The organism is Salipiger pentaromativorans, from assembly GCF_024721115.1.
Lineage (GTDB): Bacteria > Pseudomonadota > Alphaproteobacteria > Rhodobacterales > Rhodobacteraceae > Salipiger > Salipiger pentaromativorans.
In genome coordinates, this window is record NZ_JAMDHK010000026.1 from 1 (window position 1) to 43,703 (window position 43,703).

Genomic DNA, 43,703 nt, shown 5'->3' on the forward strand with positions numbered 1-43,703 from the left:
AGTAGGTCACCGCCAAACCTAGTAAAAACCAAAATATATCTCTCAATACGATAAATCTCCAAACTTCATAACGCAAAAAAATATCGCACAATCTGTAGGGCCGTGCGGAAAATCTGCCCCAATCTCCCTCTGATTTCTTGCCATTTTGACCGCAGTTGCGATGGTCTTGCGCAAGCATGGGACCAGGCAAGCGGCCTGATGCCTTGGCACAAGATCAAGATGTTGGGGAACTGCACCGAAATGCCCGTTTTTCGTCACGCCATCGGCGGAGAGACCTTCCGCTTCGGCGATCTGGCGACGCTGATGGCCCGCGCCACGCCGCTGCGCTCGGGGGATCAGCTTGCCGGTCTGGCCGCTGCCACGGATGTGGAGCGTGTTGCGGCGCAACTCGCACTGGCCGAGGTGCCGCTCAAGCTCTTTCTCACGGAAGCGCTGGTGCCCTACGAGACCGACGAGGTCACGCGGCTGATCCTCGACAGCCATGATCGCGCGGCTTTTGCGCCTTTCGCGCATATGACCGTCGGGGATCTGCGCGACTGGCTGGTGTCGGACGCGGCAGACAGTGCCGCCCTCGAACGCGCGGCGCCCGGGTTCACGCCCGAGATGGTCGCCGCTGTCTCCAAGCTCTGCCGGGTACAGGATCTGATCCTCGTGGCGCGGAAATGCCGCGTGGTGACCCGATTCCGCAACACAATCGGTCTTGAAGGCCGGCTATCGACGCGGTTGCAGCCGAACCACGCGACCGACGATGTGCGCGGCGTGGCCGCATCGACCTTTGACGGGCTGATGTATGGCTCCGGTGATGCCGTCATCGGGATCAACCCGGCCTCGGACAACACTGCCGCTGTCACGGCACTGCTGCATATGCTCGACGAGGTGATTTCGGAGAACGGCATTCCCACGCAATCCTGCGTGTTGAGCCATGTGACCACGACCCTCGAGGTGATCGAGGCGGGCGCGCCGGTGGATCTGGCCTTTCAGTCGATTGCCGGCACCGAAGCGGCCAACCGCTCGTTCGGGGTGTCGCTGGGTGTCTTGCAGGAGGCGCTGGAGGCCACGCGGGGGCTGAACCGGGGAACGGTCGGCAACAATGTCATGTATTTCGAAACCGGCCAGGGATCCTGCCTGTCGGCCAATGCCCATCACGGGATCGACCAGCAAACGCTGGAGGCCCGCGCCTATGCGGTGGCACGCGCCTATGAGCCGTTGCTGGTCAACACGGTGGTGGGGTTCATCGGGCCGGAATATCTTTATGACGGCAAGCAGGTCATCCGCGCCGGGCTCGAAGACCATTTCTGCGGCAAGCTCCTCGGCCTGCCGATGGGGTGCGACATCTGCTATACCAACCATATGGAAGCGGATCAGAACGACATGGATCAGCTTCTGACCCTGCTGGGGGTTGCGGGGGTGTCCTTTATCATGGGTATTCCCGGCTCGGACGATGTGATGCTGAACTATCAGACCACCTCCTTCCACGATGCGCTTTATGCCCGCCGCGTGCTGAAGCTGCGCCCCGCGCCCGAGTTCGAGCGCTGGCTGGACGAGACCGGCATCCTGCCCGACGACGGGTGCTTCTCGCCCAATGCCGTGCCGCCGAAAGCCTTTGCGAACACTATGTTGCTCCTGGATCAAGCATGACGGACTCGCCCTCTTCCGCCTCGGCCGACGGGGATCTCTGGCAGGATCTGCGGCGCTTCACCAATGCCCGCATCGCGCTGGGGCGCAGCGGCGTATCGCTGCCGGTTGCCCGGCAGCTCGAGTTTCAGGCGGCCCATGCCGCCGCCAGGACGGCGGTGCATTCGGCGCTCGACGTTCCGGCGCTGACCTCCGATCTGTCGGAACTGCCGCTCGATCTGCACACGGTACACAGCCAGGTCGGCGACCGTTCGGAATATCTCCGCCGCCCCGATCTCGGCAGGCGGCTGAACGCGGCGGATGCCGACCGGCTGCGGGCGCTTGCGCCCGCAGAGCCCGCGGATCTGGCCATCGTCATCGCGGACGGTCTTTCTGCGCTAGCGGTGCAGCAATCCGCGCCTCCCTTCTTGCGCGCCTTCCTGCCCTATGTGGCGCAGAGCGGGCTCACGCTGGCGCCGGCGTCGATTGCGCTTCAGGGTCGTGTCGCGATTGGCGACGACATCGCCGGCTGCCTCGGCGCCAGATGTGTCATCGTCCTGATCGGCGAGCGGCCCGGGCTGTCGGCCGCCGACAGTCTCGGCCTCTATCTGACCTGGGCGCCGAGCCTCGAGAGCACCGACGCGGATCGCAACTGCATTTCGAACATCCGCGAGGGCGGGCTGTCCTTTGCCGATGCCGCCTACCGGGCCGGCTATCTGTTGCAGGAGGCGTTCCGCCGCCGGCTTTCGGGAGTCATGCTGAAGGACAATTCCGTCGCCACGCCGGAAATCGGTGCGACCGAAGCGGCGGCGCTGCCTGACGCGACCGACTGAGCTCGGCGGGTTTAGCGCGCCACCACCACCGGGCGCCCCTTGTGCTGCAACAGCTCAAACGGGGTGTCGTACAGGTCGCGCAGCACCTCCGGTGTCAGCAGCGCGGCGCTGTGATCCTGCGCCAGAATGCGCCCGTCCTTCATGGCGACGATGTGATCGGCCCAGCCCGCCGCCGCGTTGATGTCGTGCAGCACGATCACGATGCTGCGCGCGCCGTCGCGCGACAGCCCGTGCAGCCGGGCCATCAGATCGCGCGCGTGGCGTGGATCGAGCGCATTCAGCGGTTCGTCGAGCAGCATCCAGGGCGTGTCCTGGGCATAGGTCATGGCGATGAAGGCCCGCTGACGCTGCCCGCCGGACAGCGTATCGAGCGCGCGGTCCTGCAACTCTGTGAGTGCGAACGCGGTCAGCGCCCGGTCGATCTGGGCCCGATCCTCCGGACCGGGGCGGCCCTGATGATGCGGCCAGCGTCCGAAACCCACCAGTTCCCGCACTTTCAACCGGCTGACCAGAGCGGGGGATTGCTGTAGCAGCGCCACCGCCCGCGCGCGCTGCCGGTGCGGTGCGGTGAACGGGTCGAGCCCGTCGATCCGGACGCGCCCCGAGGCGGGCCGTTCCAGCCCGGCGAGACAGTGAAGAAGGGTCGATTTTCCCGCGCCGTTCGGCCCGATAAGCGCGGTGATCCCGCCGCGTTCGAGCGTCGTGGTGATACCGTGCAGGATGGGGGTCTGGCCCACCGCATAGCTGAGATCGGAAATCTCGATCATGGGCGTCTCCGTTTCAGGACGAGGGCGAGGAAGAGCAGCCCGCCGAACAGTTCGACGATCACCGCCAGCGCCGAAGGGCTGCCTAGCAGGCGTTCGAAGACGAATTGGCCGGCCACGAGAATCAGCGCGCCCAGCAGCGCGGCAGCGGGCAACAGCACCGCGTGGCGATGGGTGCCGGTGAGTTGCCGGGCGAGGCTTGCGGTCAGCAGCCCCAGAAAGGTGATGGGCCCCACCAGAGCGGTCGAGACCGAGACCATGGCGGCCATCAACAGCAGCGCCACAAGCACCAGCCGGTCGTGATCGAGCCCCAGACCGCGCGCGGTGCCGCGCCCCAGCCCGGCCACGTCCAGCGCCGGCGCCATCCGCAGCGCGGCGGCGAGCGCGGCCAGCAGCACCACGGCGGCGACCGCAAGCTGCTGCGGATCGATCCGGCCGAAGCTGGCGAACATCGCCTGCTGAACGACGGCGTAATCGGACGGATCCATGAGCCGCTGCACCATCTCGCTGAGCCCGCGCAGCAGCACCCCCAGAATGATGCCGGTGAGGATCATCCGCGTCACATCCCGCGCGTCCCGCCGCAGCAGCAGGCCGAAAAGCGCGGCCGAGGCCAGGCCAAGGGCCAGCACCTCGAAGGCAAAGCGCAGCCCTCCGGGGATCTGCGCCGCGCCAACGCCACCCAGAATCAGCACAAGCAGCGTCTGCATCAGGATGAACAGCGCGTCGAATCCCACCAGCCCGGGGGTGAGCAGCCGGTTCGCGGCGACGGTCTGGAACAGGATCGTGGCGGCGCCGGTGGCGGCGCCGACGCAGATCAGCGCGCCCAGCTTGGCGGCGCGCAGGCCCAGGATGAACCCCATGGGCGCGCGCAGATGCCAGGCGAGAAAGGCCGCGCTCAGCGCCAGCAGCGCCAGGGCCAGCCAGAGGACGCGGCGTTCAGCCATGACGGCGCCCCGGGGCGGCGTGCAGCAGCCAGAGGAAGACCCCGGCGCCAAAGACCGCAACCACGGTCGCGGCGGGAATCTCGAACGGGTAGCGGATGAGCCGCCCGATGACATCGGCCGCCAGCAGCAGCCCGCCGCCTCCAAGCGCGATCAACGGCAGGTTCGCCCGCAGGTTGTCGCCGCGCCAGCGCGCCACGAGATTGGGCGCTACCAGCCCGACGAAAGGAAAAGCCCCCACGGTCACCAGCACCAGCGCCGTGATGACCGAGACCACCACCAGGCCCAGCGCCCGGGTCTGCGCGTAATCGAGCCCGAGGCTGCGGGCCTGCGCCTCGCCCAGCCCCAAAAGGGTGATCCGGTCGGCGATCACATAAAGCAGGGCCGCCAGCGCGGCGATGGCCCAGAGCCACTCGTACCGCCCCATCATGACGCCCGAAAACTCGCCCAGCCGCCAGGCGCCGAGATATTGCATGAGATCGGTGGCCCAGGCGCCCCAGACCCCGGCGGCGCCCAGGATCCCGCCATAGACCATGCCCACGATGGGCAGCAGCATCGGGTCTTCGCGCGGCAGCCTTGCGGCCAGCGCCAGATAGCCGGCCATGCCCGCCAGCGCCGCCGTCGCGGCGATCAGCATCTTGCCCGCCACGGCCAGCCCGGGCGCCAGCAGCGTCACCGCCAGAAGCCCCAGCATCGCCGCTTCCGGGGCGCCGGTGAGCGAGGGCTCGACCAGCCGGTTCTGCACCACCTGCTGTACCACCACGCCGGCCAGCGCCAGCCCGGCCCCGGCCAGCAGCGCCGCCGCGGTGCGCGGCAGCCGGCTGACCATCAGCAGCCAGCCCGCATCGTCGCCAAAGCTCGCCGCTCCCAGCGACAGGCTGAGGGCGATCAGCCCGGCAAGGGCGACCAGGGGCAACAGCCGGCGGCGCATGGGCGATCAGCTTTCGCTTTTCGAGAACGCCGCGACGATCTCGTCGAGCGTGTGGATCATCGACCCGGCTCCGCCGCCGGCGATATAAAGCGGACCGGCATCGAGATAGACGATATGGCCCTGCTGCGCGGCCTTGGTCCGCGCGACGATGGGATTGTCGAGCGTGGCGGCGGCGGCCTCGCCCTCGGCGCCGATGGCGGCGCCCCGGTCGATGACCAGCAGCCAGTCGGGATCGGTCTCGGCGAGGAACTCGAAGGAAATGGCGTGACCATGCGCTTCTGCGGTCAGGCCGGGATGGGCCTCGGGCAGCTCCAGCGCGCCATGCAGCCAGCCGAACCGGCTGTTGGCGCCATAGGCCGAGATCTTGCCGCCATTGGTCAGCACGATCAGCGCGTTACCCTTTCCAGCGACCGCCTCGCGCGCGGCGTCGAGCCGCGCGTCGAGCCGGGCCGAGAGCGCGGCGGCGGCCTCTTGCTTGCCGAAGATCGTGGCATAGGCGGCGATGCGGGCCTTGGCCTGCTCGACCATGCCGTCGCCCCAGATCGTCATGTCGATCACCGGCGCGATCTGCGCCAGCGCCTCGGCCTGGGCCGAGGACCGTCCGCCGACCACGATCAGATCGGGCTGCATGACGGCCAGTGCCTCGAAATCGGGTTCGAACAGCGTGCCGACCGGCTGGGCCGCCGCCTCGACTGCGTCGAGGCTTTGCAGGTACAGCGGCTGCGGCACGCCCGCGATCGGCTGGCCGAGGGCGGAAATCGTGTCGATGGCGGCGACATCGAAGGCGACGACGGTGTCCGGCGCGGCAGGGACATCGGCGGTGCCGGTGGCGGTTTCGACCGTCACGGTCTCGGCAAAGGCGGAAGAGGCGCAGGCGATGAGCCCTGCGAGCAGGAGAGTGCGCATGTGGTGGCTCCCGGTCGGAGAAAAGGGGGCGCGTGGCATGGCGGTGAGCCGGCTTCGCAGAGATGTGATGCAGGATACCGGATTGTTATTCCGAGCCGCAATGCATAATCTGACATAAACGATCAACTTTTGGAGCGCGGCCATGTCCCTGCAAGAAACCGGAACTTTCCAGACCCCCAACGCCTCGAAATACCTGCAACAGCTTTGCAAGCATTTCGCTCACAAGATCGAGGTGGAGTATGATGCCACCTCGGCCCGCATGGCTCTGCCCACGGGGCCGGCGACGCTGAACGCTTCGGACGAGACGCTGCATGCGGAAATCAGTGCCGAGGACAACGAAGGTCTTCTGCGCGCGCGGGGCATCATCGACAAGCACCTGGAGCGCTTCGCCTTTCGCGAAGAGTTCAGCGGGATGACCTGGACGGCGGCCTGATCGCGCCCGGGCCAGCCTGGCCGAACAAAAAAGAGCGGGCAGTGATGCCCGCTCTTTTCTTTTGGTCCAAGGAAGCTGTCTCAGAACCGCATCGTCGCGGTCACCAGAAAGGTCCGGCCCGGCTCGGTCAGCGGCACCACGGAACCGGTGAAGTCGAGCCCGTCCGAGCTGCGGCTGGAATAGGTCTGGTCGAACACGTTCCGGACATCGAGCCGCAGTTCCAGATTATCGAAGCCGCGCGGGGTGTAGGAGGTGAAGAGGTTCAGCACCTCGTAACCGGGCAGGTCGGGATCGGTGGCATCGTTTTCAAACGCGATTTCGGCGGTGCCGCCGACGCGCCAGTTGTCACGAATGTCATACCCGGCTTCCAGCGCCATGAGGCTGCCCACCGGACGGCCGATGTAATAGGCGGTGGTGCCGACGGTGCTGCCGTCCATCTCCACATTGGCGTGGGTGTAGTTCAGCTTGGCGTAGCCGCGCGTGCCGGTATAGCTGACCGACCCGTCGAACCCGCGCGAGACCATATCCGCCTGTTCGCCTCTTGCACCGGCGGTGGGCAGCACGGCGGTGATGTCGCTGACCTCGGTGTGGAACAGCGCGCCGCTGACCGCCCAGGGGCCGTTTTCGTAGCGCAGCCCGAGCCGCGCCGCGTTCGACCGCGCCGGGGTGAAGCCGTCATAGATCCAGTCGGTGCGGTAGTTGACCAGCGCCGCCTCGCCAAGCGCGAAACCGCCCCAGGTGGAGGCGAGCCCGGCATTCAGTGTCAGCGTGTCGGTCAGCACGTAGTCGAGCGCGCCGTTGACGCTGAACCCGCCATCCTCGAACTTGCTGCCGTCGGCGCCGTCGAACCACTGATAATCGTAGCGAAGACCGTAGCTGACCGAGAGCCGGTCGGTCAGGTCCTGCCGCGCCTGCGCGAAGAGACCGATATTGCTGCGGCTCTCCTTGCCCGAGGCGCCCTCGGTCGCTTCGGCGCTTTCGTCGAAGAAGTCGAGCCCGGCGCTCAGCATGCCATTGCCGAGCTGCCAGTCGTTCTTGGCGGTGCCCGAAAGGCTGGTGTTGAGCCCGGAGTTGTTGCCGACATCCACCTCCTGCTCGTTGTAGCTGAGTTGCAGGGTGGGGGCGAACCAGCCCTGAGGCGCCTCGTCGGTGTAGGTCAGCGTATAGGAGCTGCGCCGCGCATAGCCGTCGATGATCTCGGTCGGGCGCGCGGGGCTGGTCAGCCCGGCGAAATCGGCGCGGATAAAACCGCCCTGCGAGGCGCGCGGCCCGGTGTCTTCGGTCTGCGAGGCCGAGAAGGACAGCCGCTTGCCGCTGTCCGAGGTGAAGGCCAGCTTGAGCAGGTAGTCACTCAGTTCCGGGGCGGTGCCGTCGATGCGCGTGCCGTCGCCGTCCTCATACTCGTCGCCCGCGTGGTCGGTGGCGCTGAGAAGCCACTCGAACCCGCCCTGCTGGCCGAACAGCGACAGCGTGCTGCGCAGGCCCGAGCCATTGTCGCCGCCGCTGAGGGTCAGGATGCCGCCGAAGGGATCGCCGGGCTCGAGCAGGTCGCGCGCGTCCTTGGTGGTATAGGCCAGCGCGCCGCCAAGTGCGCCGGGGCCGGCATCGGCGGGCGCAAGCCCCTCGCTCACCTCGACCGCTTTCAGCAGCGACGGGTCGAGCAGCACGTTGCCGGTATGGTGAAAGGCGCCCTTGTTCTGCCGCGCACCGTCGATGGTGACCGAAAGCAGCGATTCCTCGATGCCGTTCACCATGACCTTCTGCGCCATGGCCGAGCCGCCGCTGACGGTGACCGAGGATTCGCCGGCGAAGACATCCTTCACCGTGGCGGGGTTGCGGTCTTCCAGCTCTTCTTCGGTGATCTCGTCATTGCCGAGCAGGTTCTGCGCCGCGGCGCCCTCGATGCGCAGCGTGCCCAGAAACAGCGGGTCTGTTTCCTGCGCGCTGAGGCTGGTGCCGGCGCATAGCGCCGTGGTCAGGAGCAACAGCCCCCGTGTCGTGTCGTTCATCGGAATGTCCCCAATCGTGATGTGCCGCAGTCGCTGGATGGCGCGTCATGAGGGGGGACGGCTTTCTGGCTTCGGATGTCCGGCTTGATCCGCAGATACCTTAGTAAAAAACTCGGGTCAATGCGTTGCAGGGGGCTGGCACGGACGGGCCCGCTCAGCGGGCGAGGCCGAGCAGGGCGCCGATGTCGAGATGTTGTTCCATATGGTCGGCCAGGGCGTCCAGCACCTGATCGACGGTCGCGTCGTAGCGCGCCGAGGCCACGACACCGAACCCGGCCAGCCAGGCGGCGCGAAAGGCATCGTCGCGGAACATGCCGTGCAGATAGCTGCCGGAGACCCGTCCGTCGGCGCTGACCGCCCCTTCGGCGCGTTCTCCGACCCAAGCGAAGGGGCGGGCGCGGTCCGGTCCGTCGCTGCGGCCGATATGGATCTCGTAGCCATGAAACGGGATTTGCGATGCCGCGTGGTGCGCCCGGGTTTCGGTCAGGCGCTTGTCGCCCGTCATCACCGTGTCGATCTGCAAGAGCCCCAGTCCCGGATCGGCGCCGGGGGCGCCCTCGATGCCGTCGGGATCGGCTATGCTCTGCCCCAGCATCTGATAGCCGCCGCAGATCCCAAGCACATGGCCGCCGCGCCGCAGATGCGCGGCGAGATCGACGTCCCAGCCCTGCGCGCGCAGAAAGGCCAGATCGCCCCGGGTGGATTTGCTGCCGGGCAGGATCACCACATCCGCATCGCCGGGAATGGCCCGGCCCGGGCCAAGCATGGTGAGCCGCACGCCCTCTTCCTGGGCCAGCGGGTCGAGATCGTCGAAATTCGCGATCCGCGACAGCGCGAGGCAGACCACATGCAGCCCGCCGCTGCGCATCGGCGTGTCGATATCGAGCGCATCCTCGGCGGGCAGTTTCCAGGCGTCGGCGAACCAGGGAAGCACCCCGAAGCCGGGCCAGCCGGTGCGCTCGGCAATCAGCGTATAGCCGTCGTCGAAAAGGCGCGGGTCTCCGCGGAACCGGTTGATCAGGAAGCCGGCGATCATCGCGTTGTCCGCCGGGTCGAGCACCGCCTGCGTGCCGACGATCTGCGCGATCACCCCGCCCCGGTCGATGTCGCCGGCCAGCACCACCGGCACATCCGCCCTGCGGGCAAAGCCCATATTGGCGATGTCGTTCTTGCGCAGGTTCACCTCGGCGGGGCTGCCGGCGCCCTCCACGATCACCAGATCATGGGCGGCGCGCAGCCGGGTGAAACTCTCCTGAACCGCCTCCATCAAACGGGGTTTCAGCTGCGGATACTCGCGCGCCTTGGTCGAGGTCAGGCGCTTGCCCTGCACCACCACCTGCGCGCCGGTATCGGTTTCCGGCTTCAGCAGCACCGGGTTCATATCCGTGTGCGGCGGCAGTCCGCAGGCGAGCGCCTGCAACGCCTGCGCGCGCCCGATCTCGCCGCCATCGTCGGTGACGGCGGCGTTGTTGGACATGTTTTGCGGCTTGAACGGCGCCACCGACAGCCCGCGCCGCCGCGCCGCGCGGCACAGCCCCGCCACCAGCAGCGATTTGCCCACATTCGAGCCCGTGCCCTGAATCATCAGCGCTGTCATGGCGTATCCTCGGGGCGGCTCAGCGTCCGGGTTTCTTGCGGGCGCGGATCAGCGTGTGCTGGTTGACGATCTCGTATCCCAGCCGTGCCACCAGTTCCTGACGCAGCCGGTTGATCTCTTCGCTGGCGATCTCGATCACCTCGCCGGTGTCGATATCGACCATATGGTCGTGTTCGGCCACCGGGGTGATCTCGAACCGCGCGGGTTCGTTCTCGAAATTCAGCCGCTGGATGAGCCCCGCCTCTTCCAGCGCCGCGAGCGTCCGGTAGACCGTCGCGAACGACACCGAGCCGTCGATCTCCTTGGCACGGGTAAAGACCTCGTCGGCATTCGGGTGGTCCTGTGCCTCCATCAGAATCGACAGAACGCTCATGCGTTGCTGGGTCACCCTCAGCCCGGCCGCGCGCAGCGCGTCGGCAAATTCCGTCGTTTCCGCGGTCATGCGATCCGTCCGTTCCGTGAAGTAGGCTCTTTCGTATCGCCGTCGCGCGATGCTTGCAAGAAATTGAACCTGCGACTGCGTCTCATTTACGCGCTTGACAGATGAGAATGGGTCGCATTTACATGAAGAAATGCTGAAAGGAGACTTCATGCACGCCATCCCGACAGGCCTTGCCGCCGTCCTTCTCGGCCTCTGCTCCGCGCAGGCAGCGCTGGCGGTGGAGAAGATGAAGGTCGTGACCACCTTCACCGTGCTTGCCGATATGGCGCAGAATGTGGCGGGCGACGCGGCAGAGGTGGTCTCGATCACCAAGCCGGGGGCGGAGATCCACGGCTACGAGCCGACGCCGCGCGATCTGTTCCGCGCCCATGGCGCCGATCTGATCCTGTGGAACGGGCTCAATCTGGAGCTCTGGTTCGCGCAGTTTCTCGACAATCTCGGCGATATCCCCTCGGTGACGCTGTCCGAGGGCATCGACCCGATCGCCATCGGCTCGGGCAGCTATGAGGGCAAGCCCAATCCCCACGCCTGGATGGGGCTGGATAATGCGCTGATCTACATCGACAATATCGCAGCCGCCTTTGCCGAGCACGACCCGGAAAACGCCGCGACCTACGCCCGGAACGCCGAAGACTACAAACAGGCCCTGCGCGACACGCTGGAGCCGCTGCGTGACGAGATCGCGCAGATCCCCGAGCCGCAGCGCTGGCTGGTGACCTGCGAGGGCGCGTTCAGCTATCTGGCGCGGGATTTCGGCATGCGGGAGCTTTACCTCTGGCCGATGAATGCCGACCAGATGGGTACGCCCCGGCAGGTGCAGACGGTGATCGACAGCGTCGAGGCGCATGACATACCGGCGGTGTTCTGCGAAAGCACGGTGAACACGGCGCCCGCCGAACAGGTCGCCCGCGAGACCGGCGCGGCCTATGGCGGGGTGCTCTATGTCGATTCGCTGTCGGAACCCGGCGGCCCGGTGCCCAGCTATCTCGACCTGCTGCGGGTGACCTCCGAGACCATCGCGCGCGGCCTGACCGGAACCGGCGGGTGACCGCGCCATGACCCTTGCCGGAAGGATGCCAGAGATGATCCAGCGATCCGATCCCGCCGATCCCGCACAAGCGCCCGACGAGGGGCTGTGGGCCCGCGACGTGACGGTGACCTACCGCAACGGCCATACCGCGCTGCGCCGCGCCAGCTTTGCGGTGCCGCGCGGCAGCGTGACCGCGCTGGTCGGCGTGAACGGCGCCGGGAAATCGACGCTCTTCAAGGCGATCATGGGGTTTGTGCCCGTCGCGCAGGGCGAGATCCGGCTGCTGGGCTACACCGTCAAACAGGCGCTGAAGCGCAATCTCGTCGCCTATGTTCCGCAGGCCGAAGAGGTGGACTGGTCCTTTCCGGTGCTGGTCGAGGATGTGGTGATGATGGGGCGCTACGGCCATATGGGCTTTCTGCGCCGGCCGAGCCGGGCCGACCGCGACGCCGTCGAGACCGCGCTGCGCCGGGTCAATATGCTGGAGTTCCGTCACCGCCAGATCGGCGAGCTGTCGGGTGGGCAGAAAAAGCGCGTCTTCCTGGCGCGGGCGCTGGCGCAGGACGGGCAGATCATCCTGCTCGACGAGCCCTTTACCGGCGTCGACGTGACCACCGAGGAACAGATCATCGCGCTGTTGCGCGAGCTGCGCGAGGAGGGGCGGGTGATGCTGGTCTCGACGCACAATCTCGGCTCGGTGCCGGAATTCTGCGACCGCACGGTTCTGGTCAAGGGCACGGTGCTCGACCATGGCCCGACCGCGCGGGTGTTCAACCGCGAGAACCTCGAACGCGCCTTTGGCGGGGTGCTGCGGCATTTCACCCTGGGCGGCGGCGATCTGCATGAGGACGAGGATGCGCGCCGCGTGACGATCCTTTCCGACGACGAGCGCCCGCTGGTGCAATATGGCGACGAGACCCGGCTGCGGGGAGAGGAGCAGTGAGCGTGCTGCTGGAGCCCTTTGCCTATGGCTACATGTCCAACGCCATGTGGGTCTCGGCGCTGGTGGGGGCGGTCTGTGCCTTTCTCTCCTCCTATCTGATGCTCAAGGGCTGGTCGCTGATCGGCGACGCGCTTTCGCATTCGGTCGTGCCCGGGGTCGCCGGCGCCTATATGCTGGGCCTGCCCTTCGCGCTGGGCGCGTTCCTCTCGGGCGGGCTGGCGGCGGCGGCGATGCTGATGCTGTCCGAGCGCTCGGGCCTCAAGGTGGACGTGATCATCGGCATCATCTTCACCAGCTTTTTCGGGCTGGGGCTGTTCATGGTCTCGGTCAATCCGATGGCGGTTTCTGTGCAGACCATCACCATGGGCAATATCCTCGCGATCTCGCCGGGGGACGCGCTGCAACTGGCGATCATCGGATTGGTGTCGCTGGCGGTGCTGCTGGCCAAGTGGCGCGACCTCATGGCGGTGTTTTTCGACGAGGCGCACGCGCAGAGCATCGGGCTGCGGCCCGGGCTGCTCAAGGCGGTGTTCTTTACGCTGCTCTCGGCCTCGGTGGTGGCGGCGATGCAGACGGTGGGGGCGTTTCTGGTGGTCGCCATGGTGGTGACGCCCGGCGCCACCGCCTATCTGCTCTGCGACCGCTTTCCCCGGCTGATCGTGACCTCCGTCGCCATCGGCGCGCTGACCGCCTTTTTCGGCGCCTATCTCAGCTTTTTCCTGGATGGTGCGACCGGCGGGGTAATCGTGGTGCTGCAAACGCTGCTCTTCCTCACAGCCTTCGTCTTTGCGCCACGGCATGGGATGTTGGCGGCGCGGCGCCGGGCGGTCGAGGCGTTGCGGGAGGACGCGGCATGAGCGAGCTTCTGATGCCCTTCCAGTTCGCCTTCATGCAGAACGCTTTCCTGATCTGCGCCATCGTGGCGATCCCCACGGCGCTGCTGTCGTGCTTTCTGGTGCTCAAGGGCTGGGCGCTGATGGGCGATGCGGTGAGCCATGCCATTCTGCCCGGGGTGGTGCTGGCCTATGTGGCGGGGTTACCGCTGATCCTCGGGGCTTTCGGGGCGGGCATGATCACGGCGCTGGCCACCGGCTTTCTGGCCGAGAACAGCCGGGTCAAGCAGGACACGGTCATGGGCATCGTGTTCTCGGGCATGTTCGGGCTGGGGATCGTGCTTTACACGCAGATCGAAAGCGACCTGCATCTCGATCACATCCTGTTCGGCAATATGCTGGGGGTGGGGCCTGGGGATCTCTGGACCGCGGGGCTGATCTCTCTGGCCGTCACGGTGGCGCTGTTGCTGAGCTGGAAGGACCTGCGGTTGCATGCCTTCGATCCGGCGCAGGCGCGGGTTTCGGGCCTGCCGGTGGCTTGGTTGCATTACGGGCTGCTGGCGCTGCTGTCGCTGACCATCGTGGCCACGCTGACCGCGACCGGGCTGATCCTGGCGGTGGGGCTGCTGATCGCGCCGGGGGCCATCGGGTTTCTCGTGACCCGGCGGTTCGGGCGGATGATGGCGGTCGCCTGCGCCGCATGCCTGTTCTCGATGCTGGGCGGAACCTATCTGAGCGTGTTTCTCGACAGCGCCCCGGCGCCCACCATCGTGCTGATCCTGACCGCGCTCTTCGCACTGGCCTTCGCCCGCCGGCTCTGGAGGACGCGGCGGGCGACGCAGCTGGGCTAGGGCGACCCGAAGCGGTCTATTCGCCGGTCTCCGCCGCCAGCCCGACGAGGGTCAGACACAGATCGGTGGCGACCGCCATGTCCTGCACGGAAATCCATTCGAGCGGCCCGTGGATGTTCTGCATCCCGGTGAAGAGGTTCGGCGTCGGCACCCCCATCTCGGTCAGGCGGGACCCGTCCGTGCCCCCCCGGATCGGCACCGACACCGGCTCCATGCCCAGCTTGCGGCAGGCGTCGCGGGCCAGATCGACCGGCGTCATGTCCTCTTCCAGCCAGTAGCGCATGTTGCGGTATTGCGGCCGGATCTCGCAGGTGATCGTCGCGCGCGGCTCGGTCGCCTGTACCGCCGCGCAGACCTGCCGCAGCATCTCGCCCTTGGCCGCCAGCCCGTCGCGCTCGAAATCCCGCAGGATGAACTTGAGCTTCATCTGCGAGGATCCGCCGGTCATCTCGGTGGCGTGGACGAAGCCCTCCAGCCCGTCGGTGACCTCGGGGGTCATGGTGGCTTGCGGCAGCATCTCGACGATCTTCGAGGCGAGATGGATCGCGTTCACCATCTTGCCCTTGGCAAAGCCCGGATGGATCGACACGCCGGTGACCGTGACCTCGGCGCCGTCCGCCGAGAAGGTCTCGTATTCGATCTCGCCGACCCGTCCGCCGTCGAACGTATAGGCAAAGTCGGCGGCAAGATCGCCGGGCAGCGCCTTGGCCACGCCCCGGCCGATCTCTTCGTCCGGGGTAAAGGCGATGCGGATGGGGCCATGCGCGATTTCGGGATGCGCCAGCAGGTGGCGGGCGGCGGTCATGATGATCGCCACGCCGGCCTTGTCGTCTGCCCCCAGCAGCGTGCTGCCCGAGGCGGTGACGAGGTCATGGCCCTGCTTCTCGGCGAGATAGGGAAACTCCTTGGGCGAGAGCACCAGCGAGGGATCGTCGGGAAAGGTGATCTCGCCGCCGTTATAGCCGCGCACGACCCGGGGCTTCACACCGCTGGCATGGAACTGCGGCGCGGTATCCACATGCGCCAGAAGGCCGATGGTCGGGCCGGGGGCCGTGCCGGGAATCGTTGCCAGAACAACCCCGTATTCGGTCAGCCGCACGTCCTGCGCGCCGATTTCGCCAAGCTCTGTCTCAAGCAGGCGCAGCATGCCGAACTGACTCTCGGTGCTGGGAGAACTGGGCGAGTCTTCGTCGCTCTGGCTGTCGATTGCCGCATAGCGGACAAGACGGTCTTCGAGTTCCTGGTCGAACGGGTTTTGCATCGGGCGCCTCTCATCTTTTGACGAGAGAAGGGCGGGCGGGGGCGCAAGAGTCAAGTCTCGGGCGCCGGTCGTGCCTGCTCAGGCGAGCGCGTCGGCGAGGAAATCGAACACGACGCGCAGGCGCCGGTTGCGGTGAATTTCGCGATGGGCCACCAGCCAGATCGGGAAGGTGACCGGGACGAACTCGGGCAGCGCGCGGACGACCCCGGGATCGGCATCGCCCAGGCGGGCGTCGATCACCGCCAGCCCGAGATCCTGTTTCACCATCGCCCAGGCCGCGAGGTAGCTGGCGCAGCGAACGGGAAAGTTGCGCGGCGTGAGCCCAAGGCCGAAATGGCTCAGATGCGCCAGGAAGCGACCGGGATCGCCCGGCGAGATGATGCTTGCCCGGGACAGGTCTTGCGGCAGGCGCAGGGGCCCGATCCGCTCCAGATAGGCGGGGCTGCCGTAGAACCGGGCGTCGGTCTCGCGGATCTTGCGGGCGACAAGCTCGGGTTCACGGGGGCGGAAGTTGCGGATCGCGATGTCGGCCTCGCGCCGCATCAGATCGGCGGCGGTGTTCTCGGCGATCACCGTCACCACGATCTCGGGCTCCGCTGCGCGCAGCCGGGCGAGGATCGGCGGCAGCAGCAGCCCGGCATAGAGATCGGAGGCGGAAATCGTCACCTCGCCCGCCATCTCGTCGCTTTGTCCGACAGCGGCGAGCGACAGGCCGCGCGCGGCCTCTCCCATGGCGCGGACATGGGCCAGCAGCTCGTGCCCCGCCGGGGTTAGTTGCAAGCCGCGCCCGAAGCGTTCGAACAGCACCACGCCAAGGTCTTTCTCAAGCGCATCGACCTGCCGTCCAAGCGTCGGCTGGGCCAGACCCAGCGCCCGCGCAGCCGCCGACAGCGAGCCTTCCTCGGCGGTGACGAGGAAGGCCCGCGCGCGGTTCCAGTCGAATGTCACCGAACGCCAATCCATGCATATCTGCATATCAGATCGAGAAGTCCAGTCAATTTTCAATAGATCGAGCCTCGGCTAGAGCAGCCGCAACCCGCAATGTATGGACAGGATCCAGCTTATGAAACGCATCTGCATCATCGGAATTTCGGGAAAGCTCGGCCAGTACATGGCCGAACACGCGCTGGCGCGCGGCTATGAGGTGACCGGAGTCTGCCGACCCGAGAGCGTGGCGAAACTCGCGCGCTTCGGCGACCGGATCCGGCTTTTCCCGGGCCGCACCAACGACCGTGCGGTTATCGCCGAGGCGGTCAAAGGCTGCGACGGGGTGCTCACCGTTCTGGTGCCCTGGGGGGTCGAGGGCTATGCCACCGGCACCGCGCAGGCGGTGCTCGATCTTGCCGAGCCGGGCGCGCGGCTGGTGTTTTCCTGCGGCTGGCATATCTCGCGGGATGGCAAGGACCGCTACACTTGGAGGCTGCGCGCGCTGGTTGCGGTGTTTGGCCTTGTCGCGCGCTGGCTGCGGTTTGCGGATCTCGACGATCAGGTCGAGGCGACGCGGCGGATCTTCGCCTCGGAACGCGACTGGACGGTGGTGCGCGGGTCGGATCTGGAAGAGGGGCCGGGCGAGGGGCTGCCGGTCTGGGCGCGCCATGTGGGTGCCCCGGAGCTGGCGTCGAACCGGACCCGGCGCAGCGATTTTGCGTTGTTCATGGTGCATGCCCTGACGGATCCGGCCCTGAGCCGCGAGGCGCCGGCCATCGTGGGCCGCAACACGACATCGGCCCGGGCCCACGCGACGCCGGCGGCCGCCAATACCGGGGCGCTGCCGCCGCAAGACGCTTGACCCGCGCCGTGCGGGTTTCTAGAGAGGGCCTCGGCTGCAGACGCCTGCCACCCGCGACGGTTCCGTCTTGGTGAAGTTCTGCCTCGGTCTTCTCTCTGATACCCTTTCCGCGTCTCGCGCGGGTGGCAATGCGGGTCCCATCCTCCACATGCGAGACCGTTGAAGGAGTGAGAGCGATGCCGGACCTTTCCCGCAACCGCTATCTCGATGCCCCCCTTGCGGGGCTCTACGCCCGAACCGCCCTGCCGATCATCTTCGTGATGGGCATGAACGGGCTGCTGACCGTCGTCGATGCGGTCTTTCTGGGGCATTATGTCGGCCCGCAGGCGCTGGCCGCCGTGACGCTGGCCTTTCCGCTCTACATGCTGATCGTCGCCCTTTCCACGCTGGTCGCCGGGGGTATGTCGAGCCTGCTGGCGCGTCATCTGGGGGCCCGGCAGCTCGATGCGGCACGGCGTCTCTATGCCAGCGCCCATTGGCTGGCGCTGGCGGCGGGCGCGGCACTGATCGTGTTCTATGCCCTTTCCGGCGGCGCGGTGGTCCGGCTGGCGGCGGGGGGCGATGCGACGCTGGCCGCGATGACGGGCGTCTATCTGCAAATCCTCGTCCTGTTTTCGCCGGTCTTCTTCGTGCTGTCGGTGAATGCCGACGCGCTGCGCAACGAAGGGCATGTGGGGTTTATGGCGGCGATGAGCCTGCTCGTCTCCTTCGGGAATATCGGGTTCGATTATCTGCTGATCGGGGTCTTCCGCCTGGGGATCGCGGGCTCGGCCTATGGCACGATTCTGGCGCAGGCCGTGGCGCTGGGCATCGTTCTGGCGTATAGCGCCCGGGGCCGCACGCTGCTGACGCCGGGGGTGGTGCTGCGCCACATCAGCGTCGAGGGCTGGGGCGGCATCCTGGCGCTGGGCGCGCCGCAGAGCCTGAACTTCGTCGGCATCGCGCTGGCCTCGACAGCGCTGCTGACCGCGCTGCAAATGATCGCCAGTCCGGATTACGCGGTGAGCGTGTCGGCCTATGGCATCGCCACGCGGGTGATGACCTTTGCCTTCCTGCCGCTGCTGGGGCTGTCGCAGGCGATGCAGACGATCACCGGCAACAACCACGGGGCGGGTCTCTGGCGGCGCCGAGACGGCAGTTTCCGCGTCGCTGCGGGGGCGGCGCTGGTCTTTTGCGCCGGCGCGCAGGCGGTGGTGACCCTGTTCGCGCCGCAGATCGGCCAGGCCTTCGTTGCGGATCCGCTGGTGGTGGCCAAGGTCGGGGTCATCCTGCCGGCGATGGTGGCGCTCTTCGTGCTTTCCGGGCCGCAGATGATGGTCTCGGCGCATTTCCAGGCGATCGGAGACGCGCCGCGGGCGGCGGTGCTGGGGCTGGCGAAACCCTATCTGTTCATCCTGCCGCTGACCTTCCTCTTGCCGCTGAGCTTCGGGGAACCGGCCATCTGGTGGACGGGCCCCTGCGCCGAACTGCTGCTGCTGGGCCTGACGGCGCTTGTCCTGTCGCGGCGCGCAAGGCGGCACGCGCTGCGCTGGGGTCTGTTCGACACGTCGGCGGGAGGCGGGGCATGACACCGGCGCGTCCCACGCTCGAAACGGTCAAGGCCGAGGCGCGGCTTCTGCGCGCGGAGATGAAGGCGCAGGGCATCGACATCGGCCATGGCCAGGCGCTGGAAGAGATCGCCCGCCGCCATGGCGCGCGCGACTGGAACGCCCTGCGCGCCGTCCTCGGCGACAGCCCGCCCGACGGCTTCGTGCCGGGCGGGCGCGTGCGGGGCCGCTACCTCTCTCACCCGTTCGAGGCGACGGTGGTGAGCGTCGAAATGCTCCGGCCCGGCTGGTATCGGCTCGAGCTGTCGCTGGACGTGCCGGTGGATGTGGTCGCCTCGTCGCGGTTTTCCAGCCTGCGCAAGCGGATCCGGGGAACGGTCGGACCCAGGGGGCATTCGCGGGAATGCACCTCGGACGGGCGCCCGCATCTCGAAATCGACCGGTGATGTCGGCCTAGGGTCCGGGTGCCTCGGGCGCCCAACCCGCCTCGGTGCGGCGCAGCAGCGGGGTGTCGAAGACGCCTTCGACAGGAGCGCTGGCAAGACCCTCCCGCCAGCGCGCGGTCTGGCGCATCGCGACGCCCATCACCACCGGCTGCAAACCGGTCAGCGCCAGCAACGCCAGCCCCGCCCGCATCGACGCACCGGAGCTGACCACATCGTCGATCAGCGCGATCCGGGCACCGTCGAGCAGCGGGATCATGCGCGGGTCGAGATACAGTCGTTTCTGCGCCCCCGGGCTGGTGATCGAGCTGAGCGGCACCGACAGGGCCTCGTCGTACCAGAACTTGCGCGAGGTCCCGAGCGGGATCATCCTCGCATGCCCCAGCCGCGCGGCCACCGCGCGGGCCAGGCCCAGCCCGAGTGTGGGCAGGCCGATCACGACATCCGGTGCATGGGGCGCGAGCCTTGTTGCGAGATGGTCCGCCAGAGCGTCCTCGACCTCAAAGCTCGCTTGATTCAGGATCAGCGAGGCAATGCCGGTGCCACTGTCGCCCAGCGGCCGGATCGGCAGCCAGAGCACCCGCCCGTCGGGCAGAGAGGCCGGAAACCGGTGGTGCCAGGGCGGCGGCGGCGGCGGGCCGGGCTGGAAATCCTGCCAGAAATGATGAGGCTGCATTCTTACGTCTTTTCAAGAGGCTAGGCTGAGGCTAGCATGGTGCCCATGATGATGCCACCCGATTTCGATCTTGCCGCCCTGACCGCGCTGCGCCGCGATCTGCACGCCCATCCCGAACTTGGCTTCGAGGAGCACCGCACCGCCGCGCTGGTGGCCGAGCGCCTGCGCGCGCTGGGCTACGAGACCGAGACCGGCATTGCCGGCACCGGCGTCGTCGGCACGCTGCGCGGCGGCGGCAAGGCGGTGGGGCTGCGCGCCGATATGGATGCGCTGGCGATGCCCGAGACCTCGGGGCGCGACTGGGCGTCAACCGTGCCGGGCAAGATGCATGCCTGCGGCCATGACGGCCATACCTCGATGCTGCTCGGCGCGGCGGAGGTGCTGGCCAAGGCGCCGCCCGAGGGCGTGACGGTGCATCTGATCTTCCAGCCCGCCGAAGAGGGGCGCGGCGGGGCGAAGGCCATGGTCGAGGCGGGGCTTTTCGCGCGTTATCCCTGCGACATGGTTTTCGGGCTGCACAATATGCCGGGGCTTGCGGTCGATGAGATGGCGGTGGTGGCCGGGCCGCAGCTTGCCAGTTCCGACAGCTGGACGTTGCGGCTGGTGGGCGAGGGCACCCATGGTGCCAAGCCGCATCTGGGCCGCGATCCGCTGCCGGCGGCGGGGCAGTTCCTTGCCAGCCTGCAAACGGTGACCGGGCGCATCGTCGATCCGTTGCAGCCGGCGGTGGTGAGCGCCTGCTCGGTGCAGGCGGGCGATCCGCGCGCGCTGAACGTGATCCCCGATGTCGTCGAGATCGGCGGCACCGCGCGGGCCTATACCGAAGAGGTGCGCGGCCAGCTCGAAGCGGGCATCGGACGGCTGGCGCGCGGCATCGCCGAGGCGCATGGGCTGGAGGCGGAGTATACGTTCATCCGCCGCATCCCGCCGGTGGTGAACGACCCGGGGGCGACCGAGGTGGCGCTGGCCGCCGCGCAGCGGGTGTCGGGCAATGTGCGCACGGTGTTTCCGCCCTCCACGGCGGGCGACGATTTTGCGTTTTTCGGTCAGGCGGCGCCGGGGGCCTATGTCTGGCTCGGCAACGGGCCGGCGCGCGACGGCGCGCTGCACCATAATACCGGCTACGATTTCAACGACGCGGCGCTGCCCACCGGCGTGGCGTTCTGGGTGGAACTGGTGCGCGAGGCGGCGCGGCTGAGCGCTCAGCCCAGCACCGGCGAGGCCAGCAGCTTGCCCGCCTGCGGGTCGGCAATGCCGAGATCGGTCTGGTGCGGGCCCTTGTTGCAGGCCAGTGTCGCGCCCACCAGCGCCTTGAAGACCAGATAGGGCGGCTGCCAGTCGACCACCTTGTCCATGGCCTTTCGCAGCGCGATCAGCCCCTCGGCCACCTCGTCCAGCGGCGCGTCGGAGACCAGCCCCGCCACCGGCAGCGGCAGCAGCGCCGTGACCGCGCCGTTCTGCGCCACGGCCATGCCGCCTCCGCAGGCGATGAGCGCATTTGCGGCGGCGGCCATGTCGCGCGGATCGGCGCCGAAGACCGTGAGGTTGTGGCTGTCATGGCTGACGGTGGTGGCAAAGGCGCCGCGCCAGTCGCCCCAGCCGGTCAGCAGCCCGACCTTGGGCGTGGGATCGGCATTCCCGTGACGATGCAGCACGGCGATCCGCGTGGCGCCCTGCGGCAGCACGACCTTGCCTGCGTGTACCGGTGCTGCGATCTCTCCCCATTGGGTAAAGCGCGGTCGGTCGATGGTGGCGAGCCGCGTCTCGGCGCCCTCCGCCGCGATCTCGAAATCCTCCGGCGTGACGGGCGACAGCCGCATGCTGCCGCGCAGCCGTTCGGGCAGCGGCAGGGGCGCGGTGGGGGCAGGGGCGGTGCCGTTGAACAGCACATGTTCGGCGCGGAAATCCTCCAGCGAGCGGGTCAGCACCAGATCGGCACGCTTGCCCGGCGCCACGCGCCCCAGGTCATGCCGGCCCAGCCGCAGCGCCGCGTTCAGGGTCGCGGCCTGAAGCGCTCGAATCGGCTGCCAGCCATAGCGGATCATCCGCCGCAGCATATCGTCGAGCCCGCCGTCCCGCGCCAGATCGTCGGGGAAGGTGTCGTCGGTGCAGAGCGTCAGCGTCGGCGGGCAGTGCGGCAGGCCCGCCAGTCGCGTCGCGATCTCCGGCAGCAGGTGATCGTGCGAGCCGCGCAGTTCGATCCACAGCCCGGCGCGCAGCTTTTCCATCAGGTCGTCGGCAGAGGTCAGCTCGTGATCCGACGAGATCCCCGCCGCGACAAAGGCCTGAAGCTCGGCCCCGGTCAGCCCGCGCGCATGGCCGCAGAGCGGTTTGCCCGAGGCCAGCGCCGCCTGGAGGATCCCGCGCATCCGGGGTGCGCGCGCGATCACCGCGCCCATATCCATGACCTCGGCCAGCCCATGCATGTCGGGCCGGTCGATCAGCGCGCCGATGGTGGTGCCGTCGAAATCCGCCCCCGCCGTCTCGTAGCCGGGCGCCGAGGGCACGCAGGAGGGCACCAGCGGCAGGATGCGGGCGCTGGCATTGGCGGCGGCGCTCGCCGCATAGTCCAACCCCTCGACGCCGGCGACATTGGCGAATTCATGCGGATCCCAGACCAGCGTCGTCACCCCGCGCGGCAGCACATGGGCGGCATAGGTCTCGGGCGTGACCATGGAGCTTTCCACATGCATATGCGCGTCGATCAGCCCCGGCGCGACGATCATGCCGCGTGCGTCAAGCGTCTGTGCCGCATCCGCCCGCGTGCCGGGCGCGTGGACCGAGGCGATGAGCGCGCCGGTGATGCCGATATCCGCCGCTCGGATCTCTCCCAGCGCGGTATCGGCGACCTTTCCGCCGAGGATCAGCAGATCGAAGGGCGTGTCTCCGCGTGCGGCGGCGATGGCGCGGTCGCGCAGCGCGGCAGCGTTGAGATCCTGCGGTTCGGAAAGGCTCATGACGGATCCCTCAGGGCGGAGAGGCAGAGGTCGCGCACCGCTTCCGCGTCGAGATCGGAGACGATCTGCCAGGGCGTGCCTGTGGCGGGGGCGACGCGGGTCTGGCCCCGGCGCTCGGGGTCGGCGAGCTCGGTCGTCAGCTCGACAGGGCTCAGGGTGAAGAGCTCTGGCGCGCGCAGCAGTGCTGCGGCAACCGGATCGTAGAGCGCCATGCCGGGGCGGCCCCGGCTGAGTCCGATATCGAGATAGCCGCCCATCAGGTCGTGCAGGATCGGCGGCAGCGGCGCGAGGTCGGGCTCGGTTACCTGCACCTTGCGGCAGGCTTCGAGATCGACCATCACCATCGGCACCTCGCGGGCGAGCAGCAGCGCCAGCGCTTCCGGATCGGCGATGGCGTTGAACTCGGCATAGGGCGTGTGGTTGCCGCGCCCGACCGAGCCGCCCATCCAGACGATGCGGCCGATGCGGGGCAGCAGGTCGGGTCGGGCCAGCGCCAGATTGGCGAGATTGGTCAGCGGCCCCAGCGCCAGGATCTGTGCCGCCTCGCGCCGTTCCAGCCAGGCGGCAAGCCCGGTCAGGGCGCGGGTCAGCGAACGGTCCACGGCACGGGGCAGGCGCAGCCCGCGGCTTGGCTGGCCGCTGGGGCCGAGGATCCGCGCGGCGGTCTCGACCGTGCCGCAAAGCGCGCGGTCGGCGCCTTCGGTCACCGGGAAAGTCCAGCCATAGGCCACTGCGGCATCGAGCGCATTGGCCCGCACCGTGGCCAGCTCGGCGCAGCCGAAGACCAGCGACATGCCGTCGATGGGCAGCGTGCGGTCGAGCATCAGCACCGCAAAGAGGTCATCGACCCCCATATCGGTGTCGATCCAGATCCCCATCAGTCGAGCCGCGCCAGATGCGCGGCGCGCTCGCGCGGCAGGTCGAAGGCGACGCTCTGGCCGATCTCCAGCGGCGCGGCGCCGGCGGGGGTGTCGGCCTTGATCGTGCCGAGCGGGCTTTCGAGGATATATTCACGCCGCTCGCCGGCAAAGGCGGTGCCGCGCACCGTGCCCTCGTTGGGGCCGCTGCCCAGCACCACCGCGCCGGGGCGCCAGGCCAGACCACCGCCGGCGCCATCGGGCAGGATCGTCTCGAAGCCGACGAAATCGGCGGCAAAGCCCGAGACCGGCGCGGAATAGATCTCTTCCGGCGTGCCCATCTGCTCGATGGCGCCGTTGCGCATCAGCACGATGCGGTCGGCCAGCGCCAGCGCCTCGGCCTGATCGTGGGTGACGAAGACCATGGTGATCCCGGTTTCCTTCTGCACCCGTTGCAGCTCCATCCGCATTTCCAGCCGTAGCCGCGCGTCGAGATTGGAGAGTGGCTCGTCGAGCAGCAGCACCTTGGGCTCCATCACCAGGCTGCGGGCCAGCGCCACCCGCTGCTGCTGCCCGCCCGAGAGATCGCGCGGCGCGCGGTCGGCGAAATCCGACAGCCCGACGGTGGCCAGCCCGTCGCGCACCTTGGCGTCGAGATCGGGCGCGGATTTCAGCCGCAGCCCGAAGGCCACGTTCTCGTAGACCGTCAGATGCGGGAACAGCGCGTAGCTCTGGAACACCAGCCCGATCTCGCGTTTCGAGGGCGGCAGGCGGGTGACGTCGCGGCCGTCGATCACGATGCGCCCGGCCTTCGGCGTCATCAGCCCGGCAATGGCGCGCATCGTGGTGGATTTGCCGCAGCCCGAGGGGCCGAGCAGCGCGATCAGTTCTCCCTTGGCAATCGACAGGTCGAGCCCCTCGACGGCAACGGTTTTCCCATAGGCGAGGGTCAGACCCTCGAGCGAGACGTAGTCAGACATATTTCGAGAACCCCAGAAACCGTTCCGCGGCAAGGATGATGCCGATGGAGAGAAAGGCGAGCAGCGCCGAAAGCGCCGCCACGGACGGATCGTAGTTGATTTCCATATAGGCGATCATGTCGATGGGCAGGGTGCGCACCCCCGGCCCGGACAGGAACAGCGACACCGGGACCTGGTTGAAGCTGGTCACGAAGCCGAGGATGAAGGCGGCGAGAATGCCGCCGCGGATGTTCGGCAGCACCACCTTGGTCACCGCCTGCATCCGCGTGCAGCCGAGGATCAGCGCCGCCTCTTCCATGTCGGTGCGCAGGTTTTCCATCGAGGCCGAGACCACGCGCACCGCATAGGGCAGCACCAGCGCCGTATGGGCGAGGAACAGCGCCGTCAGCATGCCCAGCCCGGTGGGCAACACCAGATAGCGCAGCAGCGCGAGGCCGACGATGATGCCCGGCACGATGATCGGCGAGGACACGATGAGCTTTACCGCTTCGGCGCCCGGCACGCGGTAGCGGGTCATGGCGTAGCTGGCCGGAATGCCCAGGGCCAGCGCCGCCAGCGTGCCGAAGACGGCAAGCCCCATCGACACCGCGAAAGAGGCGCGGAAGCTCTCGATGGTGAAGACCTTGATGAACCATTTGAGCGACAGGCCCTGCGGCGGGAAGGCCAGCGAATTGCCGGCCGAGAGCGCGGCGGCGATGATGATCAGGAAGGGCCCGATCAGGAAGGTGAGCGTCAGCGTCAGGATGAGCCAGGTGGGCAGGCGGTTCATTTGGCCCTCCGGGCGCTGGCGAGGCGTTTCAGCAGCAGGTTCGCCGAGAAGGCCATGACCATGAGGATCATCGCGATGACGCTGGCCGAGGCAAAGTCGCTGGCCACGGTGACGCGCTGATACAGCAGCGTCTCCAGCATCAGAACCTTGGAACCGCCGAGGATCGCGGGGGTGATATAGGCGGTCATCGAGCCGGTGAAGACCAGCGTGCCGCCGACCACCAGCCCTTCGCGGGTGAGCGGCAGGATGACCTTGGCAAAGACCTGGAGCCAGTTGGCGCCCAGCACCCGCGCGGCGGGCACCGCGTCGCGCGGCATGTTCTCCATCGCCGAGACGAGGCTGATGATCATCAGCGGCAGGAAGAGTTGCAGCAGGCCGATGAACACGGCGGTCTCGGTGAAGAGCAGCCGCAGCGGCGTGTCGAGCAGGCCCGTCCCCACCAGCATCTGATTCACGAAACCGGTCCGCCCGAGGATCACCAGCCAGGCATAGGTGCGTGCCACGGGCGAGATCATCAGCGGCAGGGTGACCAGCGCAAAGACCCGGCCCCGGGACGAGGGCGGCAGGCTGACGATGGCAAAGGCGGTGGCATAGCCGATCACCGCCGACACCCCGGCCACCAGCGCGGCCAACTTCAGCGTGCGCAGGAACACCACGCGGTTGCGCCCGCTGGCGAAGAAATCGGTATAGGCCGAGAGCGACCAGCCGCCATCGGCTCGGAACCCTTCCGACAGCAGGATGCCCACCGGCAGCAGGAAGAGCGCCGCGGCGAAAATCGCCGCGGGCAAGGCCAGGGCAAGACCTATGCGTCTGTCCTCGAACATGGGATTACTTCAGCACCTTGGCGTTCCAGTCCTCGAGCCAGCTTTCGCGGTTGTCGAGGATCACTTCCGGCGGCAGCAGCTTGAGCGAGGCGACGGTCTCGGCGCCATAGGTCAGGTTCTCGGCGATCTCGTCCGAGACGGTGACCTCGGCATTCGCGGGGCTGTCGACCAGCGCTTCGGCCAGCTTTGTCTGGATCTCGGTCGAAAGCCAGAAATCCATGAATTGCAGCGCCAGATCCTCGTTGCCGTTGTTCGCGGTCATCACCATGACGTTCATGCCGCCGGTCTGGCCTTCCTTGGGCGTGGCCCAGGCCATCGGAAAACCGTTGTCCTTGAAGGCGCCCCAGGAGAAGCGGCCCACCGGAGCGGCCCAGATCTCTTCCTGCGCCATGAGCTGGGCAAGCTGCGAGGAGCGGACATAGAAGGTCACGATGTCATCGACATGGGCTGCGACCTCTTCGATGGGTTTCGAAAGGTCATAGCCTTCGACACCCGCCGCCTGCCCCAGCATATACAGCGCGGGCGGGCCCTGGTTGGTGGTGACATCGGGAAAGGCCACGTTGCCGGCCAGTTCGGGCGACATCAGATCGGCCCAGCTTTCCACCGTCACCTTGTCCGAGCGATAGACGATGGAGGTGGCGTAGAAGGTGTAGCCGATGCCCAGATGGTCGCCGAGCGGATCCTTGGCGATGTCGTAGAGCTTGTCGTAGTTCGACAGTTTCGACACATCGACGGGCTGGAGCAGACCTTTGCGCGCGGCGCCCATGGCGTCATGGGTGGAGAGCACCGCCATGTCGATGACCGGATCGTCCTTGTTGGCCTCGATCTTGGCCATCCGCTCGACCGAATTGCCGGTCTCGACCACGATGTCGCAGCCGCAGATCTCCTCGAACGGGTCGTAGACGATCTCTTTGAACTCGTCCTGGGCGAAGCTGTAGACCGAGATGGTCAGCGTCTTGTCGGCGGCATGGGCCGCCGGGGCGAGGGCGAGCGCGCTCAGGCTCGCTGCCGCCAGAAGGCGGGTCTTGGCGGGAAGTCGGGTCATGGGCAGGTCTCCTTGTCGGTTTGGTTTGTGCTTGTGGTTGTTCCCCGCACCAGCAGCTCGACCGGCACGGTGCGCGGCGGTGGCGCGGGATGGGCGTCGAGCTGGGCCAGCACGCTTTCCAGCGCGCCTTCGGCGATGGCGGGCAGGTCCTGGGCGACGGTGGTCAGCCCCGGCGCGACCAGCGCGGAAAAGGCGTGGTTGTCGAAGCCGGTGACGGCAATGTCGCGCGGGACGCGCAGCCCCGCCGCCTGAAGCCGGGTCAGCAGCGGCAAGGCGATCAGGTCCGACGTGGCGGCCAGCGCGGTGAAGCCATCGGCGAGGAGATCGTAAGGAGCGGGCAGGGGCGCGTCTTCCAGCCAGAGTACACGGCCCGTCATGTCGCCGGAAAGCGCCTCGGTCATGCCAGCGACACGGTCGGTCTGCACGCGCGAGGCGCTGCTCTGGCCGACGATCAGGATCTTGCGATGACCGCGCAGGCGCAGGTGTTCGACGATCAGCGCGCCGCCCTGACGGTGGTCGGCGCAGATCGTATTGCCGGGGGTCGAGGCGGCGTCGATCATCGCGACGGGAACGCCGAGCGGCGGCATCTGCGTGCCGCGCCGGGGAACGACGACCAGCCCGTCCGCGCCCTGCCGCACCAGCCGCTGCAATGCCTGTGCCTGTGCCTCGCGGGTGCCCCGGCTGTCGGCGATGAGCACGCCGAGCCCGCGCGCCTGCGCCGCCGCCTCGACGGATTGCGCCAGCGCGGGAAAGAGCGGGTTTGCGATGTCGGGCAGCACCAGCCCGATCACGCCGCTGCGCCCGGTCCGCAGCGCCCGCGCCTGGACCGACGGGACATAGCCCAGCCGGGTGGCCTCTTGCCGGATGCGGTCCTTCAGCGCCTCCGAGACGCGGCCCTTGCCGGACAGCGCATTCGACACGGTGGCCGTCGAGACCCCCATGGCGCGCGCGATGTCTTCCAGCTTGGGATTCATGACCCGAGTCGCTTTCGCTTCGATTAAACGATTAACCAACTTGAGCAGCGACTTCCCCCCGCGCGTCAAGGGGGCAGGCGGGAAAATCGCGGTTCGCTTCCGCATTCACGGTGTCGGTGCCTGCGGATTGATCTTTGGCCGCGGGCGGATTGAACCTCTGTTGCTGACGGTTTGGGCAGGCCCGTCAGCCGCGAATGGTCCAGTAGAGAGGTTTATGCGCGGCATCTGGCGGGCGATTCCCTGCCAATGCGACGGGGAATCGGGGCTCGCCGCCGGTGCCGCGATTCGCGATGCGCGGGAGAACGCCGATTCGCGGTTGCCGGGATTGCCTGCAAAGAAGGCACAACTGCCTCTGAGACCTGCGTTTTTACGGCCCGTGCCTCCGTTCGGGGCGGCGCCGGGGCAGGGGAAATCCGTTCGAACGGAGGCGCCGGTCAAAAACCTGCCGAGGAATCGGCAAAAGAGCGCGCATCCTGCTCGGGACGGATGGCTTTCTCCCTGAAGCTCCTACTTATAGAGGGCGAACACATGGACGCGAAGATGTACCCTCCGATCCCAGATTACCTACAAAAACCAACCCGTTCCGGGCACCGCGCTTTGTCTCGCCGTGCCGCTCTCACGCGCCTCGGCGCGGCGCTGTCGACCGGTCTCTTGCCCGGCGCCGCACTCGCTCAGGATGCGGCGGAGGCGGCCCCGGGAACGCCGTTTTCCTTCGAAGCGCTCTCCGAGCGCATGCAGCGTGAGAGCCGCTCGGCGCCCGCCGCCGCGACCGAGATAGACGGCTTTCTCGCCGGGCTTGGATATGACGATTATCAGCGCATCCGTTTTCGCGGCGACCGGGCCCGCTGGTCCGAGGAAACGGACGGGCGGTTCCGCCTGCAAGCCTTTCATCTGGGCTGGCTCTTCAAGCAGCCGGTGACCGTCAGCGAGATTGTCGATGGCCAGGCCGTGCCGATGATCTTCTCGACCCGGGATTTCGAATACGACTCGGTCACGCAGGAGGTGCCGGAGAACCTCGATCTTCCGGGGGTGGCGGGATTCCGGCTGCACAACCAGCTCAACCGGGCCGACATCTATGACGAGCTTGTGGCCTTTCTGGGCGCCAGCTATTTCCGTGCGCTGGGCAAGGGCAACACCTATGGTCTGAGCGCGCGCGGCCTTGCCGTCAATACCGGCATGGCCGAGGGCGAGGAATTCCCCCGCTTCACCGAGTTCTGGATCGAGCGCCCCGCGCCCGGCGCGGCCAGCATCACGCTATATGCGGCGCTGCAAAGCCGTTCGGTCACCGGCGCCTACCGCTTCGTGATCACGCCCGGGCCGACCACCGCCATGGATGTGACCGCGCGGCTCTATCTGCGCCGGGACATCGCGCAGCTCGGCATTTCGCCGCTGACCTCGATGTTCCTCTTCGACGGGGCTGACCCGGGGCCGTTCTACGATTACCGCGCTGCGGTGCATGACAGCTCGGCGCTTGTTCTCAATATGGGCGAGACCACCTTCTTCCGCCCGCTGAACAACCCGCCCCGTCTGGCCGCCTCTTATCTGGGCGCGCAGAGCCCGCGGTCTTTCGGGCTGGTGCAGCGGGAGCGCGCGTTCGACCAGTATCTGGACGCGCAGGCGCATTACGAACGCCGCCCGTCGCTCATGGTCGAGCCTCTGGGCGACTGGGGCCGGGGCACGGTGCGGCTGCTCGAGATCCCCTCGGATCTCGAAGCCAACGACAATATTGTCGCCTATTGGGTGCCGGAAGCGCCGGCGCGGGCCGGCGATGCGCTGGAGTTCGCCTACCGGCTGCATTGGGGCATGTCGCCGCCCGGAGACCGGGCCGAGGCGCTGGCGCAGGTGCTGCGCACCCGCAGCGGCGAGGGCGGAGTGTCCGGCGTGCGCAAGGAAACCGACCACCGCAAGTTCGTGATCGACTTTCAGGGTGGCCTGCTGCGGAACCTTCCGGCAGATGCCGACGTTGAAGCCGAGATCGCCGTGCAGAACGGATCGGTCGTGCAATCGGCCCTGTCCCTGGTCAGCGGTACCGACATCTGGCGGCTGGTGATCGACGTCGAGGGAGAGCCCGAGACCACCGTGGAACTGAAAGCATCCCTGTCCGGTTTCGGCCGGACGCTGAGCGAGACGTGGCTGTATCAATGGGTCAAGGAATGAACGATCTTACCGAGCTGAACCCGTCTGACACCAATGCCGTGCTGCGTTCCGGCGCAGGCTGGGAGCCGCCCTCGGCGCCGCTCGACATGCCCCGTCAGGTGCTGGAGCGCGAGGTCCGGTCGCTGGACTGGCTGGCGGTGCTGCGGCGCCCCTGGACGCGCAGCGGTGTCTGAGCCGTTCATGACGCGAACGATCCCAGCGCTCGACCTGGGCACGCGACTCGTGCGCCTCGGCGCGATCTCGGGTGCGCTGCTGATGGCCGCCATCGCCGCAGCGCTTGTGGCCGAGGCCGGGTTGTCCGATGGCTTCGGCCTTTGGGACGCGCTGCGCACGGCGCTGATCTTCGTGACCACCGGCTGGCTGGCCTGGGGCGCGATGCTGGCCTTTGTCGGGCTGCCCCGGGCGCCGCAGCCGGCGGTGCCGGAGTTGCAAGCGCCGCAGCCGAGGACGGTCGTGCTCGTGCCGATCTGCAACGAGGATCCGATCAGCACCTTCGCCCGCATTCAGGCGATGGACGCCTCGGCGGACGAGGCAGGGTTGCGGCTCGATGTGGCGGTGCTGTCCGACACGCAGGATGCCGCTGCGGCGGCGCGCGAAGAGGCCGCCTTTGCCGTTCTGCTGGCCGAAACCGGCGGGGCGGGGCGGATCTTTTACCGCCGCCGCCGCGACAATCGCGGACGCAAGGCCGGCAACATCGAGTCGTTCATCCGCGAGTCGGGCGGCGCCTATGACTTCGCGGTGATCCTCGACGCCGACAGCCTGATGGAAGGCGCGACGATCCGCACGCTGATCGCCCGGATGCAGCAGGATCCGGGGCTGGGCCTGTTGCAGACGCTGCCGCGCATCGTCTCCGCGCATTCGCTGTTCGGCCGGGCAGTGCAGTTCGCTGCGGCGTTTCACGGTCCGGTCTTCACGCGCGGTCTGGCGCGCATGCAGGGCGGCACGGGTCCGTTCTGGGGCCACAACGCCATCGTCCGGGTCCGCGCCTTCGCCGAAAGCTGCGCGCTGCCTGAACTCTCGGGTCCGCCGCCCTTCGGGGGCCATATCCTCAGCCATGATTATGTCGAGGCGGCGCTGCTGGCGCGGGCCGGCTGGAAGGTGCAGGTCGATGGCACGATCGGCGGGTCGTTCGAGGAGGGTCCGGAGAACCTGCTGTCCTTCGCCAAGCGTGACCGGCGCTGGTGTCAGGGCAACCTGCAACATGTGCGCCTGCTCTGGGCGCCGGGTCTGGCCGGGTGGAGCCGGTTCGTCTTTCTGCAAGGCATTCTCGCCTATGTCGTGTCGCTGCTCTGGGCGGCGTTCCTGCTGGTCTCGGTCGCCGCGACGGTGCTGGCGCCGCCGCCGGATTACTTCCCCGAACCGCATATGCTGTTCCCGGTCTTTCCCAGCGACCGCACCAAGGAGATCACCGCGCTGGCGCTGGGCATCATCGGCCTGCTGATCCTGCCGAAGCTGGCGATCCTCGCCGAAGCGGCGCGCAGCGGGCGGGTCCAGAGCTTTGGCGGGACCGGCGCGGCGCTCGCCTCTCTGGCGACCGAGATCCTGCTCAGCTCGCTGCTGGCGCCGGTGATGATGATGTTCCAGCTTCGGGCGGTGCTTCAGGTCCTGTCGGGCCGCGACGGCGGCTGGCCGGCGCATGCGCGGGGCGAGGGGCTGCTGCGGCTTGGCGAGGCGCTGCGGGCGAGCGGCTGGATCGCGGCGACCGGCGCGGTCGGGCTCGGGCTGGTCTATCAGCTTTCGTCGGATCTGGTTGTCTGGATGCTGCCGGTCTGTCTGCCGATGATCGTCGCGCCGGCGCTGATCGCCTGGACATCGCGCCCGCTGACGCATGCGCTGTTCCGCGTGCCGGACGAGATCGCGCCCGCCCCGGTGGTCGCGCGGTATCACGCGCTGATGCGCCGGAAAGCCGCCGCGCTGGCGGACCGCCAGCCGGCCCCCGCAGAGTTGGGCGCAGATGCAACGGCCTGATCCGCAGACCCTGGCGCCCTCAGCGGGCACGCGGCGTCCGCGCGATCCGCGGATCGACGCGTTTCGCGGGCTCGCGCTTGTCACGATCTTTGTCGATCATGTGCCGGGCAATCCCTACGAGCAGGTCACCCTGCGGAACTGGGGGTTTTCCGACGCCGCCGAAGCCTTCTTCATCATGTCGGGCATCGCTGCGGGGCTGGCCTATTCCGGCGCCTTGGCCTCGGGCCCGTTCTGGGCCGGGGCCAAGCCGGTCTGGCGGCGCGCCTGGCTGCTCTATCTGGTCCATCTGTGCCTGAGCCTCTGGGCCATAGCGATCTTTGCCGCCGGCGCGGATGTCTTCGGCCTGCCGGCACTGCTGGAAAAGAACAATCTGGGCGCGGTGTTCCAGAAGACCGGCGAGGCGCTGGTCGGGCTGCCGCTGCTACTGCATCAGCTCGGCTATGTGAACATCCTGCCCGTCTACAGCGTGCTTCTGCTCTGTACGCCCTTCGCGATCCGCGTTGGCCGGACGAATCCCTGGTGGCTTGCCGGGGGGGCGGTGGCGCTCTGGTTCGCAGCGGGGCTCTGGCGGCTCAACTTTCCCAACTACCCGAACCCCGGCGGCTGGTTCTTCAACCCGTTTTCCTGGCAGCTCGTCTTCGTTCTCGGGCTGCTCACAGGCGTTCGCATGCGGCAGGGCGCGCGGTTTGTGCCGAAGCGGCCGGTCCTGCTCTGGATCGCCGGGATGTGGCTGCTGCTGGTGCTGGCCTGGCGGCTGAGCCCCGATCTGGCGGCTTTGCTCAACCACCAGATGGCCCGGCTCGGGGCGCTGGGCGCGCCGTTCCATCTGATCTCTCACGACAAGACCTTTCTGGCGCTGCCGCGCCTGCTGCACGCGCTGGCGCTGGTCTATGTGCTGTCCTGTAGCGCGACCGTCCGGCGGGCCGCCGGCCATGTCGCCGCCGCGCCGCTGCGGCTGCTCGGGCGGCATGGTCTGCTGGTCTTTTCGGTGGGCACCTTACTGTCGCTTCTGATGCAGGTCGCGCTGGCTGCGCTGCCGGCGCCCGACGCTGCGGCCTGGGGGCTCATTCCACTTGGGATCTTGGCGATGCTGGCGGTTGCCTGGATCGCCGAAGCGCGGCGGCAGACATCGGCGCCCCGGATGGTGGCGGGGGCGCCCCTGACAGCCCTCGCGCCCCGGCATCCGGACTCCTGACGGGCTGAGCCGGACGGTTTCCCGTCACTCCTGCGGCGGATGCTCCGAGGGACGTTCCGGCGCGGGGCGCAGCGGGGCGCGGCTCATCGCGTTGCTTTCCGCGGTCATCTTGCGCAGCAGCCCAAGCAGGCTGTCGCGCTCCTGGGCGTTCAGATCCTTCAGGATCGTTTCCTGAATCCGGTCGATGACCGGGAGCGCGTTTTTCAGCAGCGCCGCGCCCGCGTCGGTCAGGCGCAATTGCCGGGCGCGGCGGTCGGTGGCGCTGACCTTGCGCTCGATAAGCCCGCGCGCCGCCAGCCGGTTCACCACGCCGCCCAGCGTCACCCGGTCATAGGCGATCAGCCCGGCCAGCGTTGCCTGGTCGATGTCGGGATGATCGTTCAGCATGCTCAGCGCAGCGAACTGCACCGGGGTCAGGTCGAGTCCCGCCGCGTTTGCCTCACCGGCAAAGGCGGAAACGGAAATCTGATGCAGGCGGCGGATCAGGTGTCCGGGCAAATCGTAAACATGGGCCATATCGTCGTGCCTAGCCGAACCCGCAAAACCAGACAAGCGACAGCGCCGGGTCACGCGGGTGTGAGGGAGTTAATATGAGAAGCATACTTATCATTATTGACAGTGGCAATATGATACGCATACTACCTATTAATGAACGCGAGTCACTCGAGGGGAGGAACCGATGGACGCCGACGCCATGCAGCCTGTCGACAGCCCGGAGCTGCGCAAGCTCTACGCCGATTTCAAAGCCCAGCATCTGAACCCGCTCTGGACCCAGACCGGCGATCTGATGCCGCGCCATCCGCGCCCCAAGGCGGTGGCCCATGTCTGGAAATGGTCCGATCTCTATCCGCTGGCGCAGGCTTCGGGCGATCTGGTGCCGGTGGGCCGTGGCGGCGAGCGCCGCGCCATCGGGCTCGCCAACCCCGGGCTCGGCGGCGAGGCCTATATCTCGCCGACGCTGTGGTGTGCGATCCAGTATCTCGGACCCAAGGAAACCGCCCCCGAACACCGCCATTCGCAGAACGCCTTCCGCTTCGTCGTCGAGGGCGAGGGCGTCTGGACCGTGGTCAACGGCGATCCGGTGCGCATGTCGCGCGGCGATTTCCTGCTGACGCCGGGCTGGAACTTCCACGGCCACCACAACGAGCTGGATGCGCCGATGGCCTGGATCGACGGGCTCGACATCCCGTTCTCCTACCAGATGGATGTGGGCTTTTTCGAGTTCGGCTCCGACCGGGTCACCGATTACGCCACGCCGAACTATTCGCGCGGCGAGCGGCTCTGGTGCCATCCGGGCCTGCGCCCGCTGTCGCAGCTTCAGAACACCGTGTCCTCGCCCATCGGCGCCTATCGCTGGGACTACACCGACGCGGCGCTCACCCAGCAGCTTCTGCTGGAAGAGGAGGGGCATCCCGCCACGGTCGAGCAGGGCCACGCGGCGATCCGCTATGTGAACCCGACCACCGGCGGCGACGTGATGCCGACCATCCGGGCCGAATTCCACCGCCTGCGCGCGGGCACCGAAACGGCGCTGCGGCGCGAGGTCGGCTCGACGGTCTTCCAGGTCTTCGAGGGCAAGGGCGCCATCGTCATGGGCGGCACCGAGCACAAGGTCGAGAAGGGCGACATCTTCGTCATCCCGTCCTGGGTGCCGTGGTCGCTTCAGGCGGAGACCTCCTTCGACCTGTTCCGCTTCTCGGATGCGCCGATCATGGAGCGGCTGCATTTCGATCGCACGCAGATCGAAGACGCGGGGTAAGCATGAGCACGCTCGACGAGGCGCGGGACGCCCTGCGCCAGCGTCAGGGCCTTGGCGCGCGTTACGACGCGCCCGAGGCGCCGGCGCAGGATCTCGCGCTGGCCCGCAGCGGCACCGCCTATTTCGCCCGCAAGCTCAACGAGCTGGACGACGCGGCGCTTTACGCGCCGTCGCGGGTGGCGGGCATGACGCGGGCGCATGTGGTCTGCGCGGTCTCTTACCAGGCGCGGGCGATCGCGCGTCAGGCCGAGGCCGCCACCGCCGGCGCGCAGATCCCGCCGCTGCGCGATCCCGAATGGGACGCGCTTGAGGATCTCGACCTGGGGGCGACCCTGCCGCCGCGTGCGCTGCGCCATCTTTTCGATCATTCCGCCGTGCATCTGGATGTGGTCTGGCGCGATCTTCCCGGCGCGGGCTGGGACCTGATGGGCGCCGGGGCCGATGGCACGCCGCGCCCGTTGCGCGCTACGGCGATGGAACGTGCCGGGATGCTCTGGCAGAGTGCGCTCGAACTGGGCAATGGCGCGCGGGAACGCGACCTGCCGCCCGTTCTGCGCCCGGTGTGACCCGGACAAATATCTGAATTCAAAAGGAAACGACGCATGACCAATCTCTTCCCCTCTCCTGCCTGGCCCACCGTTCCGGTCAAGGGAGAAAGCGCCGAATACCCCGTGCACCGCATTTTCTGCGTGGGCCGCAACTACGCCGCCCATGCCGCCGAGATGGGCGTCGAGGTCGACCGCGAGGCGCCGTTCTATTTCACCAAATCGGCGCTGATGACCCAGGCGACCGACACCACGATCCCCTATCCGCCGGGCACCGAGAACTTCCACTATGAGATGGAACTGGTGATCGCCATCGGCGCGCCCGTCTTCAAGGCCGACACCGCCGAGGCCGCCAAGGCGATCTATGGCTTTGCCTGCGGTCTCGACATGACCCGCCGCGACCTGCAACTCGCCGCCCGCGCCAAGCAGCGCCCGTGGGATCTGGGCAAGGATGTGGAGCAGTCCGCCGTCTTCGCCGCCATCACCAAGGCCGCCGATTTCGACGCCATCGGTCCGCAGAGCATCCATCTGGAAGTGAACGGCGAGACCAAGCAGGACGCCAAGCTTGACGATCTGATCTGGAAAATCGACGAGATCGTGTCGCACCTTTCGGGCTTCTACCACCTTCAGCCGGGCGACCTGATCATGACCGGCACGCCCGCGGGCGTGGGCGCCGTGGTGGCGGGCGACGTGATCACCGGCGGCATCGACGGGCTCGACCCGATCAAGCTGACCATCGGGGCGGCGGAATGATCCACTTCCACGGCTACTTCCGGTCTTCGAGCGCCTATCGCTGCCGCATCGCCTTCAATCTGAAGGGGATCGAGTACGATTTCACCTCGGTGCATCTGCGCAAGGACGGCGGGCAGCAGAAGACGCCCGCATTCCGCGCGCTGAACCCGCAGGCGCTGGTTCCGGCGCTGGAGGAGGGCGATTTCCGCCTCACCCAGTCGCTTGCGATCATCGAATGGCTGGACGAGACCAAGCCGGGCGCCAAGCTGATCCCCGAAGACCCGGACCTGCGCGCGCTGGTCCGGGCCTTTTCCCAGGTCATCGCCTGCGATGTGCACCCGCTGCAGAACCTGCGCGTGCTCGATTACCTCAAGGCCGAGTTCGGTGCGGATCAGGACGCGCTGGATGCCTGGTGCGGACGCTGGATCGCCGACGGGCTCAACGCCTGCGAGGCGCTGCTGGCGGGCCGCCCGCAAAGCACCTTCTGCTTTGGCGAGACGCCCTCGCTGGCCGACATCTGCCTTGTGCCGCAGGTGTTCTCTGCCGCGCGCTTCAAGGTCGACATCTCGGGGCTGAGCAACGTCAACCGCATCGCCGAGGCGTGTAACGCGCTGCCGGCCTTCGCCGATGCGCATCCCAAGACCCAACCCGACAGCGAGGCCTGAGTTCAGGCCGCGCCGTCACTTCGTCATGAACAGGGAGGAAACGCCATGACCTTTGCCAAATTCACCAAATCCGCGCTTGTCGGCGCGCTGATGGCCACCGTGGCCGCAGGCGCCGCTCAGGCGCGCGAGCTGCGCATGGGGCTGATCACGCCCCCCAGCCACGTCTGGACCAAGGTCGCCAACCGCATCGCCGAGAAGCTGCCCGAAGCCACCGATGGCGAGCTGACCGTCGCGGTGTTTCCGGCGGGCCAGCTCGGCTCGGAACAGGAGATGTTCCAGCAGCTCTCCGCCGGGCTTCTGGACGCGGGCCTCATGACCGCCGCGATCACCAGCCTGCGCGCGCCCTCGATGCAGGGCTGGTTCACGCCGCATCTCTTTGCCGACGTGACCGAGGCGCAGGCCGCCGCCGAGCTGCCCGCCGCGCAGAAGATGCTGGAAGAGCTTCAGCGCGCCAACCTGCATGGCATGGGCTATACCTTCGCCGGGATGCGCCACATTCTGATGCAGGGCGCGCCCGCCGGGTCGGTCGAAGACCTCGCGGATAAAAAGATCCGCATCGTGCCCTTCCCGGCGATGAAAGTCTGGTGGGGCGAGGTCGGCGCGGTGCCGACCCCGGTGAATCTCACGCAAGTTTATCAGGCGCTGCAAACCGGCCTGCTCGACGGCATCGACATCGACCTCGACGCGCTTGTCGGCCTCAAGTTCGACGAGGTGGCCAAGGGGCTGACGATCACCAACCACATGGCTTTCCCCTCGGTAATGATGGTGTCGAACCCGACCTGGATGAGCCTCAGCGACGAGCAGAAAGCGGCGTTCCAGGCGGTCGTGGACGAGGCGCTGGCCTGGGGCTCGGAGAGCCAGGTGACGGCGGAAGAAAGCAACCTCGCCTCGCTGGAAGGCAAGCTGGAGATCCTGCATCTCGAAGACGGCGAGACCGCCTTTGCCGGTGCCGACGCAGCGGTGCAGGCGAGCTTTGCGCAATATCCGCTCATCGCCGAATTCCAGAGCGAAGTGAAAGCGGAGCAGGGCGAGTGAGATACCTTCCCGCTCTTTCGGGCGGGCTGGTCCGGCTGGAACGCTGGGCCAGCCGGGCCCTTGTCATCCTCTTTGTGGGGCTGATCGTGACCAATGTGGCGATGCGCTATCTCGCCGGCAAACCCATCGTCTATGCCGAGGAGCTGGCGGCGATCCTGCTGGTCTGGCTGACGCTGGTGGCGGTGTCGATCTCGATCCGCGACAAGGCGCAGATCGGCGTGACGCTGCTGGTCGACAAGCTGCCCCGCGTGGCGCAGCCCTGGATCGACGCGCTGGTCTGGGCGCTGATCGCGGGCATGCTGGCGATTTTGCTGAACGCAGGCATCGGCTGGGTGCGCTCGCCCGCCGTCGAGTTCGAGCAGATCATCACCACCGGCTGGCCCAAGGCGCCGTTCTTTTACATTTTCCCGATTTTCTGTGCCACCGCGCTCATCCATGTGCTGGGCCATCTGGCGGAGTCCATCGGCAAGCTGACGGGGAGGCTGGTGTGACCGGCGGTGTCTTTCTCGGGCTGATGCTCATCGGCATGCCGATTGCCTTTGTGCTGATCGGCGCGACCCTGGCCTTTGTGGCCATCACCGGCAATGTGGCGATCCTGTCGGCGATCCCGCAGATCGCCTTCGGCTCGGTCGAGAATTTCGACCTGCTGGCGATCCCGCTCTTTGTCCTTCTGGGCGAGATCATGAACGAAAGCGGGCTGACGCGGCGGATCATCCTTGCCGTGCGGGTCTGGCTGACGCGGGTGCCGCACAACCTGGTGATCGTGAACCTGATCTCGAACCTGGCGCTGGCGGCGATCATGGGCTCGGCCACCGCGCAGATGGCGGTGATGAGCCGCGTCGTGGTGCCCGAGATGGAGCGCGACGGCTACAAGCGCGGCTATGCGGCGGGGCTTACGGCCTCGGCGGGCCTCCTGGGGCCGATCATTCCACCCTCGATGGTCTTCATCATCTATGGCGTGATCGCGCAGGTCTCGATTGCCGAGATGTTCACGGCGGGCATCATGCCGGGGCTGATGCTCTTCGTCTTCATGGTGTCGATCGCCATGTGGCAGGCGGGGCGCAACCACAACCCGCTGGCGGCGGGGGCGGGAATTCCCGACATCCCGCGCTGGAAGGCCACGCTGCCGGGGCTGGCCACCATGCTGATCCCGCTGACCATCGTGGGCGGCATCTCGGCGGGCATCTTCACCCCCACCGAAAGTGCGGCTGCGGCCATCGTGGTGGCGCTGATCTTCGGCGGGCTGATCTTCCGCGAGCTGCCGCTGAGATCCATCCCCGCGATCATCGACCGCACCGTGATCAACTCGGCCATCGTGCTGTTCCTGATCATGGCAGCCAAGGTTTTCGGCTGGGTGCTGACCTATAACCAGATCCCGCAGGCGGTGGCGGCCTTCATCACCTCGCTGTCGGACGATCCCATTATCTTCATGCTGCTGATCATGGTGGCGCTGACCGCCGTGGGCATGTTCCTCGACGGCATCGCGGCTCTGATCATCCTGACGCCGATCCTGCTGCCGGTGGCTGTCGGGCAATACGGCATCGACCCGATCCAGTTCGGCGTGATGATGAGCCTGACGCTGGTGCTGGGCCTGCTGACCCCGCCCGTGGGCACCGGGCTCTATATCGCTGCGGCGCTGTCGAACGTGCCGATCCTTACCCTGTCGCGGCTGGTGATGCCCTATGTGCTGGCGACCATCGTCGTCATCCTGTCCGTGATCCTGATCCCCTGGCTGGTCCACCCGTTCTAGGGCGGGCCACCCCAAACCCCCTGACCGAAGAAACTCCGGCCCGGACCCGTCCCGGCCGAACAGAGGAGATTTGCCATGACCCAAGACCTTCCCATCCTGATCGCCGGCGGCGGCATCGGCGGGCTCGCCACCGCCATCGGCCTCGCGCAGAAGGGCTTCCGCTCGCTGGTGCTGGAGCGTGCGCCCGAGCTGGGCGAGATCGGCGCGGGCATCCAGCTCGGCCCCAACGCCTTTCATGCCTTCGACTATCTGGGTGTGGGTGACGAGGCGCGCGCCATGGCGGTCTATGTCGACAACCTGCGCCTGATGGATGCCATCGACGGCACCGAAATCACCCGCATCCCGCTCGACGACAAATTTCGCGCGCGGTTCAAGAACCCTTACGCGGTGATCCATCGCGGAGATCTGCACGCGGTCTTCCTGCGCGCCTGCGAGGCACATCCGCTGGTCGAGCTGCGCACCTCCTCCGAGGTTGCGGATTACGAGCAGGACGGCAGCAGCGTGACGGCGATCCTTGCCAGCGGCGAAAAGGTCACCGGCCATATGCTGGTGGGGGCCGACGGGCTCTGGTCGAACATCCGCAAGCGGGTGGTGGGCGACGGCGCGCCGCGCGTTTCGGGCCACACCACCTACCGCTCGGTGATCCCCACCGAGGAGATGCCCGAGGATCTGCGCTGGAACGCCGCGACGCTCTGGGCCGGGCCGAAATGCCATATCGTGCATTACCCGCTGAAGGGCTGGAAGCAGTTCAACCTCGTGGTGACCTATCACAACGACGCGCCCTCGCCCGAGGCCGGTGTCAGCGTCACCCATGAAGAGGTGAAGCTGGGCTTCGAACACGTGGCGCCGGTGGCCAAGCAGATCATCGACCGGGGTCAGAACTGGAAACGCTGGGTGCTCTGCGACCGCGATCCGGTGTCGAACTGGGTCGACGGCCGCGTGGTGCTCTTGGGCGATGCGGCGCATCCGATGCTGCAATATTTCGCGCAGGGCGCCTGCATGGCGATGGAGGACGCTGTGGCGCTTGCCCATTGCATGGAAGCCTATGACGATCTGGGCACGGCGTTCCGCCAGTATCAGGATCTGCGCGAGCTGCGCACCGCGCGGGTGCAGCTTCAGTCGCGCGAGATCGGCCAGCATGTCTATCATCCCGCCGGGGCGCATGCAGAGCTGCGCAACGCGGTGATGCGGGCGAAATCGCCCGAGAACTGGTACGACATCGTCGACTGGCTCTATGGCTCGACCGGGCTGGAAGGCGCGGTTTCGGCGGAGACCCACAAGGCATAAATGCAGGCGGCAGGCCCGGATCCGGGCCTGCCGCATACTTTCGTCAGGGTGCTACGCCAGCACCTGCACGGCCTCGAAGATCTCCAGCTCGGGCGGGCCGAGATACATGCCTTCCGAGGATTTGGCGCCTTTGTGCGCCGCGCGGAAGGCGGCGCTTTTCGTCCAGGCCTGAAAGCTCGCCTCGTTCTCCCAGATCGTGTGCGAGGCATAAAGGATGTGGTCCGCCTGCGCGGGCCCTTTCATCAGGGCGAAGCTGCGAAAGCCCGGCACTTGCTTGAGATGGCTGTCGCGCGCCTCCCACATCGCTTCGAACGCCTCCGCCTGCTCGGGCACCACCTTGAAACGGTTCATGGTCAGATACATGCGCCTCTCCTCTTGCCGGTTGTGATTTCCTGCCGCTCCGCTCTATCTAAGGACGAAACACAGCGGATCGGAGGCGAGCCTTGCAGATTTTCGTGGGCCTGGGCAATCCCGGGGGCAAATACGCAAAAAACCGCCACAATATCGGGTTCATGGCCGTCGACCGGATCGCCGAGGATCACGGGTTCGGCCCGTGGCGCGCGCGCTTCCAGGGCGAGGTGAGCGAGGGGCGGCTGGGCAGCGAAAAGGTTCTGCTGCTGAAGCCGGGCACTTTCATGAACCTCTCGGGCCAGTCGATCGGCGAGGCGATGCGGTTCTTCAAGCTGGAGCCGGGCGACGTGACCGTGTTCCATGACGAGCTGGACCTGGCGCCCGGAAAATGCCGGGTCAAGATGAGCGGCGGTCACGCGGGCCACAACGGGCTGCGCTCGATTCATCAGCATATCGGCGACGCGTATCGCCGGGTGCGGCTGGGGATCGGGCATCCCGGCCGCAAAGAGCTTGTGGCGGGCTATGTGCTGCATGATTTCGCCCGCGCCGATGCCGACTGGCTCGACGATCTGCTGCGCGGCATCTCGGACGGTGCCGGGGCGCTGGCGCAAGGGGATGCCGGCGGGTTCCAGAACGCGGTCGCCCTGCGGGTGAATCCGCCGCGCTCCTCGACCACGGCGAAGCCGAAACCGGTCTCCGGCGATGCGGCGGCGGCAGAGACGGCTCCGAACGAGGCGGTGGATTCGCGCTCGGCGCTGCAAAAGCTCGCGGACAAGTTCCGATGAGCCGGATCGCCGACGCGCTTCTCGGGCAGGCGCAAAGCTGCGCCCGGCTGGACTCGCCCTTCATGGCGCGGCTGTTGTCGGGGCTGGCTGCGGATTGGCCCGACCTGCCGCTGGCCCGGAGACTGGCCGACTGGCCGGGCGACATCGGGTCTTCGGGGCAATCGGTGTCGCTGCGGCTGGCGGGAGGGCTGCACGCGCTGGTGCTGAGCGGGCGCGACCCCGAGCTTGCGGCGCTTTACCCGCCGCATGAGAGTTCCGACGCGGCGCTGATCGCCGGGGTGCAGGAAGCGATGGCGCGTCACGAAGCGTTTCTCGACGACTGGATGCGCCTGCCGCCGCAAACCAACGAGCTGCGCCGCAGCGCGGCGCTGATCCCGGTGGCGCTTTGGCTGACACGACGGTTCGGCCTACCGCTGCGCCTGTCCGAGATGGGGGCGAGCGGCGGGCTCAACCTGATGTTCGACCGCTACGGGCTCTGCCTCGACGGGCAGAACTTCGGTCCCGCCGATCCGGTGCTGACGCTGACGCCGGGCTGGACCGGCCCGCTGCCGCCGCAGGAGACGCTTTCGGTGATCGACCGCCGCGGCGTCGACCTGAATCCGCTCGACCCGGCCGATCCCAGCGACGCGCTTCGGCTGACGGCCTATCTCTGGGCGGATCAGGCCGAGCGGATCGCCCGCACCCGGCGCGCGATGGCGGTGGCTTCGGCGCAGGTGGACCGGGGCGATGCTGCCGCCTGGATCGAAACGCGCATGGCGGGCAACGCGCAGGGTGTTGCGCAGATGATCTATACAACCGTGGCGTGGCAGTATTTCCCCGAGGAGACGCAGGCCCGCGTCCGCCGCGCCATCGAGGCGGCGGGGGCGGCGGCGACCGAGGAGGCGCCGGTGGCCTGGCTGGGTATGGAGGCCGACGGGCGCAGCCCCGGGGCGGGGCTGAGCCTGCGGCTTTGGCCGGGCGATCGCCAGATCGCTCTGGGCCGCGCGGATTTCCATGGCCGCTGGGTGGACTGGACAGCCGCGCCGCTCTGAGCGACGCTAGCCCCGGGAGAGACCATGCGATGATCGAGAAAGCGCCCGCCATCAACGTTCTGGGAGAGCCGCTGGCGCTGTGTTCCGCCGCGCCGCTGACCGGCTAGAGCGGCTCAGTTTTTCTCTGAATCGAATTGGGATTCCCATTTGGTGGCGATTGTGATTCAGGCTTCATACTGGTGAGGGAGGCCAGC

General features: G+C 67.5%; 43 protein-coding genes and 1 pseudogene. 25 read left to right on the plus strand and 19 right to left on the minus strand.

The features are described from left to right. The first annotated feature begins 240 nt into the window (after positions 1-240). Both M4578_RS24370 and eutC read left to right on the plus strand, forming a co-directional pair. Positions 241-1,638, plus strand: coding sequence for an ethanolamine ammonia-lyase subunit EutB (locus M4578_RS24370; RefSeq protein ID WP_258095741.1), 1,398 nt, complete (start codon positions 241-243; stop codon positions 1,636-1,638). Next, positions 1,635-2,447, plus strand: a complete 813-nt coding sequence (gene eutC, locus M4578_RS24375) for an ethanolamine ammonia-lyase subunit EutC (protein ID WP_258095742.1) — start codon at positions 1,635-1,637, stop codon at positions 2,445-2,447. The genes M4578_RS24370 and eutC overlap by 4 nt, the downstream gene beginning before the upstream one ends. Positions 2,448-2,458: 11 nt before the next feature. On the opposite strand, the gene M4578_RS24380 is transcribed toward eutC, so the two are convergent. Genes M4578_RS24380 through M4578_RS24395 form a run of 4 tightly spaced genes read right to left on the minus strand, consistent with a single transcriptional unit; the run spans position 2,459 to position 5,989 of the window. Next, entirely contained in the window at positions 2,459-3,214 is a 756-nt protein-coding gene (locus tag M4578_RS24380; RefSeq protein WP_258095743.1) for an iron ABC transporter ATP-binding protein, read from the minus strand. Then, positions 3,211-4,155, minus strand: a complete 945-nt coding sequence (locus M4578_RS24385; RefSeq protein ID WP_258095744.1) for an iron chelate uptake ABC transporter family permease subunit — start codon at positions 4,153-4,155, stop codon at positions 3,211-3,213. The genes M4578_RS24380 and M4578_RS24385 overlap by 4 nt, the downstream gene beginning before the upstream one ends. Further along, positions 4,148-5,083, minus strand: a complete 936-nt coding sequence (locus tag M4578_RS24390) for an iron chelate uptake ABC transporter family permease subunit (protein ID WP_258095745.1) — start codon at positions 5,081-5,083, stop codon at positions 4,148-4,150. The genes M4578_RS24385 and M4578_RS24390 overlap by 8 nt, the downstream gene beginning before the upstream one ends. Positions 5,084-5,089: 6 nt before the next feature. Continuing rightward, complete coding sequence (locus tag M4578_RS24395) at positions 5,090-5,989, minus strand: siderophore ABC transporter substrate-binding protein (RefSeq protein WP_258095746.1); 900 nt, start codon at positions 5,987-5,989, stop codon at positions 5,090-5,092. 142 nt (positions 5,990-6,131) lie between these two features. Here M4578_RS24395 and M4578_RS24400 point away from each other — a divergent pair, with 142 nt between their 5' ends. Then, entirely contained in the window at positions 6,132-6,422 is a 291-nt protein-coding gene (locus tag M4578_RS24400) for a DUF2218 domain-containing protein (RefSeq protein WP_258095747.1), read from the plus strand. Between the two features lie 80 nt (positions 6,423-6,502). Here the strand turns inward: M4578_RS24400 and M4578_RS24405 are convergent, their stop codons facing one another. The 3 genes from M4578_RS24405 to M4578_RS24415 all read right to left on the minus strand — a co-directional run bounded on the left by M4578_RS24405 (position 6,503) and on the right by M4578_RS24415 (position 10,470). After that, positions 6,503-8,431, minus strand: coding sequence for a TonB-dependent receptor domain-containing protein (locus M4578_RS24405; RefSeq protein WP_258095748.1), 1,929 nt, complete (start codon positions 8,429-8,431; stop codon positions 6,503-6,505). A gap of 154 nt (positions 8,432-8,585) precedes the next feature. After that, on the minus strand, positions 8,586-10,028 hold the full coding sequence (locus tag M4578_RS24410; protein ID WP_258095749.1) for a cobyric acid synthase: 1,443 nt from the start codon (positions 10,026-10,028) through the stop codon (positions 8,586-8,588). Between the two features lie 19 nt (positions 10,029-10,047). After that, positions 10,048-10,470: a Fur family transcriptional regulator gene (locus tag M4578_RS24415; RefSeq protein WP_258095750.1), complete on the minus strand. Its 423-nt coding sequence runs from the start codon at positions 10,468-10,470 to the stop codon at positions 10,048-10,050. A 148-nt stretch (positions 10,471-10,618) separates the two neighbouring features. Between M4578_RS24415 and M4578_RS24420 the strand changes: the two genes are divergently transcribed. From M4578_RS24420 to M4578_RS24435, 4 genes are read left to right on the plus strand one after another with little or no spacing between them, the layout of a single operon-like run. Next, positions 10,619-11,518: a metal ABC transporter substrate-binding protein gene (locus M4578_RS24420; RefSeq protein ID WP_258095751.1), complete on the plus strand. Its 900-nt coding sequence runs from the start codon at positions 10,619-10,621 to the stop codon at positions 11,516-11,518. A gap of 34 nt (positions 11,519-11,552) precedes the next feature. Next, on the plus strand, positions 11,553-12,443 hold the full coding sequence (locus tag M4578_RS24425; RefSeq protein ID WP_258095752.1) for a manganese/iron ABC transporter ATP-binding protein: 891 nt from the start codon (positions 11,553-11,555) through the stop codon (positions 12,441-12,443). Continuing rightward, entirely contained in the window at positions 12,440-13,300 is an 861-nt protein-coding gene (locus M4578_RS24430; RefSeq protein WP_258095753.1) for a metal ABC transporter permease, read from the plus strand. The genes M4578_RS24425 and M4578_RS24430 overlap by 4 nt, the downstream gene beginning before the upstream one ends. Continuing rightward, the gene (locus tag M4578_RS24435; protein WP_258095754.1) at positions 13,297-14,127 is read left to right on the plus strand and encodes a metal ABC transporter permease; all 831 of its coding nucleotides are present in this window, start codon (positions 13,297-13,299) and stop codon (positions 14,125-14,127) included. The genes M4578_RS24430 and M4578_RS24435 overlap by 4 nt, the downstream gene beginning before the upstream one ends. Before the next feature lie 16 nt (positions 14,128-14,143). On the opposite strand, the gene pepT is transcribed toward M4578_RS24435, so the two are convergent. Together pepT and M4578_RS24445 are read right to left on the minus strand one after the other, a co-directional pair. Beyond that, the gene (gene pepT, locus M4578_RS24440) at positions 14,144-15,388 is read right to left on the minus strand and encodes a peptidase T (protein WP_258095755.1); all 1,245 of its coding nucleotides are present in this window, start codon (positions 15,386-15,388) and stop codon (positions 14,144-14,146) included. Positions 15,389-15,466: 78 nt separating this feature from the next. Beyond that, positions 15,467-16,351, minus strand: coding sequence for a LysR family transcriptional regulator (locus M4578_RS24445; protein ID WP_258095756.1), 885 nt, complete (start codon positions 16,349-16,351; stop codon positions 15,467-15,469). Positions 16,352-16,451: 100 nt separating this feature from the next. Between M4578_RS24445 and M4578_RS24450 the strand changes: the two genes are divergently transcribed. The 3 genes from M4578_RS24450 (at position 16,452) to M4578_RS24460 (ending at position 19,170) form a co-directional block, all read left to right on the plus strand. Next, the gene (locus M4578_RS24450; RefSeq protein WP_258095757.1) at positions 16,452-17,177 is read left to right on the plus strand and encodes an NAD(P)-dependent oxidoreductase; all 726 of its coding nucleotides are present in this window, start codon (positions 16,452-16,454) and stop codon (positions 17,175-17,177) included. A 176-nt stretch (positions 17,178-17,353) separates the two neighbouring features. Continuing rightward, a complete protein-coding gene (locus tag M4578_RS24455; protein WP_258095758.1) occupies positions 17,354-18,745 on the plus strand; it encodes an MATE family efflux transporter in 1,392 nt (463 codons plus the stop codon). Next, positions 18,742-19,170, plus strand: a complete 429-nt coding sequence (locus tag M4578_RS24460; RefSeq protein ID WP_258095759.1) for a glyoxalase superfamily protein — start codon at positions 18,742-18,744, stop codon at positions 19,168-19,170. Before M4578_RS24455 ends, M4578_RS24460 begins: the two co-directional genes overlap by 4 nt. 7 nt (positions 19,171-19,177) lie before the next feature. Here the strand turns inward: M4578_RS24460 and M4578_RS24465 are convergent, their stop codons facing one another. Next, positions 19,178-19,843, minus strand: coding sequence for a phosphoribosyltransferase (locus M4578_RS24465; RefSeq protein WP_258095760.1), 666 nt, complete (start codon positions 19,841-19,843; stop codon positions 19,178-19,180). 45 nt (positions 19,844-19,888) lie between these two features. On the opposite strand from M4578_RS24465, the gene M4578_RS24470 reads away from it, so the two are divergent. Then, positions 19,889-21,169 (plus strand): M20 aminoacylase family protein, encoded by a 1,281-nt coding sequence (locus tag M4578_RS24470; RefSeq protein ID WP_258095761.1) that lies wholly within the window; start codon positions 19,889-19,891, stop codon positions 21,167-21,169. Here the strand turns inward: M4578_RS24470 and M4578_RS24475 are convergent. From M4578_RS24475 to M4578_RS24505, 7 genes and pseudogenes are all read right to left on the minus strand, one after another. Then, positions 21,145-22,800 (minus strand): annotated as a pseudogene (locus M4578_RS24475) (adenine deaminase); the annotation flags it as partial. The gene M4578_RS24470 and the pseudogene M4578_RS24475 overlap by 25 nt on opposite strands. Continuing rightward, on the minus strand, positions 22,797-23,678 hold the full coding sequence (locus tag M4578_RS24480) for a nucleoside hydrolase (RefSeq protein ID WP_258095762.1): 882 nt from the start codon (positions 23,676-23,678) through the stop codon (positions 22,797-22,799). The pseudogene M4578_RS24475 and the gene M4578_RS24480, both read right to left, overlap by 4 nt. Beyond that, entirely contained in the window at positions 23,678-24,637 is a 960-nt protein-coding gene (locus M4578_RS24485; protein ID WP_258095763.1) for an ABC transporter ATP-binding protein, read from the minus strand. The genes M4578_RS24480 and M4578_RS24485 overlap by 1 nt, the downstream gene beginning before the upstream one ends. Then, positions 24,630-25,406, minus strand: a complete 777-nt coding sequence (locus tag M4578_RS24490; protein ID WP_258095764.1) for an ABC transporter permease — start codon at positions 25,404-25,406, stop codon at positions 24,630-24,632. The genes M4578_RS24485 and M4578_RS24490 overlap by 8 nt, the downstream gene beginning before the upstream one ends. After that, positions 25,403-26,230: an ABC transporter permease gene (locus tag M4578_RS24495; RefSeq protein WP_258095765.1), complete on the minus strand. Its 828-nt coding sequence runs from the start codon at positions 26,228-26,230 to the stop codon at positions 25,403-25,405. Before M4578_RS24495 ends, M4578_RS24490 begins: the two co-directional genes overlap by 4 nt. 4 nt (positions 26,231-26,234) lie before the next feature. Further along, positions 26,235-27,275, minus strand: coding sequence for an ABC transporter substrate-binding protein (locus tag M4578_RS24500; protein ID WP_258095766.1), 1,041 nt, complete (start codon positions 27,273-27,275; stop codon positions 26,235-26,237). Continuing rightward, complete coding sequence (locus tag M4578_RS24505) at positions 27,272-28,249, minus strand: LacI family DNA-binding transcriptional regulator (protein ID WP_258095767.1); 978 nt, start codon at positions 28,247-28,249, stop codon at positions 27,272-27,274. Before M4578_RS24505 ends, M4578_RS24500 begins: the two co-directional genes overlap by 4 nt. Positions 28,250-28,789: 540 nt before the next feature. Here M4578_RS24505 and M4578_RS24510 point away from each other — a divergent pair. From M4578_RS24510 to M4578_RS24525, 4 genes are read left to right on the plus strand one after another with little or no spacing between them, the layout of a single operon-like run. Beyond that, entirely contained in the window at positions 28,790-30,406 is a 1,617-nt protein-coding gene (locus tag M4578_RS24510) for an OpgD/OpgG family glucan biosynthesis protein (protein WP_258095783.1), read from the plus strand. Then, complete coding sequence (locus M4578_RS24515; RefSeq protein ID WP_258095768.1) at positions 30,403-30,579, plus strand: hypothetical protein; 177 nt, start codon at positions 30,403-30,405, stop codon at positions 30,577-30,579. The genes M4578_RS24510 and M4578_RS24515 overlap by 4 nt, the downstream gene beginning before the upstream one ends. Before the next feature lie 7 nt (positions 30,580-30,586). Then, entirely contained in the window at positions 30,587-32,374 is a 1,788-nt protein-coding gene (gene mdoH / locus M4578_RS24520; protein ID WP_258095769.1) for a glucans biosynthesis glucosyltransferase MdoH, read from the plus strand. Next, positions 32,361-33,569, plus strand: a complete 1,209-nt coding sequence (locus M4578_RS24525; RefSeq protein WP_258095770.1) for an OpgC family protein — start codon at positions 32,361-32,363, stop codon at positions 33,567-33,569. Before mdoH ends, M4578_RS24525 begins: the two co-directional genes overlap by 14 nt. A gap of 24 nt (positions 33,570-33,593) precedes the next feature. Here the strand turns inward: M4578_RS24525 and M4578_RS24530 are convergent, their stop codons facing one another. Beyond that, complete coding sequence (locus M4578_RS24530) at positions 33,594-34,085, minus strand: MarR family winged helix-turn-helix transcriptional regulator (protein ID WP_258095771.1); 492 nt, start codon at positions 34,083-34,085, stop codon at positions 33,594-33,596. A gap of 163 nt (positions 34,086-34,248) precedes the next feature. Here M4578_RS24530 and M4578_RS24535 point away from each other — a divergent pair, with 163 nt between their 5' ends. The 8 genes from M4578_RS24535 (at position 34,249) to M4578_RS24570 (ending at position 41,342) form a co-directional block, all read left to right on the plus strand. Continuing rightward, positions 34,249-35,328: a cupin domain-containing protein gene (locus M4578_RS24535; protein ID WP_258095772.1), complete on the plus strand. Its 1,080-nt coding sequence runs from the start codon at positions 34,249-34,251 to the stop codon at positions 35,326-35,328. Positions 35,329-35,330: 2 nt separating this feature from the next. Beyond that, positions 35,331-35,894 carry a maleylpyruvate isomerase N-terminal domain-containing protein gene (locus M4578_RS24540; protein WP_258095773.1) on the plus strand — a complete coding sequence of 188 codons (564 nt, stop codon included), beginning with the start codon at positions 35,331-35,333 and terminating at the stop codon, positions 35,892-35,894. Positions 35,895-35,930: 36 nt separating this feature from the next. After that, positions 35,931-36,626: a fumarylacetoacetate hydrolase family protein gene (locus tag M4578_RS24545; protein WP_258095774.1), complete on the plus strand. Its 696-nt coding sequence runs from the start codon at positions 35,931-35,933 to the stop codon at positions 36,624-36,626. Further along, positions 36,623-37,270 (plus strand): maleylacetoacetate isomerase, encoded by a 648-nt coding sequence (gene maiA / locus M4578_RS24550; RefSeq protein WP_258095775.1) that lies wholly within the window; start codon positions 36,623-36,625, stop codon positions 37,268-37,270. Before M4578_RS24545 ends, maiA begins: the two co-directional genes overlap by 4 nt. 45 nt (positions 37,271-37,315) lie before the next feature. Then, positions 37,316-38,305, plus strand: a complete 990-nt coding sequence (locus M4578_RS24555; protein WP_258095776.1) for a TRAP transporter substrate-binding protein — start codon at positions 37,316-37,318, stop codon at positions 38,303-38,305. Then, positions 38,302-38,796, plus strand: a complete 495-nt coding sequence (locus M4578_RS24560) for a TRAP transporter small permease (protein WP_258095777.1) — start codon at positions 38,302-38,304, stop codon at positions 38,794-38,796. Before M4578_RS24555 ends, M4578_RS24560 begins: the two co-directional genes overlap by 4 nt. Continuing rightward, positions 38,793-40,055 (plus strand): TRAP transporter large permease, encoded by a 1,263-nt coding sequence (locus M4578_RS24565; protein WP_258095778.1) that lies wholly within the window; start codon positions 38,793-38,795, stop codon positions 40,053-40,055. Before M4578_RS24560 ends, M4578_RS24565 begins: the two co-directional genes overlap by 4 nt. Before the next feature lie 75 nt (positions 40,056-40,130). After that, a complete protein-coding gene (locus M4578_RS24570; protein WP_258095779.1) occupies positions 40,131-41,342 on the plus strand; it encodes a 3-hydroxybenzoate 6-monooxygenase in 1,212 nt (403 codons plus the stop codon). A 51-nt stretch (positions 41,343-41,393) separates the two neighbouring features. Here the strand turns inward: M4578_RS24570 and hmuQ are convergent, their stop codons facing one another. Further along, entirely contained in the window at positions 41,394-41,705 is a 312-nt protein-coding gene (hmuQ, locus tag M4578_RS24575; RefSeq protein ID WP_258095780.1) for a heme-degrading protein HmuQ, read from the minus strand. Between the two features lie 80 nt (positions 41,706-41,785). Here hmuQ and pth point away from each other — a divergent pair, with 80 nt between their 5' ends. Further along, entirely contained in the window at positions 41,786-42,478 is a 693-nt protein-coding gene (gene pth, locus M4578_RS24580) for an aminoacyl-tRNA hydrolase (protein ID WP_258095781.1), read from the plus strand. Next, positions 42,475-43,509, plus strand: a complete 1,035-nt coding sequence (locus tag M4578_RS24585; RefSeq protein WP_258095782.1) for a DUF2332 domain-containing protein — start codon at positions 42,475-42,477, stop codon at positions 43,507-43,509. The genes pth and M4578_RS24585 overlap by 4 nt, the downstream gene beginning before the upstream one ends. Positions 43,510-43,703 lie beyond the last annotated feature (194 nt).

Bases quoted from the DNA above. Each gene is read 5' to 3' on its own strand.
- M4578_RS24370 (WP_258095741.1), top strand. From the start codon at position 241: ATGCCCGTTTTTCGTCACGCCATCGGCGGAGAGACCTTCCGCTTCGGC.
- eutC (WP_258095742.1), top strand. From the start codon at position 1,635: ATGACGGACTCGCCCTCTTCCGCCTCGGCCGACGGGGATCTCTGGCAG.
- M4578_RS24380 (WP_258095743.1), bottom strand. From the start codon at position 3,214: ATGATCGAGATTTCCGATCTCAGCTATGCGGTGGGCCAGACCCCCATC.
- M4578_RS24385 (WP_258095744.1), bottom strand. From the start codon at position 4,155: ATGGCTGAACGCCGCGTCCTCTGGCTGGCCCTGGCGCTGCTGGCGCTG.
- M4578_RS24390 (WP_258095745.1), bottom strand. From the start codon at position 5,083: ATGCGCCGCCGGCTGTTGCCCCTGGTCGCCCTTGCCGGGCTGATCGCC.
- M4578_RS24395 (WP_258095746.1), bottom strand. From the start codon at position 5,989: ATGCGCACTCTCCTGCTCGCAGGGCTCATCGCCTGCGCCTCTTCCGCC.
- M4578_RS24400 (WP_258095747.1), top strand. From the start codon at position 6,132: ATGTCCCTGCAAGAAACCGGAACTTTCCAGACCCCCAACGCCTCGAAA.
- M4578_RS24405 (WP_258095748.1), bottom strand. From the start codon at position 8,431: ATGAACGACACGACACGGGGGCTGTTGCTCCTGACCACGGCGCTATGC.
- M4578_RS24410 (WP_258095749.1), bottom strand. From the start codon at position 10,028: ATGACAGCGCTGATGATTCAGGGCACGGGCTCGAATGTGGGCAAATCG.
- M4578_RS24415 (WP_258095750.1), bottom strand. From the start codon at position 10,470: ATGACCGCGGAAACGACGGAATTTGCCGACGCGCTGCGCGCGGCCGGG.
- M4578_RS24420 (WP_258095751.1), top strand. From the start codon at position 10,619: ATGCACGCCATCCCGACAGGCCTTGCCGCCGTCCTTCTCGGCCTCTGC.
- M4578_RS24425 (WP_258095752.1), top strand. From the start codon at position 11,553: ATGATCCAGCGATCCGATCCCGCCGATCCCGCACAAGCGCCCGACGAG.
- M4578_RS24435 (WP_258095754.1), top strand. From the start codon at position 13,297: ATGAGCGAGCTTCTGATGCCCTTCCAGTTCGCCTTCATGCAGAACGCT.
- pepT (WP_258095755.1), bottom strand. From the start codon at position 15,388: ATGCAAAACCCGTTCGACCAGGAACTCGAAGACCGTCTTGTCCGCTAT.
- M4578_RS24445 (WP_258095756.1), bottom strand. From the start codon at position 16,351: ATGGATTGGCGTTCGGTGACATTCGACTGGAACCGCGCGCGGGCCTTC.
- M4578_RS24450 (WP_258095757.1), top strand. From the start codon at position 16,452: ATGAAACGCATCTGCATCATCGGAATTTCGGGAAAGCTCGGCCAGTAC.
- M4578_RS24455 (WP_258095758.1), top strand. From the start codon at position 17,354: ATGCCGGACCTTTCCCGCAACCGCTATCTCGATGCCCCCCTTGCGGGG.
- M4578_RS24460 (WP_258095759.1), top strand. From the start codon at position 18,742: ATGACACCGGCGCGTCCCACGCTCGAAACGGTCAAGGCCGAGGCGCGG.
- M4578_RS24465 (WP_258095760.1), bottom strand. From the start codon at position 19,843: ATGCAGCCTCATCATTTCTGGCAGGATTTCCAGCCCGGCCCGCCGCCG.
- M4578_RS24470 (WP_258095761.1), top strand. From the start codon at position 19,889: ATGATGATGCCACCCGATTTCGATCTTGCCGCCCTGACCGCGCTGCGC.
- M4578_RS24480 (WP_258095762.1), bottom strand. From the start codon at position 23,678: ATGGGGATCTGGATCGACACCGATATGGGGGTCGATGACCTCTTTGCG.
- M4578_RS24485 (WP_258095763.1), bottom strand. From the start codon at position 24,637: ATGTCTGACTACGTCTCGCTCGAGGGTCTGACCCTCGCCTATGGGAAA.
- M4578_RS24490 (WP_258095764.1), bottom strand. From the start codon at position 25,406: ATGAACCGCCTGCCCACCTGGCTCATCCTGACGCTGACGCTCACCTTC.
- M4578_RS24495 (WP_258095765.1), bottom strand. From the start codon at position 26,230: ATGTTCGAGGACAGACGCATAGGTCTTGCCCTGGCCTTGCCCGCGGCG.
- M4578_RS24500 (WP_258095766.1), bottom strand. From the start codon at position 27,275: ATGACCCGACTTCCCGCCAAGACCCGCCTTCTGGCGGCAGCGAGCCTG.
- M4578_RS24505 (WP_258095767.1), bottom strand. From the start codon at position 28,249: ATGAATCCCAAGCTGGAAGACATCGCGCGCGCCATGGGGGTCTCGACG.
- M4578_RS24510 (WP_258095783.1), top strand. From the start codon at position 28,790: ATGTACCCTCCGATCCCAGATTACCTACAAAAACCAACCCGTTCCGGG.
- M4578_RS24515 (WP_258095768.1), top strand. From the start codon at position 30,403: ATGAACGATCTTACCGAGCTGAACCCGTCTGACACCAATGCCGTGCTG.
- mdoH (WP_258095769.1), top strand. From the start codon at position 30,587: ATGACGCGAACGATCCCAGCGCTCGACCTGGGCACGCGACTCGTGCGC.
- M4578_RS24525 (WP_258095770.1), top strand. From the start codon at position 32,361: ATGCAACGGCCTGATCCGCAGACCCTGGCGCCCTCAGCGGGCACGCGG.
- M4578_RS24530 (WP_258095771.1), bottom strand. From the start codon at position 34,085: ATGGCCCATGTTTACGATTTGCCCGGACACCTGATCCGCCGCCTGCAT.
- M4578_RS24535 (WP_258095772.1), top strand. From the start codon at position 34,249: ATGGACGCCGACGCCATGCAGCCTGTCGACAGCCCGGAGCTGCGCAAG.
- M4578_RS24540 (WP_258095773.1), top strand. From the start codon at position 35,331: ATGAGCACGCTCGACGAGGCGCGGGACGCCCTGCGCCAGCGTCAGGGC.
- M4578_RS24545 (WP_258095774.1), top strand. From the start codon at position 35,931: ATGACCAATCTCTTCCCCTCTCCTGCCTGGCCCACCGTTCCGGTCAAG.
- maiA (WP_258095775.1), top strand. From the start codon at position 36,623: ATGATCCACTTCCACGGCTACTTCCGGTCTTCGAGCGCCTATCGCTGC.
- M4578_RS24555 (WP_258095776.1), top strand. From the start codon at position 37,316: ATGACCTTTGCCAAATTCACCAAATCCGCGCTTGTCGGCGCGCTGATG.
- M4578_RS24570 (WP_258095779.1), top strand. From the start codon at position 40,131: ATGACCCAAGACCTTCCCATCCTGATCGCCGGCGGCGGCATCGGCGGG.
- hmuQ (WP_258095780.1), bottom strand. From the start codon at position 41,705: ATGTATCTGACCATGAACCGTTTCAAGGTGGTGCCCGAGCAGGCGGAG.
- M4578_RS24585 (WP_258095782.1), top strand. From the start codon at position 42,475: ATGAGCCGGATCGCCGACGCGCTTCTCGGGCAGGCGCAAAGCTGCGCC.